Annotated in this window: 30 protein-coding genes, 2 tRNA genes and 3 pseudogenes (1 of these 35 only partly in view); 14 read left to right on the forward strand and 21 right to left on the reverse strand. The window is 43.0% G+C overall.

Features of this window, described 5'->3' with window-relative positions:
- Positions 1–273, forward strand: partial view of a 12,18-didecarboxysiroheme deacetylase gene (ahbC, locus tag BIY37_RS12760; protein WP_070068227.1) — the 3' end only. The gene continues 954 nt to the left of window position 1, outside the view; 273 of the gene's 1,227 nt are visible here — the last part of the coding sequence; the start codon falls outside the window, past its left edge; it ends in the stop codon at positions 271–273.
- A 157-nt stretch (positions 274–430) separates the two neighbouring features.
- Here the strand turns inward: ahbC and BIY37_RS12765 are convergent, their stop codons facing one another.
- The 3 genes from BIY37_RS12765 to mtaB form a co-directional block, all read right to left on the reverse strand.
- Entirely contained in the window at positions 431–1,231 is an 801-nt protein-coding gene (locus tag BIY37_RS12765) for a DUF4159 domain-containing protein (RefSeq protein WP_230402530.1), read from the reverse strand.
- A 1,030-nt stretch (positions 1,232–2,261) separates the two neighbouring features.
- A complete protein-coding gene (locus BIY37_RS12775) occupies positions 2,262–2,852 on the reverse strand; it encodes a phospholipase D-like domain-containing protein (protein ID WP_070068229.1) in 591 nt (196 codons plus the stop codon).
- A 20-nt stretch (positions 2,853–2,872) separates the two neighbouring features.
- Positions 2,873–4,201, reverse strand: coding sequence for a tRNA (N(6)-L-threonylcarbamoyladenosine(37)-C(2))-methylthiotransferase MtaB (gene mtaB, locus BIY37_RS12780; protein WP_070068230.1), 1,329 nt, complete (start codon positions 4,199–4,201; stop codon positions 2,873–2,875).
- Positions 4,202–4,406: 205 nt separating this feature from the next.
- Between mtaB and ald the strand changes: the two genes are divergently transcribed.
- Positions 4,407–5,510 (forward strand): alanine dehydrogenase, encoded by a 1,104-nt coding sequence (ald, locus tag BIY37_RS12785; RefSeq protein WP_070068231.1) that lies wholly within the window; start codon positions 4,407–4,409, stop codon positions 5,508–5,510.
- Here ald and rfbD read toward each other — a convergent pair.
- Positions 5,492–6,382 carry a dTDP-4-dehydrorhamnose reductase gene (rfbD, locus tag BIY37_RS12790; RefSeq protein WP_070068232.1) on the reverse strand — a complete coding sequence of 297 codons (891 nt, stop codon included), beginning with the start codon at positions 6,380–6,382 and terminating at the stop codon, positions 5,492–5,494. The two genes, ald and rfbD, sit on opposite strands and share 19 nt — an antisense overlap.
- On the reverse strand, positions 6,379–8,268 hold the full coding sequence (locus tag BIY37_RS12795) for an ABC transporter ATP-binding protein (RefSeq protein WP_070068233.1): 1,890 nt from the start codon (positions 8,266–8,268) through the stop codon (positions 6,379–6,381). The genes rfbD and BIY37_RS12795 overlap by 4 nt, the downstream gene beginning before the upstream one ends.
- 548 nt (positions 8,269–8,816) lie before the next feature.
- Here BIY37_RS12795 and recJ point away from each other — a divergent pair.
- Entirely contained in the window at positions 8,817–10,550 is a 1,734-nt protein-coding gene (gene recJ / locus BIY37_RS12800; protein WP_070068234.1) for a single-stranded-DNA-specific exonuclease RecJ, read from the forward strand.
- Between the two features lie 312 nt (positions 10,551–10,862).
- On the opposite strand, the gene BIY37_RS12805 is transcribed toward recJ, so the two are convergent.
- From BIY37_RS12805 to BIY37_RS13265, 6 genes and pseudogenes are all read right to left on the reverse strand, one after another.
- Positions 10,863–11,597, reverse strand: a complete 735-nt coding sequence (locus BIY37_RS12805; RefSeq protein ID WP_070068235.1) for a M48 family metalloprotease — start codon at positions 11,595–11,597, stop codon at positions 10,863–10,865.
- A gap of 151 nt (positions 11,598–11,748) precedes the next feature.
- Positions 11,749–12,267 (reverse strand): HPF/RaiA family ribosome-associated protein, encoded by a 519-nt coding sequence (locus tag BIY37_RS12810; protein WP_070068236.1) that lies wholly within the window; start codon positions 12,265–12,267, stop codon positions 11,749–11,751.
- A gap of 26 nt (positions 12,268–12,293) precedes the next feature.
- Positions 12,294–12,367: transfer RNA gene (locus tag BIY37_RS12815), tRNA-Gly, on the reverse strand.
- A gap of 1 nt (position 12,368) precedes the next feature.
- A complete protein-coding gene (gene mnmL / locus BIY37_RS12820; protein ID WP_070068237.1) occupies positions 12,369–13,418 on the reverse strand; it encodes a tRNA modification radical SAM protein MnmL/YtqA in 1,050 nt (349 codons plus the stop codon).
- 104 nt (positions 13,419–13,522) lie between these two features.
- Positions 13,523–15,574, reverse strand: coding sequence for a diguanylate cyclase domain-containing protein (locus BIY37_RS12825; protein WP_070068238.1), 2,052 nt, complete (start codon positions 15,572–15,574; stop codon positions 13,523–13,525).
- 239 nt (positions 15,575–15,813) lie between these two features.
- Positions 15,814–16,011 (reverse strand): annotated as a pseudogene (locus BIY37_RS13265) (transposase); the annotation flags it as partial.
- A gap of 630 nt (positions 16,012–16,641) precedes the next feature.
- Here BIY37_RS13265 and BIY37_RS14450 point away from each other — a divergent pair.
- Positions 16,642–16,773, forward strand: a pseudogene (locus tag BIY37_RS14450) (integrase); the annotation flags it as partial.
- A gap of 93 nt (positions 16,774–16,866) precedes the next feature.
- On the opposite strand, the gene BIY37_RS12840 reads toward BIY37_RS14450, so the two are convergent.
- Positions 16,867–16,942: transfer RNA gene (locus BIY37_RS12840), tRNA-Val, on the reverse strand.
- A 136-nt stretch (positions 16,943–17,078) separates the two neighbouring features.
- Complete coding sequence (locus BIY37_RS12845; RefSeq protein WP_070068239.1) at positions 17,079–17,342, reverse strand: SemiSWEET family sugar transporter; 264 nt, start codon at positions 17,340–17,342, stop codon at positions 17,079–17,081.
- A gap of 518 nt (positions 17,343–17,860) precedes the next feature.
- Between BIY37_RS12845 and BIY37_RS12850 the strand changes: the two genes are divergently transcribed.
- Together BIY37_RS12850 and BIY37_RS12855 are read left to right on the forward strand one after the other, a co-directional pair.
- Positions 17,861–18,355 carry a DUF456 domain-containing protein gene (locus BIY37_RS12850; protein ID WP_179129407.1) on the forward strand — a complete coding sequence of 165 codons (495 nt, stop codon included), beginning with the start codon at positions 17,861–17,863 and terminating at the stop codon, positions 18,353–18,355.
- Positions 18,356–18,462: 107 nt separating this feature from the next.
- Complete coding sequence (locus BIY37_RS12855; protein ID WP_070068240.1) at positions 18,463–22,902, forward strand: PAS domain S-box protein; 4,440 nt, start codon at positions 18,463–18,465, stop codon at positions 22,900–22,902.
- A 78-nt stretch (positions 22,903–22,980) separates the two neighbouring features.
- On the opposite strand, the gene icd is transcribed toward BIY37_RS12855, so the two are convergent.
- Together icd and BIY37_RS12865 are read right to left on the reverse strand one after the other, a co-directional pair.
- Entirely contained in the window at positions 22,981–24,222 is a 1,242-nt protein-coding gene (gene icd, locus BIY37_RS12860; protein ID WP_070068241.1) for an isocitrate dehydrogenase (NADP(+)), read from the reverse strand.
- Between the two features lie 5 nt (positions 24,223–24,227).
- A complete protein-coding gene (locus tag BIY37_RS12865; protein ID WP_070068242.1) occupies positions 24,228–27,116 on the reverse strand; it encodes a tetratricopeptide repeat protein in 2,889 nt (962 codons plus the stop codon).
- A gap of 83 nt (positions 27,117–27,199) precedes the next feature.
- Between BIY37_RS12865 and BIY37_RS12870 the strand changes: the two genes are divergently transcribed.
- On the forward strand, positions 27,200–28,336 hold the full coding sequence (locus BIY37_RS12870) for a glycosyltransferase family 4 protein (RefSeq protein ID WP_070068243.1): 1,137 nt from the start codon (positions 27,200–27,202) through the stop codon (positions 28,334–28,336).
- A 589-nt stretch (positions 28,337–28,925) separates the two neighbouring features.
- On the opposite strand, the gene BIY37_RS12880 is transcribed toward BIY37_RS12870, so the two are convergent.
- The 3 genes from BIY37_RS12880 to BIY37_RS12890 all read right to left on the reverse strand — a co-directional run bounded on the left by BIY37_RS12880 (position 28,926) and on the right by BIY37_RS12890 (position 31,974).
- Positions 28,926–30,713: a cytochrome b N-terminal domain-containing protein gene (locus BIY37_RS12880; RefSeq protein ID WP_070068245.1), complete on the reverse strand. Its 1,788-nt coding sequence runs from the start codon at positions 30,711–30,713 to the stop codon at positions 28,926–28,928.
- 19 nt (positions 30,714–30,732) lie between these two features.
- On the reverse strand, positions 30,733–31,221 hold the full coding sequence (locus tag BIY37_RS12885) for a QcrA and Rieske domain-containing protein (protein ID WP_070068246.1): 489 nt from the start codon (positions 31,219–31,221) through the stop codon (positions 30,733–30,735).
- A 192-nt stretch (positions 31,222–31,413) separates the two neighbouring features.
- Positions 31,414–31,974, reverse strand: coding sequence for a YceI family protein (locus BIY37_RS12890; RefSeq protein WP_070068247.1), 561 nt, complete (start codon positions 31,972–31,974; stop codon positions 31,414–31,416).
- A gap of 547 nt (positions 31,975–32,521) precedes the next feature.
- On the opposite strand from BIY37_RS12890, the gene truA reads away from it, so the two are divergent.
- On the forward strand, positions 32,522–33,256 hold the full coding sequence (truA, locus tag BIY37_RS12895) for a tRNA pseudouridine(38-40) synthase TruA (protein ID WP_070068248.1): 735 nt from the start codon (positions 32,522–32,524) through the stop codon (positions 33,254–33,256).
- A gap of 519 nt (positions 33,257–33,775) precedes the next feature.
- On the opposite strand, the gene BIY37_RS12900 is transcribed toward truA, so the two are convergent.
- From BIY37_RS12900 to BIY37_RS12910, 3 genes are all read right to left on the reverse strand, one after another.
- Positions 33,776–35,119 (reverse strand): 2-hydroxyacyl-CoA dehydratase subunit D, encoded by a 1,344-nt coding sequence (locus BIY37_RS12900; protein WP_070068249.1) that lies wholly within the window; start codon positions 35,117–35,119, stop codon positions 33,776–33,778.
- Between the two features lie 7 nt (positions 35,120–35,126).
- Positions 35,127–37,052, reverse strand: coding sequence for an acyl-CoA dehydratase activase (locus BIY37_RS12905; protein ID WP_070068250.1), 1,926 nt, complete (start codon positions 37,050–37,052; stop codon positions 35,127–35,129).
- A 210-nt stretch (positions 37,053–37,262) separates the two neighbouring features.
- Complete coding sequence (locus tag BIY37_RS12910) at positions 37,263–37,652, reverse strand: hypothetical protein (RefSeq protein ID WP_070068251.1); 390 nt, start codon at positions 37,650–37,652, stop codon at positions 37,263–37,265.
- Between the two features lie 353 nt (positions 37,653–38,005).
- Between BIY37_RS12910 and BIY37_RS12915 the strand changes: the two genes are divergently transcribed.
- The 6 genes and pseudogenes from BIY37_RS12915 (at position 38,006) to BIY37_RS12950 (ending at position 43,802) form a co-directional block, all read left to right on the forward strand.
- Entirely contained in the window at positions 38,006–38,593 is a 588-nt protein-coding gene (locus BIY37_RS12915) for a cyclic nucleotide-binding domain-containing protein (protein WP_070068252.1), read from the forward strand.
- A gap of 597 nt (positions 38,594–39,190) precedes the next feature.
- Positions 39,191–40,048, forward strand: a complete 858-nt coding sequence (locus BIY37_RS12920) for an adenylate/guanylate cyclase domain-containing protein (RefSeq protein ID WP_070068253.1) — start codon at positions 39,191–39,193, stop codon at positions 40,046–40,048.
- 334 nt (positions 40,049–40,382) lie between these two features.
- The gene (locus tag BIY37_RS12925) at positions 40,383–41,714 is read left to right on the forward strand and encodes an alpha-amylase family glycosyl hydrolase (RefSeq protein WP_070068254.1); all 1,332 of its coding nucleotides are present in this window, start codon (positions 40,383–40,385) and stop codon (positions 41,712–41,714) included.
- Positions 41,715–41,750: 36 nt separating this feature from the next.
- Positions 41,751–42,320, forward strand: a complete 570-nt coding sequence (locus BIY37_RS12930; protein ID WP_070068255.1) for a BPSL1445 family SYLF domain-containing lipoprotein — start codon at positions 41,751–41,753, stop codon at positions 42,318–42,320.
- Between the two features lie 334 nt (positions 42,321–42,654).
- Positions 42,655–43,232 (forward strand): annotated as a pseudogene (gene msrA / locus BIY37_RS12940) (peptide-methionine (S)-S-oxide reductase MsrA).
- Between the two features lie 180 nt (positions 43,233–43,412).
- Positions 43,413–43,802, forward strand: coding sequence for a CBS domain-containing protein (locus tag BIY37_RS12950; protein WP_070068258.1), 390 nt, complete (start codon positions 43,413–43,415; stop codon positions 43,800–43,802).
- Positions 43,803–44,417 lie beyond the last annotated feature (615 nt).

Genomic DNA, 44,417 nt, shown 5'->3' on the forward strand with positions numbered 1-44,417 from the left:
TTTGGAAACATTAGGAAAAGAAAGTTTAGTGAGATATGGGAAGATACTTCGAATGAACTAATGGCCAAACTGAAGAATAAAAATCCTTATATTAAAGGGCGGTGTGCAAAATGCAGATGGCTTTCCATTTGTGGTGGCAATTTCAGGGCAAGGGCTGAGGCTTATTATGGTGACATGTGGGAACACGACCCGGCATGTTATCTTACTGATGAGGAGATTGGAATCGAGTCCTCATCTCCCAAAAAAGCAAGGCAGAAGACAACCGTTTCTTAATACACCTTCAAGAAACCACTTTAAGACGGGCTGTTTGATATATTTCAGACAGTACGGCTTTTCCTATCAATAGAGAATTTTAAAGCAGTTTGCGGTGATAATTCACGAATTGTCATGATGCTTTAATATTGACGGAAAACAGATTTAGGAGGAAACATCACATTTGTCTTTTCAGGATAAAAGGCAGATGTACCTGATCCTGTTTATAGTCACCGGTAAGTGCATACATGATTATATTTATACCGAGACGAAACGCCATAGACCTTTGTGTCTCACCACCGGGGATTACCTGATACTCCCAGCTTCCTAACGGATCTTTTGCCCAGGCACCGCCCAGATCGTTCTGCGAGTAAATAATAGCTGCCCGGTTTTCTATCGTTATACCTTCCAAATAAGATTTTTCTATAGTCCTGCCGTAGGCCTGATTCAGTAAATAAAAGGATTTGAAAATGGTATGGTCCTTTGGTAGTTTTTCGAGTAATTTATCCGGAAACAGGCGCTTGATTTCACGTCGAATAGATTTATCAAACCCAAAATCGCTCTTTCCCAGGCAGTCATCAATTAAGAGTGTTCCGCCAAATTCAAGGTATAATTTTAAATTGCTCATCTCTTTTTCGCTAAATGGTGGAAATTCCTGATCGCCAGACATATAGAGAAATGGATATTCGAAGATCTTGACATCATCAGCCCGAAAGATTACGGTATCGATGCGCGCCTCAACACTGGTTCGTTTGGTAAGTTCCCACATAAGACGTTTTCCCACATGAGGCCGTGGATTCCAGTTTCCCCCTGAATATTCCAGTTGGGCAAAGGCAAACTTTGAAGCTTCTCCCATAGCAAGTATATGATGAGGTAAAAACAGGAAACCACCCATTGCGCAGATGACACAGATAAAGAATCTGAGATATCTGTAAATAATAGGCCATGGAAACACAGAGATACTGAAACTATAAAACATAATCTTAATTCTCAATTTTAAAAATAACTTTGAGTTCTGACAATCGCAAAGCTGTTCGGTTGAATATGTCCTGCCAGATCCAACCTTAACAGTTTTAGACAAAGCCCTTGTTATTTTTCTTTGTTTGCAAATATTTCAGAGGTTCTGTCTTTTACTACTTTTTCGGTCATTGTATTCCTCCATGGGTTGATTCTAAATCAATCTATTCCCAATCGAAGTACCTCCACCCGTGGTAGCTATTTCATTGTCCATCTACGATACCTCTGGGATTCCAAGATTTCTCCATGTCTTTAGCAGATGTTTGCATAGAGGAATCGACTGTTTATCGGTAAGCTGACTCGCCCAGACAGTATGACCTGTAACATCAACCGTGTGAAACGTATAAAACCAGATAACCTTGCTCGCACCTCTGGGATATCCTGGTCGGTGAAGTTCCCTCATCTTTTTTGGCATAACATAAGAATAGCGGTGTTTTTTATCACTTTTCTTCTGCATCTATCCCAGAAGATGCAGAACGCCGTATCTTGCGAGCCTCCGGCTTTTCTCGAAGGGAAAGTATTAGGGTAGTCAATCGACCAGAATTCTTGCTCCAAACTTGTCTCGATGCATGACTGCAACCTCTGAGACCTTTGTGCCTACATTCTTTGTGTCCTGTGCTAAGCCATTTATGCAGTCATCCACGGCTCCTTTGTATCGACAGAAGTATCTTGTTGAATCCCGCGCCCTTCCTTATTCAACGGAATTGTTAGATACGTTTTTCACATCATTTTTGACTCTTCATCGTCTCATCCCCCAAAATGTTTTTGGAGAAAGTTTTGACGTTGTCGACTTGAGTTTGCGGTATTATGATATAACCCGTTAATCTCTCATGGAACTTAAATCTTATTACCTTGCCGTTCTGGGTTTGTTGACAATGCCTTTTCCATAAGATCTTTTTTAAAATCAATATCGATTTCGTCTGCCTCTTTACTATATCCAATCTTCACTTTTATCACCCCTTGTCTTTTCGCAAGTCTATCGATATCTTAATTTACTTCGGTTGATATTTTGAGATTATCCTGAGCTTTTCTAGAAATGCCTCTGCTACGCTGCTTGATTTTATCAGGACGGATGCCTCGTGGTTCTTCCTGAGTGCACTGTATGTCCAGTTCGTACTTCCCAAAATAGTGATATAGTCATCTATGATCAATATCTTGTTATGGGTAACGCGATCGATGCTGTCGTAATATACAGGAACCTCATTTTTCTTGAGCAACTCATAGGCATTGCTGCTTTTCCTCTCCGTTTTTTTCTTTTTTTTCCCTGTTTCCCAGAACATAATATTTTGATCAAAAATCACACTCACGGTGACACCACGCCGATGAGCGTTAATGAGATCATTTACCAGATTATATTCCCATCCACGATTATACTTAGGATTAATGTCGGCCAGGTACATAACACACACAATAGATTTTTTTGCGGCAATTAATACTTGATGTACCTGTGGATAATAGTCTTCGTCAACGAGAGGTGTGACATCATCGGCAGGCAGACCAAAGGAAGACGCGCTGTAAAAGGCGCACAGAAGAAAAATGACCGTGGTGGAAAATTTAGTTATTATATGTTTCTGGTATTTCATAAAATATCCCAATCCATAGTTTATTGTAAAATTCCCATTGCAAATGAGGGAGCAACATCTTCTATCCGTACCGAAACCATTGAATTTTTGATCGTGTCAGGGCCTTCGAATAAGACCTTGATGTACCGTTCGGAATATCCACATAATTTGTTCGTTTTGGAATCTCTTTCCTTTTCTACGAGCACTTCTGCATAAGCACCTAGAAATTGCTTTTTATAGGAAAAGGCTAAAGTTTTTGCCGTAACATCTAACAGTGTTTTTCTCCGGTTAATAGTTTGAGGTGAGCAATGGTTGTTCATCTTCGCCGCTGGAGTGCTTTCTCGCACGCTAAAAGGGAATATATGCATACGGCTAAAACCCGCTCTCTTGCAGAGGTTAACGGTGTTTTCAAAATGCTCGTCTTGTTCTCCTGGAAAGCCAACTATGATGTCCGTGGTAAATGATGGTATATTAATTTTTGAACGGATGTCATCAAGTATCTCCAGATATTGCGATGAGGTATATCTCCTGTTCATCCTCTTCAGAATAGAATCATCTCCACTTTGTAATGGAATATGAAAGTGAGGGCAGATCTTTTTTGAATGCAACATGAGGTCAATTAAATCATGAGTTATTTCATTTGCTTCAATAGAGCTTAGTCGAAGTCTTTTTAGCCCGGACAAATTACTGAGTGTCTGAATAATATCCAACAAGCGGTAACTTCCCCGGGTGTCCTTGCCATAAGCCCCCAGATGAATACCGGTCAGTATAATCTCTTTAAAACCATTATCAATTAAACGTCTCGCTTCTTCCAGAATGTCCTGCGGTCTTCTGCTCTTGATACTCCCCCGAACGTAAGGGATGATACAATAGGAACAGTACTGGTCACAGCCATCTTCTATCTTCAGGAACGCCCTTGTATGGCCTGCAAATTGGCTTATCTTAAGATGATAAATAGCTTCTTTTTCTAGCCCGGGAATAGATGCATCACCCCCCCATTCCCTTCTTTTTGAAAGGGGGATTCGGGGCACCGTGTCCCTACAGACAATCTCTGCTATTTGTGCTTCTTCAGCCTTAGTAATCACAAAGTCGACACCTTCCAGTTTTTTGACAGCTTCGGCATCTGCCTCTGCATAACAGCCGGTAACAACTACCGTTGCATTAGGGTTTTTACGCTTAACCCTTTTGATGTGTTGCCGTGATTTATCGTCACTGGCTGAAGTGACTGTACAGGTGTTGATTACGTAAAGGTCAGCGGCTTGTTCAGGAACGGTTTCTACAAATCCTTTAGCAGTGAGAGATTCACGGATGGCCTGGGTTTCATATTGATTGACCTTACACCCCAGCGTAATAAAGGCACACGTCTTCATGTTTTGACTGGATTTGCAAGATAGTATCAAATATAAAATACTTGACAAGTATTGCCATCGATGTACACTACTATTGACGAATTAATTGTAAGGGGCTTATCAGCCATGGATAGGCATGAATTTATACGAATGTTTTTTTCATTCGTGGCCGATTAGCTATGCGTGATTCTATCAGACTATACACTTGTTTTAAAGAGAAATTCAGATGATTGTCGGCGTACCCAAAGAAATTAAACCGGATGAATATCGGGTGTCCCTGATTCCTGCCGGTGTGGAGGAGATGCTGAAACACGGGCATACCGTGCTGATAGAAAAGGACGCTGGTTCAGGGAGTGGCATCCCTGACCTGGAATACAAGCGTGCAGGAGCCAAAATTGTTGCAGGGCCTGAAGAAATTTATGAACAGGCGGGGCTTTTAATAAAAGTGAAAGAGCCTCTGCCTAAAGAATATCATCTTCTCAGAAACGACACCACGGTCTTTACGTTTTTTCACTTTGCCGCCTCAAAACAGCTGACGGATGCAATGCTCGGGGCTCGAGTGGTGGCCATTGCCTATGAGACGATCCGTGACGAACATGGTCAACATCCGATCCTGACTCCAATGAGCGAAGTGGCAGGGCGGATGTCCATTCAGGAAGGTGCAAAATATTTGGAAAAACCCATGCATGGGCGCGGGATACTTTTAGGTGGAGTCCCCGGGGTAGCCCCTGCGGAAGTGGTTATTATCGGTGGAGGCATCGTAGGCACTAATGCCGCAAAGGTGGCTGCAGGGCTTGGCGCACGAGTTACTATTCTCGATGTCAATATAGGCCGGTTACGATATCTGGACGACATTATGCCCAAAAACGTTGTCACGATCATGTCGAATACCCAAACTATTCGTGAGAAGGTTCGCGATGCCGATTTGCTCATTGGCGCCGTGCTGATCGAAGGGGCACGGGCGCCACATGTCGTAACAAGAGAATTGGTTCAAGCGATGAAACCTGGTGCAGTAATAATCGACGTAGCCATAGATCAGGGGGGATGTGTAGAAACGAGTAAACCCACAACTCATAGCAATCCCATTTACAAGGAATATGATGTCATCCATTACTGTGTGACCAATATTCCCGGTGCCGTAGCATGCACATCTACCCATGCATTAACCAATGTTACCTTGCCCTACGCCCTGGAGATCGCTGACAAGGGATATGAACGCGCAGCCCGTGAGAATCCTGCCATAGTACGAGGTATTAACATGGTAAAGGGAACACTTACCAATAAGGCTGTTGCTGATGCCTTTGGGATGCCCTATAACGCGTTAGGATAGCGAAAAGAGCATGTACCGAGTGTGCCGAGATACTCTTTTAGCGCCTCTTGCCACGACCTCATCGTATACCCGCTTGCCATAGTATATTTTGAGCAATTTAAAGAAGAATTCTGAGGCACCGTAGCCGCTCGTTTATAATCCCCCGTTTTCACTGGACATACTGATACCTGGTCGCCAGTTAGCTCAAAAATCTTCTTTGCCCATTCGTAACGTGAACATGTTCCTGTGTTTGCCACATGATATATGCCCTGAAGATTCTTTGAAATGATAATCCAGATGGCATACGAAAGATCGGCCGTATAGGTTGAAGTGCCGAACTGATCGGTCACAACGGACACCGAATGGTTCCTGTTTCCCATATCCAGCATGGTGGTTACAAAATTTTTTTTATACTGACCGTAAAGCCAGGAAGTTCTGATAATCGCATATGTGCCGATCGTTTCCTGAATGGCAAGTTCACCCTTATATTTTGACTTGCCGTAGATGGAGAGCGGGTTAGGGTGATCCGTTTCGACATAGGATCCGTTCTTTGTGCCGTCGAATACGTAATCAGTGCTAATATGAATAATCTTTGCACCTGCTTCTTTTCCCGCAATTGCAATATTTTTTGCGCCCGTGGTGTTGACAGCAAAGGCCTCTGCTACGTATGTTTCGCATGCATCCACATTCGTGAATGCGGCGCAGTTAACAATAACGTCTGGCCTCTCCTGAGCTATGAATCTGGACGTATCCAAGCTTTGTGTAATATCCACCTGTGCATGATTTGCACCAATCACAGTGAAAGGAGGAACTGTTGTAAGGGTGAAGCCAGGCAACCGGCTGACCAAGTCTCTGCCAAGCATGCCTTGTGAGCCAAGTACAAGTATTTTCATGCCTGAAGCGTATCGGAGTGCAATTGATAAACTCGTTTGTACTCGCCCTCTTCTGACATCAGGGATTTATGGCTGCCCGCTTCTACAATACATCCGTTTTTCATTACAATAATCCGGTCGCAATGAAGTATGGTGGAAAGTCGGTGGGCAACGATGATGGTTGTTTTCCCGGTAATCAGGTTGTTGAGTGCATCCTGTACCAGTTTTTCAGACTCATAATCAAGGGACGAAGTTGCTTCATCTAAGAGTAAAATTGGCGCATTTTTTAAAATGGCACGGGCAATGGCAATCCGTTGACGTTGCCCCCCTGATAATTTCAGCCCTAATTCACCTACTACAGTATCATATCCTTTGGGGAGATCGATAATATAGTCATGAATATTGGCAGACTTTGCTGCTGAATAAATCTCCTCATCTGAGGCACCCTTTCTTCCGTAAAGGATATTTTCACGAAGACTGCGGTTAAACAGAAATGTTTGTTGGGAAACGATGGCAATTTGTGCCAGAAGGGATTCATGTTTAATTTTCCGTATATCAATCTTGTCAATTTTCACACTGCCTTTGACAGGATCATAGAAACGGGGTATCAAATTGATAAGCGTCGATTTCCCTGCCCCGCTCTTGCCGACAATAGCAACAATTTCTCCTTTGCTTATCGTAAGATTAATATCCTTCAGGATATAGTCTTTGCCATTATCATAAGAAAAACTAACATCATCAAATGAGATGCCTTCATGAATATTTTTCAGGGCAACGGCTTCGGGATGATCTTTTATGGCGGGTTCGATCGCAAATAGTTCAAATACCCTATTGACACCAGCCAGAGACTCTTGCAAACTTGCATACCCCTTTGCCAGTTTCTTGATGGTCGTGATTACCATAAAACCAATGGCAGTAATAAACCCGCCCAGTTCTCCGGGCGTGATTTTCTTTGACATAATCACATACCCACCTAAAATGATCAGGATCGCGAGTCCCAAAGTATAAACAAACTCACTGGTACTTGTGTTAATCGCCTTCGCCTTGGCCAGTTTCATCCTTTTCATGAAAAATCGGTTACTGATTTCATGGATTTCGCGACTCTCTTCGGCCTCCATTTTAAACGCCTTTACAATTCGAATCCCGGCAAACATCTCCCGAAGTGCGTCGGTAAGGTCAGAAAGATGTCGTAAACTACTCTTTCCGTGTTTCTTGATCTTTTTTCCCATAACCAGCACAGGAATGAATATTGCCGGAAAGGCGATGAGGATCAGCAAAGATAGCTTCCAGCTAAAATAAAATGCAAGCGTCAGACCGCAAATCAGCTTTAGCGGTTGAAGCAGGATATCATCAAAAAGCACCGTAAGTCCTGACTGTGTTACCGCGATATCGTTTGTTAATCTGGAAAGGAGATCGCCACTCTTCCTGTTCTCAAAAAAACTCAGCGGCTGAGGAAGTAAATGGTCGCATACCTTGTTCCGGATATCCACGACAACAGCCCACATGACAAGGTTTCTGAAATATTGCTGAAAATAACACGACAGAAAAATAATAGGGGCAAAGATCGCCATGGTCACACCAATGCTGGTGAATGAATTTGTGGCAAGCCTTTGGAGTTTTTCTATAAATGAGAATTTGTGGAATACCTGTTTCTTAAACTGTTTCACAAGAGAAGGTTTTTTATGTGATGGCGCGTCCTGGTCTATGTCGATCTTTGGCAGAGCAACAATTGTATTAGTATTCCCCAAAAGCAGTTTGTCCACGATAGGTTTGATTAATGAAATCTGAATGCCATTTGCTGAAGTATAAATAACCATGCTGAAAATGGCCAGTGCTACATATTTCCAGTAGGGTTTTGCAAATAACAACAATCTGGCACATTCACCAAAAAGACCTGATTTTTTCATGGTTTCCTTTGCAGGGTATAAAGTGAAAAGTTTGGAAAAATTGCTTTGTTTCGGGACGAAGGAATAAACACGGGGCGGTAAATCAGTATTATATTTTGATATCAGGCACGTACTTCTTGTATCACGGAGTGAATGGTATCACATAGCGGTGTGTTTTTCAATAAAAGATTTGTGATAATCTCTGACCCGAACAAGTCAGAAAGGATAAAACCCAATACACGGAATTTGTGAGTCAATCCTGTTAGGGTTAATCTGTGCATAATTTTACCAAAAATTTAAAGATGTCTTTTATGAGATATTATTGGAGTACGGATACCAGAGGAAACGGGAAGACGGGGAAATAAAGGAAAAACAAAAAATAATTAAATTTCCTTGAAAGACTTATAAATCAAAGTAAAATGAAACCGTTGAAAAACAAGGCCGGAAATATTTGAATGATGATTTTGAAATTGTTTCCAATTTTGGCCTTTGGATCGTGGGTTTTCTATAAACGGATGGATTACTTCCCTTAATACAGGGTCTTTTTCTTATAATAAATAAAATACACCATGATAAAAAGGTGGGTGTTTTTCCCTCCAAACAGGCCACTTCAGACGGAGATTGCCAGCAAACTTAAGATATCACCCTTATTAGCCCAGGTGCTTGTCAATCGTGGGGTTGCTGATATTGCATCTGCCAGAAGTTTTCTCCAGCCACAAATATCCTCACTCGGAGACCCATCACTTCTCCCGGACATTGAAAAAGCATCGATTCGCGTTAACCAAGCTATACGAGAGGGAGAAAGAATTGTCATTTATGGGGATTATGATGTTGACGGACTTTCAGCTACGGCGCTTATGTACCGTTGCTTGAAATTGCTGGGAGCACAGGTCAGTTACTATATTCCGGAGAGGCTGGAGGAGGGATACGGTTTAAATGCCGATGCAATTCAAAGACTGAGGAAGGACGGTGCGGACGTTATTCTGACCGTGGATTGCGGTATCAATGCCTGCAGGGAAGCAGATATTGCACGCATGTGCGGTATCGATCTGATCATTACCGATCACCACCGCCCCGGGCAGGAAATGCCCAATGCCTTGGCTGTGGTTAATCCAAAACTGCAGTCCCCAAACCATATTTTCCGGGATCTCTCTGGTGTTGGCATTGCTTTTAAACTGGCATGGGCTATCGGTCAGAATTTTTCTTCGCAGAAAAAGGTGTCTCCTGACTTTAAGGATTTCCTTCTAAGTGCCATGGGGCTGGTGGCATTGGGGACAATTGCGGATGTGGTGCCACTCGTGGGCGAAAATCGTGTTGTTACGAAATATGGATTGCATGCATTACAACACACCGAAATTCCCGGGTTGCGTGCGCTTCTCGATGTAGCAGATCTTTCCAGGATAAACCTTGATGCCTTTCATGTGGGATATCGTCTGGGACCCCGGCTAAATGCCCCGGGCCGCATAGGAAGTGCAGGAATCGTTGTTGAACTTCTGACGACAACCTGCAAGAACCGGGCTACAGAAATTGCCAATTTTTTGGAACAGGAGAATAAGAGAAGACAAGAAATCCAGGTTGATATTCTGGTATCAGCCAGGAAAAAAATCATGCATGAATTAAATTTAGATGAAACGACCGCAATCGTACTGGCGGACCATGCCTGGCACCCCGGAATCATAGGAATTATTGCTTCGAAAATGGTAGAAGAATTTAACCGCCCTACCGTGATGATTGCCGTAGCGGATGACATTGGCCATGGTTCAGCGCGCTCTATTCCCTCGTTCCATATTTTGGAGGCGTTGGAAAGTTGCAGGAACACGTTACTTTCTGTGGGTGGCCATGCACAGGCGGCAGGGCTAAAGATACACCCGGATAATATAGACGAATTTCGTAATATGCTCAATATGGCCACCTCTCAAAGACTTTGCAAAACAGACCTGGTGCGTATCTTGAACATCGATGCAGAAATCACGCTTTCCATGGTATCAAAGGCCGTTGTTGCGGAACTGGGGCGTCTATCCCCTCACGGCGAGGGAAATCCCATTCCCTTATTTGCCGTCACAAATGTAAAAATCGTTGGGCAACCACGCCGTATCGGTTCAAAGGGACAACATCTGAGTTTCTATGTCAAACAGGGAGAAGTTGCTGTCAGGGCTGTTGCCTTTGGCATGGGAGAACAGATAGATAGACTGAAACAAAACGGGAGAACGTGCTCACTGGCCTTTGCGGTAAAAATAAATACCTGGATGGATGGTGAGCAGCTTGAGCTGGAGGTGAAAGACATAAGATTTGATAATGACTAAGGAACGCAATCAATGTTCTAAAAGAATGGCGGCGGACTGTGGAGAAACTAGGACAAGGTACAAAGGGATGTGTTGTTATTGGCAAGATCGATAGCAACACGAAGCAATATTGCGCCAAAGGGGTTTTTGTTGCAAACACTTCACATTTTGGATATTTATCAAAAATGATATAAATTAAAACACGAATACCTTTGCACTTGGGTTTCTAATGATTCGTCCGTACTTCGTTCCCTCCCCCAATAGATTAATTGTAGATGCAGCGTGTATGCTCCGACAAACCATGGTTTCTGACTCTAAAAAATGACTGGCAGCCTAATTATTGTTCTTTTCCAGGCTGGAAAGATACTTTCGTAAATGGTTTAATCTTGCCACGACCGTTCCGGTAAAACCAGAACTTGCCATGCTAAATAGCCCTCTGTGTATCATAAAATCAAGGTGCCTTTCTAAAAAATTCAACAGCCCGTCTGGATTAAACCCGGCTTTTTGTGCATACAAAACACCCTTTACATCGGCATCTTTTTCAAACTCTTCCAGGTGGGTAGTTAAAAGTAATGCATTCATGGAGGACTGAAGCTCTTCCTCATGGCGAGAATTGATTTCCATAATCTCGTAGTATAATTTTGAGGCGTGTCTCAGGGATGCATGGGCAACTTCGTGGCCAATAATCCCTGCCACCTCATCTTCCGTTCGTGCAAATATTAATAAACCATAGGTTAGGTATATATGCCCACCCGGGGCGGAAAACGCATTGATTGAAAAGGATTGAAGGATTGTGCAGGTGAAGGGAAGGGTGTTTCTGTCAGATACGGCAACTACCTTTTGTACGATGTTGTTAACAGCTTTATTAAAATCGGGATCGTCTTCCAGGGAAAACTGACGCCGTATATACTCATCCACCTGGTTTCCAAACCCGATCTCTTCAGCATCGCTCATTTCTGCCGGAGTATCTTGGAGTTGCCAATTATCATCGGCTACCAATTGTTTCGTAGAGAAGAAAATAATTACAGGAACGAATATGATAAATAACGTTCTCTTGAATGCTGCCATGGTACAACCCTGCCACAATCAAACCAATTACCCTTTCTTCTTCCTATACGCAAGGCGGAAACTTCTTCGCGAGCGCTCCATTGATCAAGAAAGAGAAGTAAAAGATCTCTCTAAAAAAGAAGCCTTAAAGAGAATACCTTGAGCCAGAGTTTCATATCACTTTCACATATGTTGCCTGAGGCCCTTTTTCACCCATTTCTTCAGCAAAACGCACCTCCATACCAACAACCAGTTGATTAAATTTTTGGTTCTGAACACTATTCTTGTGGAAATAAATCTCGCGATTATCCACGGTGGTAAGGAAACCATAACCCTGGTCCGGAAACAGCGTTTTAATAAGACCATGGAGTGCTTTTGTATGCTGTTTTATATCTCCACGCTGTCTGCTTGCAAAATCCTCCAGCTTACGACGAGCATCTTGAAAGGCGTCTCGTATGGCAAGATAAAGATCTGTGTTTGGATCGAGTTTTATCACAAGTTCTGCACCAGGAACAGTGATATCGATATGCAGGTTGTACAATGATCTATGGGGAAGTGCCTCAACGGTGATCCTGCAGCTTGTAATTCTTCCATAATATTTATCTAACTTCTCTGCATGCTCACGAATATTAGCCTTGATCGGTTCGGTGAGTTCCAAATTTCGCGATGTAATTTGTAATGGCAGTATCACGCGTTATCCTCCTCTGTCTTTTAAAGTGGAGCGGGCGAAGGGAATCGAACCCTCATACCCAGCTTGGGAAGCTGGTATTCTACCACTGAATTACGCCCGCTTTATATTTTTACTGTGTGTAATCTCGACACTTCCAAATCTTGTCCCCACATAGTTTTTGTAGGACATGAAATCGAATGATTTGTCACGGGTAAAGATTGGGTATAACGAAAACCCTGATACGTACCCCGACGCTCAAATTCTCGTATTATTCCATCAGTTATTTCCGTCTTGCTGACCTTCCATACGGGTGAAAGAAGAAAATTGCCATGCGTATCACCCACGAGTCGCTGGACGGTAACATCTGATGGAATACGTTCTAAAAAATCGACAGCTAGTTTGATATACGCATCCCTATCTAAGGTCTGCACTTTACCTTGGAAATATTCTTCAGCCAATACCGTATTTTTGGCGACATACAAATGATGAAGCTTTATGCCCTGTATACCTAAACCTGCTACTGCCTGAGCGGTTTCCATCATCTCTTCTTCCGTCTCGCCGGGTAATCCCAAAATAACATGAACACATATATTGATGCAAGTTTTTTTTGTGCGATGTACGGCATCCAGAAATATCCTGGAGTTATGCCCTCGGTTAATTCGCTCTAAAGTCTTGTCATGAATGGATTGAAGTCCATACTCAATCCATACATGGTATTTTTTTGTATAACCGTCGATAAGGCTTAAAATATCATCGGTGATGCAATCTGGCCTTGTACCGATAGAAATTCCTACAACATCCCTGTCACTGAGCGCCTCTTCATAACAGGATTTTAATGTTTCAATATCAGCATAGGTATTAGTAAAGGACTGGAAATATGCAATAAATTTCTCTGTACCATATCTTCTTTTATGGAACTCTTTACCCCTTTCAATTTGCTCCTTTACAGGAAGAGCATTTCCTTTGACATTAGGGCTAAAACTTTCATTGATGCAGTACGTGCAACCACCTAATCCAGCGCGTCCATCACGGTTAGGACATGTGAAACCAGCATGAAGCGGAATCTTGTGCACCTTATACGAAAAATGTTCCTTCAGATACTCTCGAAAAGGATAAAACCGATGCTTTAAGAGGTATGGTTTTGGTTGAAAAGAGGAAAATGTGTTTTGCATATTTTCACTTTATCACGAATATAAAAAATTATCAAATACAAACTGTCTGAATATGGCAAATGGAACGCACGTTTACCATAAAATTGTCAGGCAACCTGCTTTACTTATATCTTCATCTTATTCATATCCGTCTTGTAGAATCGGTAGGTATTTTTGCCACGCGCCTTGGCAAGGTACATGGCAATGTCGGCTTTTTTAACCAGGTCTTCCGGATTCTCTGCATCGAGCGGATAAAGACTGATGCCGATGCTAATCGTGGCGTGGATTTCGTGGCCCTCAAACCTGAAGGGCTGGTTAAGCGCATCAATAATTTTGCTTGCAACAATGATAGTATTGAGTGCATGAACTAAATCGGGAAGTATGATGGTAAATTCATCACCACCCGTACGGGCAACGGTATCACCCTTACGCACACATTGCACCAGACGCTCCGCAACTCCTTTCAGCAGCAAATCACCAATGTGATGACCTAATGCATCATTAATGGTTTTGAAGTGATCAAGGTCCAGGATCATAATAGCCACCATCGTTTTATGACGCTTTGCCTGAATTAGCGCCACTTTCAAGCGGTCCCGAAATAAATTGCGATTGGGTAAGTTGGTGAGAGTATCATGGTAGGCCATATAGGTAATGAGGGACTCAGAATGTTTGCGTGCAATTGCATTTCCTATGATCTCTGCAGTGATTTGCAACTGCGTAATATCTTCCTCATGCCACGGTTTAATAGCTGCGATGCTGTCAAAGCCAACAAACCCGACCAATTCCTTTGCGGCATTTACGGGTAGAATCAATATCGCCTTGATACCTCTTTTTTCAAATTCCAGCTTTTCAGCAGCAGCCTCAGCAGGCATTTGCGAAACATCTGCAATATGAATTACATTGCCAGTTCTTAAGTTTCCCATAAGCCAGGGAAACATTGACGTAGGAAGATTTTGAAGATGCTGAATTTCAGGCACAACCCCTTCTGCATGCCATTCATTGGTGTTGTCCATAAAGGCGTCATTATCCCGGAACTGAAAAAGGTACGCCCTTCCGGCTGCACTCAACTTGCCAACGTCAGCCAGTGATTTGAAAACGGCATCATTAAAATCTGAAAAGGCGACAAATCTTGAGGAGATGTTGGCAATTGTCTTTTCGAAATCTATCCGGTGCATAAGGGCCTCCTCTGATCGTTTTCGTTTGATGAACTGGCCGATCTGATCACCGACAGAGGTCATTAATTTGAGCAGGTCGTCATCGGCCGGTTGTATCTCATGGCTAAAAAATTCAATTACACCAAGAATATTTTTTCCAGCCATGACAGGGAAACCAAATGCCCCGTGTAACCCTTCTTTGGCCGCGACTGCAGCGCGGGGAAAGTTCGAATCGGAAACAACGTTGGTAATCCAGAGGGGAGTTTTGGCAGTATAAACACTGCCGGGCAATCCAGCGCCAAAGGATAAGGCAATCTGTCTGGTAAGCGCCTTAAATTCCGGAATTTCTACTGATGGTCTATGCCAAATTTCAGAACAACGCAACATATCGGCTTCTTCTTCAACAGTCCAGAGTGCCCCGACATCCCATTCCAGGCTTTCACACAAGGCCTGAAGTATTTTTGGGGTGGCTTCTTTGAACGTGTCCGCCTCTGTTAGCGCGCGGTTTATGGTGTACAAAATGTCCCTTCGCCTTTTCATCCGTTTCTGTTCCGTAACGTCAGACAATATAATCAAAACCCCAACCACCGCCATCTCCGGATTTCGCAAGAGAGAGGCATTCATAAGCAAATGAAATACTTTCACATCATCTGAACGGATACCAAAGGAATACGCCAGACTCACCTCAGCTCCTTGAATAACTTTATTATGTAAAATATCTTTAATGTGAAAATCCTTATAACCCTCGTCCCCGTTTTTTATTTGAACAGGAAAGGCCGTTTCGAAAATTTTGGACACTGGATCGTTGCCACAAAGAGCATGAGCGGCTTTACTGGCACAAATAATCCGGCCATTCATATCGCACGCCACGACACACTCCATTGTTTGCTCGAGGATAGATTGTGACAAGCATACACCGGTGATGATGTCTCCATTTTTTTTAAGTTCGTTTTCATTAACGGTTACGAAGCGCACTTCATTTTCAACCTGACGATCGTTTTTTGTTTTATTCCGATTTCTCATGGTACATCTCGTCACGTGTTGTGAGTAGGATTAAAAATTTATCCCGAAGCGGATTCCGGGATAAATCCAACAGCAGTACTATTTCCATAGTGAGTGTCTTGTACAAACTTCAGGTTCTTTTTTATCAGAGATATACTATATTTTAACGAGAGTCAGATTTATCATTCAACGATTTTTTTTATGCTCACCGAAATATTTTTTTGGGTCATCGTGGAAACGAGTGGGTAATTTTCGCATTTTTATATCTCCGGAAGCATACAGGTCAGAATTTTTAAGCGAAGATATTCTTCATCTCTTAGACCGTAGGCCCGTCGCTGGATAACCCGGATTTTGTTATTCAATCCCTCGACAAAACCCAAAGAAACTTTATTCTCCGGTTTTTTGTATGCAGCAATTCCATCCCAGTGCCTTTCTATCATCTCAGCAAACTTCTCATAGGGTTTAAGCCTCTGTCACGGTAAAGACTTTTTCCAGTTTTCGAAAGAATGTCTTGCCCATCCCTCCGACTTATAATTCCATAGCTGCCCCAAAGACCCTCTCCGTATACACGCAATAATGATCCTCCTCCATCAACCCCTCTTTCACCTTTCTTTATGCCTCACCACAACCTTTTTCTCCAAAGTTTTTACCCACTCATTTCCACGATAATCCTTTTATCAAAGTTCCTAACAATGAAAAAATACATTCAGTTTATCAAGAACTGAGAAACTCGGGCGCTATTGCCACTTAAATTTGTCTGAACTGTTGTAAATACACCATTAATAGTATAACTCCGAAAGTAAAAATAAAGCAGTCTCGATAACGACAAACCTTGGGTGACCTGGGGGGGGGCAAAGTGTATGGTCTTTAGATAAAGACAACCTTACTGCCGAAAGATGAAAAAATACAGAACAAGACAAGTAAGAAAAATGTATATGAAAAAGAGGCTGTAAAAGGGACATGGGAAAAAAGGTTGTGAGGGTGTCTTTCTTGCACAGCTTTTTTCATTTCCGATTTCAAGAAAAGCCCGGCTGTATCATGAGCGTATTTGTCATAATGTTGTCGGGCTTTTTTGTTCCTTCAAAAGAGCCTCCGTAAATGTAATGGCGGGCGTTGATTTGACAAGCGTTAAAGAACTACTGGGGCATAAATCCATAACCATGACTTTAAGATATGCACACCTGGCACCAAGGGACAAGAAAAAAGCGGTTAATATGCTTGATCAAGTGATGAGAACTAACCAAACAGAAGGAAGTTTTTTTCAATTCCCCAGAGTAATTCATAACCGACAAGTCATAAGTCCTTGCAGGATATGGTGGGCGCTAGTGGATTCGAACCACTGATCCCTTGCGTGTGAAGCAAGTGCTCTAGCCGCTGAGCCAAGCGCCCAAATTATGACATGTTATTTTTTTTCCATTTTACGAAAAATTCAGGCTGATTTCCATCCCAAAAACTTTGCTCAATTGGTTGGCTGTCGATCCGTGAATCCTTGATTCAGCATCGCAATCATAGCTTGTGGCTTTGCTTAGGAGTTATTCTTTTTATAAGCAGCACGCAGGAGTAAAATTGTGATAACAAACGAAAGGGTAAACCCGTTTGCCAGCGCAATGATAGGGTCTTTTAAGTGAATTCCGTACGCCAGCCATAAACTGCATCCCACCAGGAGAAGTGTTAACATCATGGGGGAAACGTCATTTAAATTCTTCGTTCTTATGCCACGTATTATTTGAGGGATATACCCTATCGTTGTACAAATTGCAGCAAGTGTGCCCACGATTGACCAAAGCATATTTCTGTTTCTAAAAGGCCTGCTCAAAAGGTATCTAATTTTGTTGGAACTGGAGTACTCTCATGATATGATAAACACTCAAGTAACTTACAGCCCTATTCTTCCGTAATAACGCAGGAGACAGTGGATAGCAAGTAGTGTCTGAACGAAACCACATACTTTTGTCATTTCGACCGAAGGGAGAAATCTTCAAACCCCACAATTTCAATGCTCAAAGGATTTCTCGCGCCGCCCGAAATGACCTGTTTGGTAGTTTTCGTTCAGACACTAATTATAAAGGACACATCTGAATTGCTCATTATATTACCATATTTTTTATAAAATGCATGGGATAATTTAATTGTATAGGAATTTTCATTTTATTTAAACGGGTTACAGGACGGCGCAGGCAAACCCTGCTTGTCAGGGTGATATATTCCAAATCCGTGTGTATATTCAAACACCATGGACAAACAAGTTTGTCCATGCCACCCTGTAACCGAAGGCATAACTTAAACACCCTGAAGGAAAGATTATCAATGGGAATTTGGGATATTGCTGTATTGGTAATTTCGCTCATAATTATGACGGTGGGAATGGCAGGAATTATTGTACCGATAATTCCGAGCACGCCACTTATCTGGGTCGGAGCATTTATCTATGCAATAAGTACTCATTTTGAAAAAGTTACGTGGACAATGTTGTTGTTCTTTGCACTAATGACCATTTTTTCTGTCGTACTGGAAAATCTTGGGAATGTATATGGTGCAAAAAAATTTGGCGCCACGCGGTGGGGAATTCTTGGCTCGGTTATAGGCACCGGTGCCGGATTCTTCTTAGGTGGTCCCGTTGGTTTGATTTTAGGACCCATCGTTGGCACGATTATCTTTGAAGTAATAGGGGGAAAGGATTACAAAGGGGCATTGAAGTCGGGAGTGGGCAACTTTGTCGGTTTTCTCGGCGGGTCCATAGTAAAAATGATCATTGGTCTTGTGATGATTGCTCTCTTTGTGTGGAAGATATTCTTTGGATAAAAGATGATAAATTTCTTGTTCTATTTTAATGAGAAACACCACCTGCACCCTGCAATTGAAATGTCTTGTATTTTTCCAGAAAGACACCTTTTGCACGGAGACGAATCATGAAATTTCTGATTATTGATAATAACCAGGATGACCGTGAGCGGATGAAACAGAATCTTTTAAAAGAGTTTTATGACTTAGAGTTTCTGGAGATTTTTAAACGGGAGGATTTTGATGAGGTTATCGAAAAAGGCAGCTTCGATGCTGTAATTACCGATTATCTCCTAGACTGGACAGACGGATTATGGATTCTCCGGGCGATCAAGGGACAGTTCCCTTATGTGCCGGTAATCATGGTTACTGGTCATGGGAACGAGGAAATAGCCGTAGAAGGAATGAAATCGGGTCTGAGCGACTATATCCTGAAGAGGAAAATGCACGCATTACCAACGGCATTGAAAAAGGGTCTGAGGGATGCCAGTTTTGATGCGGGACAAAATAAATCGGGAAATCATACGAAAGTTTTTTCAAAGCAATATAATGCCACAGAAACTATTTCTGACTATGCTTATTCGGTGCGCGTTGAATCCAACGGTGTCTTCTTATGTGAATACGCAACCGAAGCCTTTGCTTCAATTACCGGATATACCCTTGAAGAAATAGATGGGCATGACGGCTGGTATAGTTTTGTCTGTCCGGAAGATAAATCCGTTTTTCTCAAGCACCGGGATTGTCTTCTTTCTGGCCAATCGAAGACAAGTGAATTTCGCATCATTACAAAAAGTGGTGAAACGCTATGGTTGCGTGATTATGCTCAGCCGGTGTGGGGAGAGGAGCAAGGCCGTGTCATTCATATCTATGGTACAGCACACAATATTACCGACCGCAATCAGATGGAAAGACATATCCGGCTCTATGGAGAAGTCTTAAATAATCTGCAAATAGGCCTGATTGTCTGGCAGTTAGAGAATATCGATGATATAAAAACCTATAAACTTGTTGCCGCTAATACGGCAGCAACCCTATGTACCGGGGTGGCGTTGGGAGATCTTGTCGGAAAGGCCATGACAGAGTGTTTTCCAGACCTCATTGAAACAGAAGTCCCGCAGATGTATGCCGAAGTTGTCCGTTCCGGGAAGGTAAAAAACTTGAAAGAAGATCACTTTTCTGAAAAAGGCAGTATAAAAACGACCTTTTCCGTCAAAGCTTTTCCACTTTCAAATAATTGTGTGGGGATAGCATTCGTGGATATTACTGAAAGCGAGAGGATGCATGAAGAATTAGAAATATTTCAATTACTGTTTTCTGAAATAAGAGATCTCGCATACGTTTGTGATACACAAGGCAATATTATATATGTAAACAAAGTTTTTGAAAAACTTACAGGTCATAAACCTGAAGAATTCTTTGGGAAATCATTTTCATCCCTTTTTGATGCAGAGAACCTGCAAAAAGCAATGGATATTCATAAAAGATCCGTAGCGGGAGAAAGTCTGGAATTTGAACTCAGATTTAAAAAAACGGGAATAGTATGCGAGTACAGGAATTTTCAGATACGGGATAAAAGCGGAAACGTCACGAGAACCATTGGCATTGCCAGAGATATTACGGAACGCAGGAATGCGGAAGAAGCTTTGCGGGAATCTCATAAACGCCTCACTACAATTTTGGATGGACTGAATGCCGTGGTATATGTTGCGGATATGAGGACCTACGAAATCCTGTATACCAATAAATATTTGCAGGATCTTTGCGGGGATACAACCGGCAAAATCTGCTGGGAGACATTTCAGGTGAGTCAGTTAAACCCGTGTAATTTTTGCACCAATCATAAACTTTTAGACGCCAATGGAAATCCAGCAGGTATATACTCCTGGGAATTTCAAAATACCGTTGATGGCCGGTGGTATGCAATTTCTGACAGGGCAATCAGATGGGTAGACGGCCGTATTGTCAGGCTTGAAATAGCAACCGACATCAGCATGCGCAAACAAACCGAAGAGGCGTTGAAAGCCATGAATCATACCCTTCAGGCATTGATTCAAGCCTCGCCGCTGGCTATCATCGCCATTGATCTGCAGGGAAGCGTTACTTTATGGAATCAGGCTGCCGAGCGTATATTCGGTTGGAATCAGCAGGAAGTGGTTGGTTGTCCCCTTCCTATCGTTTCAGAAGAAAAGCAGGAAGAGTTCCGTGCGCTTTGTGAAAGGGTATTACGGGGGGACTCGTTTACCGGCGTAGAGGTGCGTCGGAGGAGGCGCGATGATTCTCCGGTTGACATTAGCTTCTCTACGGCACCGCTGCGGGATGGTCAGGGCAACGTGAATGGCATCGTGGGAGTGGCTGCAGATATTACTCACCTCAAACAAACCCAACTCATCGACGCCCTATTTCACGAGATTGATCAATTTGTACTACGGGGACAATCACCAGATGTTATCTTGCCGTACGTATGCACGCGTCTTACAGAAATATTTGCCTATCCCCTGGTCTGGATCGGTATGAAAGAAACAGATGGTACGGTGAGAATCTCAGCACAAGCCGGTACCCATGGAAATTATCTTAACGATTTCAAGACACGATGGAAAGATCTTCCTGAGCATGAATGCATCATTGGTCTTGCCATTCATACCGGGAAGGCATGCAGTATCATGGATGTAAAAGAATCTGTCTTTCGACGATGCCGGGAACGTGCTCGTCAGTACGGATTGCAATCCTTTTTCACGGCTCCCCTATATTCTGAGGGTAAGGTAATTGGGACACTAAATTTGTATGATCAAAAGACGGATGCATTTGATGCAAAATCAATTCACATGCTGGAAAATCTGGCTGCCCGTATCAGCATCACCTTGTTAGTTGCGAAAGATCAGCAACAATTGCGTCTGCATAGCACTGCAATGGCATCGGTAGCCAATGCCGTATTTATTACCGATAATGAGGGACGCATCACCTGGGTTAACGATGCATTTACCAAGCTGAGTGGATTTACGCCAGACGAGGTCAGCAAACAGACCCCGCGACTATTCAAGTCGGGCAGGCATGATCTCGCATTTTATCAGCAGGTATGGCAGACGATACTTGCAGGAAAGGTTTGGAATGGGGAGGTTATAAATTGCCGAAAGGACGGCAGCCTTTACATCGTGAACCAGACCATTACCCCACTCCTGGACATGAAAGGGAAAGCGCGCCACTTTGTTGCGGTACATGAGGATATTACAGAAAAGAAGGAGGCAGAAAAGCGGATTATTTATATGGCACATTACGACACATTAACAAATCTGCCTAACCGTATTTTATTTAGTGATCGTCTGCGTCAGGAAATGATCCATGCACATCGGAATAAAGGACTGACATCGGTAATATTCCTCGATTTGGACCGGTTTAAAACGATTAATGATACTTTGGGGCATACCTTTGGAGATCTGTTGCTGAAGGCCATTGCGGAACGCCTGAAGAATTGTATACGTGAAGGCGATACGGTGTCACGATTGGGTGGAGACGAATTTATTTTTATTATCTCAGACATTACCCATCCGCAGGACGTCGCTCTTATAGCACAAAAAATTCTCCATGCCCTGTCTGTCGTCTTTCACCTCGATGGGCACGAAGTACATGTGACTTCCAGCATTGGCATTGCCTTCTATCCGCTAGATGCGGACGACATGGACAATCTGATTAAAAAGGCTGACGTTGCCATGTACCATGCCAAAGAGCAGGGCGGGAATTCCTTCAAATTCTACATGGAGGACATGAATATCAATAACCTTGAAAGGTTGATGCTGGAAAATGACCTTCGCAAGGCACAGGCAAACGACGAGTTGACCGTATATTATCAGCCACTGGTTGATCAGAATACGGGTCAAGTTACCAGCCTGGAAGCGTTAATACGCTGGCATCATCCCACTCGGGGAATGCTCTACCCTGATAAATTCATCCCTATTGCCGAGGAAACCGGCCTTATTATTCCTATTGGCGAGTGGGCGCTGAAGACCGCCTGTACTCAAACCAAAGCATGGCACGATGCCGGGTTTTCCGGACTTCGTATTACTGTTAATCTTTCCGTGCGCCAGCTTTCGCAACAGAATCTTGTAAACATGATTACCCGCGTGTTAAAGGAGACAGGTCTTGACCCGAAGTATCTGGAGTTGGAACTCACGGAAGGTATTATTATGCGAAACGATACGGCTGTTCTTGCTGTGCTCCGGGGGTTGAAGTCTCTTGGTATTCTTTTTTCTATCGATGATTTTGGTATCGAATATTCCTCTCTGAGCTATTTGAAGCGCTTCCCTATAGATACCCTCAAGATTGCCCGGTCCTTTGTACAGGACATTACGACAAATCCTGATGATGCGGCAATTGTCACCGCTATCATCGCCGTAGCAAAAAGCCTCAAGATGAGGATTGTTGCTGAGGGTGTCGAAAGCAAAGAACAGGCTGACTTTCTCCGCGGACTCCATTGTAATACTATTCAGGGCTATCTTTACAGCCGTCCTTTATCAGCAGTTGATATAGAGCAGCTCTTGCAAAAAGGCATACCAGGGAATTTCAAATCTCAATAATGCAGTTTCTCAAAATCTCTTTTCTCTGGATAATCACCCTTTGCAAGAAAGAATATGGACATAAAATTACAGAGCGCATCATGCCATATTCTTTATTATTTCATCAGCAAATTCAGAACATTTCACTAATCTGGCGCCCGCCATCTGACGCTCAAGATCGTAAGTCACCGTTTTGTTCCTGATGGTCCTCTCCAGTGCGCTTACAATCATAGCTGCTGGATCGTTCCATCCAAGGTGCTCAAACATCATTACTCCGGACAAAATAACAGAACCCGGATTGACCTTATCCTGTCCTGCATATTTCGGGGCGGTGCCGTGCGTGGCTTCAAAAACAGCAGCCTTATCTCCTATGTTAGCTCCCGGAGCCATACCTAAACCGCCTACCTGGGCGGCACAAGCGTCAGAGATGTAGTCGCCATTGAGATTTGGCGTAGCAATCACATCGTATTCCTCCGGTCTCAGGAGCACCTGCTGGAACATAGCGTCGGCAATCCTGTCTTTTATAACAACTTTACCTTTTGGCGCAACGCCAGCATGCTTCTTGAAGACGTCGTCTTCCGTTATGATGAACCTTGAAAATTCCTCTTTTGCAACCTCGTAACCCCACTCACGAAAGGCGCCTTCGGTAAACTTCATAATATTCCCTTTGTGCATAAGGGTTACACTCTTTAATCCCTTATCGATTGCATATTGTATGGCGCGTCTCACCAGCCTTTTTGAGCCGGCAACACTCATGGGCTTGATACCGATGCCCGAGTCCTTTCGGATCTTTTTCCCCAGTTCTTGTTCAAGGAATGCGATGAGCTTCTTTGCCTCAGGAGACCCTTTTTTGTATTCAATCCCTGCATAAACATCTTCCGTATTTTCCCGGAAAATGACGACATTAAGTTTTTCAGGAGATTTTACCGGACAGGGCACACCTTCAAAATACCGTACCGGGCGGACACAGGCATATAAGTCGAGTTCCTGCCGAAGGGTAACATTAAGACTTCTGATACCACCACCAACCGGTGTGGTAAGTGGTCCCTTAATAGCGACTTTATATTTTTTAATAGCGTTCAGGGTATCCTTGGGAAGCCATTCTCCCCGTTCTTTAAAAGCACATTCTCCTGCAAAGATTTCCTGCCAGCAAATACGTTTTTTTGTCTTGTAGGACTTGCTTACCGCAGCATCAAATACGCGGACGGATGCATTCCAAATGTCGGGACCGGTGCCATCGCCTCTTATGAAAGGGATTACCGGGTTGTTAGGGACTACCAGACGGTTCTTTTCTATTTTTATTACATCGCCATGACCGGAACTGTTCTTCGTTTTAGGCAACTTCTCTACCTCCTTATTGTGTTTGAGATTTTTACCAGTAAGTCTTGTGTCTCCTGATCGTCTGGATTAAGCACAAGGGTTTTCTTTGCTGTTTTCTCAGCTAGTTCATACTGATGCATATTATAATACAGAATACCGAGCAGCTTGTAAGCTGCGATCGATTTTTCGTCTATCTTAAGAGCGAGTTCACATTCGTAGACACCTTTTCCCCAATCCTCATGTTTCAGGTATAGTTTAGCCAAAAGGACATGAATATTTGCAAAGGTATGATTCGGATAAGTTTTCATGAACGTCTGAATGACTTGTTTTGCATCAGCGTATTGGCCTTTATGGAAAAAGGTGTCAGCAAGGTTATACGTATATATGGGATTCTCCGGTTTTAAAGCTACCGCCTTCTGAAATGATTGAATTGCATTATCCGGCATTTTCTCTTTTTGATACATTACGCCAAGATTATTATGGTAATCCGCTACGGATGGGTTAAGTTCGATAAGTTTTTTATAACAGGACATCGATTCTGCGTAGTTTCTCGTGGAGAGATACAGCCTTGCCAGATTTTCCTGATAAACAGGCTCTTTTGGGCTTATTTCTATTGCCTTCTGAAATGCCTGAGTTGCCTCCTCGTACATACCCTTTTTGCTCAGGATAGCCCCGAGATTGTTATAGTAACCAGGTTCCGCCGGCTTCAGCTTTATCGTCTTTCTTACAAAGATGATGGCGTTGTCCAGATCGCCCTTTTGTAAATATGCATTGGCCAACCGGTCGTCTGTACTCAAGTCATCCTGACAGATCAGATATGCCTTGCGGAGTTCTTCGATCGTCTGATCAATATCTCCCTTTTTTGAATACACCATAGCAAGATTGCTGTGGAAAACGGCTTGAAAAGGGTCTGCATCAATTGCCTTTTTGTACCAGGCAATAGCAGCGTCCAGGGTATTCCTGCCGAAGCGGTCTGCCAGAAACTGGTGAATCATGCCAAGATGAAAAAATCCCATGAAATGCTCTGGAATCAGCCGCAAAGTATTATTCGCTTCCACATAAGCCTTTTGTATCCAGGCCTCATCGTTTGTCTTTAACGCAACCTGTATATACGTTCTGCAGAGTTCATCCCGGTAAAAGGTCTCGTATGGATTAAGAAACACGGCATTTTTGATATAATACATTCCTTTTTCTGATACCGTATGCGAGTTTTCTTTGTTGTACTCTATCATTCTTCGCCCATGCTCAAAACAGATATCCGCCTGATAAACCCGGAGAATAAAGATTGCTGCAAATCCTGTAGCTATAAGTGCCAATCCGCAACCCAGCCATCTGCATACAACACGAATGGGAGAAGTTGGGTGCTTGGGAGATTGAGCATATCCGGGCATTTTTCTGTTTCGTCCCCCTGGTTTTCCAATTGCCGGATTTCTTTCAGTCGTTATGTTGCAGGCGCAGGCCTTTCCTGCTCCTTCAGTTTCATTAAGTTTTACTACTGAGATACAAAGCCCCATCATTACCCAGAAGAGAGCGACAATCGGGGTGTTTCCAAAACTGAATTGATTTTGGATCAGATAGCATCCCAGTCCTGCCAGGAGTCCCAGGATAAGCAATTTGTATTGGGTATGGATTCTTTGATAATTTTTACTCATATACCTGCCAAAAGCCAGGAGCAGCCATAGGTAAGTACCAAGGCCAAAGATTCCCCGGGTGACCGCAGTATCGAGGATGTCATTATGAATCCTGTCCTGCCTGGGAAATTGGAAACCGCCGTCATTTTCCTGTATGCAAAATACCTTGGCTAAATATTTCTGGTAAACAATTCCGATGGTATCTGGTCCGATGCCTAAAGCAGGGTAATCTTTTATAATACCGATTGCAGTTAAATATTGGAACACGCGTGAAAATGTAGAATCACTAACAGGGAATATTTTTGCGATCCAGGGTCTTTCGCAGGGTTCCGTTTTGTCTGCAATGGAATTTTCGACCGAAAATTCTGTTCTCCTTGCGTTTTTTTCTCCAAAATGCTCGATAAAACGGTGAACTCCTGATGTTTCAGGTTTCACATTAAAAAACAAGCCAATAAGTACAAAAGAAATTACCAAAATAATAAACGGGTATTTTTCTGTAAAAGTCCTTCTGGAGAGAATGATGAAAAGCGGCACCAGACCACCAAACAGTGCGATAAAGCATGCGCGGGTATTCGTAAGCCAGAATGCGGTATAAATAATCATAGAAAACAGATAAAAAATTAATGCGATATAATAATGGTTTTTTGATTTGGCAGAGGTTCTTTTTAGTAAAAATTTGCTAAAAAAAAGAACTACGGCTAATGGTAAAACCATCACAAGGTAGGCTGCAAAAAAGACCGGATTTCCAAAGGTAGAGAATACCCGTCTTGCCTCAAAGCTGCTCCACTTGAACGTGTCGTATCCAAGATGTTGCGCAATTCCATAAAACGATGAGATAAGAGCGGCGGTAAGAATTGATATAACGAGAAGGTAAACCCTTCTCTTTGTGGTGATAAAAGTAACGGTGGCGTAAAAAAGAAAGAGATAGCATGCCGTAGAGGTTAAACCCTCAAATCGTTTATACGTGCCAAAAAGGCTCATGAGGGGATTTATTGACAGGATCGATGAGATGATAAAACTACCGAAGTAAGCAAGAATGGGTATATCTATTGACGTTCGTGAAAAAGTAAAATCGTGCTTACATGCTACGAAAATGATCCATAATGCCAAAATTATCGCCGTTAATAGATATAAGACCGTTACCTTGCTGAGATCAAAGACGCTGTAAAGTCGTATATCAAAAAAAAGAGGAACGATTACAACGATTGCGATTAAAAAGCCGATGAGTAATTTCTCACAATACTGCGAAATAATTCCAAAAGTATTTTTTATTGAATCATTCATTATTTAGAGTAAAATCTAAACGAACATTTTTATCAGCACCAGAAGAAGTTCCCTTCTTAAGATTTTGATTTTTTCAAAGTAATGTGAAGATTGCTATTAATACGACATCTGCAGTTGCCGGAGGTGGTGTTACCTACATAAAAAATCTGTTAGTGTATTTATCAAAACTCGATACTCCTCATCACTATCTTATCCTGACAACGCATGCCGGGAAAGAGATCTTTTCCTTTCCACATCCTCGTTTCACCTTTATGTCATTTCAACTGCCTTCAAAAGGCCCCCTGTTACGTCTCTGCTGGGAGCAGATATATTTACCCCTTTTCCTCAAGAGGAACAACGTCCATATCCTTTTTTCACCGGCAAATGTATGCCCTCTTTTCGCCAAATCCTCAAACGTAGTTATGATACAGAACATCGAGCCGTTTAGCAATAGGGTATCTGGAAACCGCAGTTTCGTGCAGCGCGTACGGTTGAAGTTCCTGAAGCTGTTAACGACCGCGTCGATACAAAAGGCTCAGACTACGATTTTTCCATCAACAAAAGCCCGCACGGATATTGAAAAATCTGGGATCAGGGTGAAACATGCGGAGGTTGTTTACCACGGTATTAACAAGGAAATATTTCATCCCATTCGCGGGGATGATAAGATGCTTCTATTTAAGAAAAAACATCAGTTAGGCACCTTTATCCTCTTCGTATCCAACATTCAGAGATATAAAAATTTTTTCGAACTGATCAATGCTTTTGTCTTGCTGCGGGATAAAATAGATAACAGCATACAGCTTGTTTTTGCAGGAACCTGCTTCGACAGAGAATACTATTACGAGATGAAGTCTTTTATCATGCGGGAAAGATATGAAAACCGGATTCTCTTTTTAGGGAGCATTCCCTACGAAGAGCTGTCCTATTTATACTCTGCCTGTAAATTGTTTGTATATCCTTCAACGTGCGAATCGTTTGGAATGACTTTGGTAGAGGCAATGGCCTGTGGCGCGCCGGTTCTTGCTTCGGACAGAGAGCCAATGCCGGAAATTTGCGCAGATGCAGCCCTTTATTTTGATCCCATGAATCCGGTTGCCATCGCTGATATGATCATGAAGGCGCTGAAGAATCCTGACTTGGTCTCTGCATTGGCTCGGAATTCATTGAAACGGGCAACCGATTTTTCCTGGGAAAACACGGCAAGAGATACGTTGAAAATTTTTACCAGGATCTCATAACGCAGCAAAGCCTCAACCAAATCCCCACTATCGTTCGACTGATCCTTCGGCAGTCTCAGGATGTTGCGCCGTGCATGGTGAGCCTGTCGAACCATCACGACAAAATCTAGTGTGCAATGGGGGGTGTAAAAAACTTACAAAAAAAGTTTCTACACGGTAATACTATAAGCATAATATAATCTTTTGACAATACGACTCAAGTAAAACTGGATAAGGGGGTATGAAAGATTGGCAAATACCCATATTTCTTGAAAGGGGAGTGAGATCCAAATGGCATTGGCTCAAAGAGGTCATGCAATGGTTGTTCCTCCATCGTCTAAAACCAAGATCGCCAAGCTCAGGAAAGAGCACCGATAGGCAATCGTTTGAGCATACGAATTTGCGACGGTTGCTATAATAAGTTGTATGGAGGAGATTCCAGGACGGACTTGTTTAAATCTATAGATGATATCAATTGAATTTATCGTTGGTTGAAATGAGATGCTTTTTTTGGCAGTACTACGAAGTGAAGGCCGCATGGTACAGATTGCCGTACCGGGCGTTTGAAAAAACGCCCCGAGCATTTGTATGGTGGCCGTTCAGATCTGGCTCAGGACTTGCCTTTAAAATTCACCGATATTTGCGGAAACGTGGGAATAAACACATATCTTTGCCTTCCTGTTCCTTGTTTTTCGGAAACCAGATCACGATCTTTTGATAAACTAAACAAATATTGGATAAGTGCGTCTAATTGGCTGTCAGTAAACTTGTCAAAGGCAGGCATCTTATTCCGGGTTCCGTAGAATTTTGGATCCGCCGGGTTCCTGATAAACTCCTTTAACCACGTCTCAGATAAATACTCCGTCAGGTTGGGTGCCATCTTTTTCAGATCTTTATTGCCCATGGGATGACACACAACGCAATTTCCTTTTAATACAAGTTCTTTTCCTCTCTCAACTCGTTCGGCATTCTGATTGATCAAGCCTGCTGACTGGCTTAACAGGAATTCCGCCATATCCAGGAGCGATTCATCCGGGAGTTTTACGGGAGGCATCATCCCTGATTCCTTGAAATATTTTTTATCCTTGGGATTTTTCAACAACCCCACAATCCATTCTCTCGATCCAAAATTCGTAAAATCAGGCCCGTTTTCACCACCTTCACCCCTGAGCATGTGGCAACCATTACAGCTTTCTTTAAATATCTTCTCGCCAAGGGTAATGGGATCATGAAGGAAAATCGACAGTGCTCCAGTTGGAGGAATTCCTTTGTCCGCCAATTTTATCGCTCTTGCAGCCTGTTTCTCTGCCTCTTCGCGCTGCTGGATGATATGGATATCCTTGCTGTCATGATGCATGGCGAGTAAGGTCAAAACAACAGCACCGGCCCATCCTGAAAATATCGCAACAAAAAAAGGTATCCTTTTTGATGGATACCGGGAGATGTTTCTATCGATAAAGGGCAGTACAATTAAAAAAGCCAACGCAAGGGTAGGAATAATCACGGTACCAACAATGAGATAGTTCCCCTGGCAATATTTTAATAGCTCAAACAGGAACAAAAAATACCATTCAGGCCTCGCAAGATAATTGGATGCAGGGTCTGCTGGCGCTTGCAGCTCGGCGCCTCCCGTCCAAAAGACAATTCCGGCAAGGACCGCGTATATGCCTAGCGCAAATACAACATCTTTGAATATCTGATCCGGCCAAAATGGGTCAACGTGATTTCTGATCACGTCTTCTTTCATTTTCCAATACGGGGTTACACCGTGTTTACGAAAAAGTGCTATATGGATGAAGAGGAAAAAAATAAGGGAGAGGGGTAATAAGAATACATGAAGGGTGTAAAAACGGGTAATGGTAAAGTTTCCATAATCAGAGCCACCCTGATGCAATATTTTGATGTACTTTCCAATGAGTGGAACCGTGCCCATGATATTGGTGGCAACCTGCGTTGCCCAATATCCCTTTTGATCCCAGGGCAAAAGATAGCCTGTGAGACCAAAACCAGCCAGGAATAAAAGCAGGATAACACCGGAAATCCAATTCAGCTCACGGGGTTTTTTATAGGCGCCAAAGATAAAAACTTGGAACATATGCGCAATGGCCACAACCATCATGGCGCTCGAGCCGAAATGGTGCAGGCCGCGCACAAACCATCCGAACGATGCCTTATGCTGAAGATAATAGACACTCCCCCATGCGGCCGTCGAGGATGGAGAATAATAACTTGCCATGAAAATACCGGTAGCAGCTTGCAATATGAAAAGGAATACCAATCCACTTCCGAAAATATATGACCATTTGGCCCCACCATGCACCGGCTCATCCAGCATTACTTTCAATAGTTTGCTGAGTCCAGTTCTGTCTTCTATCCATTCACCTAACTTATTTGCCATAGATCAGAATTACCTTTTTTTATATCAATTTGTTATAATTTACTAAGACGCTATTATTTTGAATTTTCGTGTCGTAACTGTAAAGGCCGCGCGGCGGGGGCCCTGATATTACCTTGCCGCTCATGTCAAAAACACCTCCGTGGCAAGGGCACAGGAATTGTTTTTCTTCTTCTCCCCAGTTGATACCACAGCCAAGATGCGGGCAATTTACAGAAAATACGTTTATAGAATTATCTTCCTTTCGCAGCACCCAAACAGACCCCATAACCAATCCTTCAAAAACATTCCATGCATCCATTTTTGAAGAGGTAACATTTATTTTTTTCGGAACACCTACGGGGAAGTCTTCCAGTTTGCCAAGGTTAATAAAATCCTCAGTTCCATATACCGTTTCTTTCAGCAAGGGGTGTATCCCCAATCCAACCAAGGGTGCTGCAATACCCGCTGCCAAAATCCCTCCCAAGCTATGTGATGCAATTTTCAGGAATCTTCTTCTGTTGTTTTCCACCGTTTACCTCTTTTTCACTTCCGTTGGAACATTCGTTAAAATCTGCTTACCGGTTAAATTACTATTCATCCTTACTTTCGGTTCCCGGTATTGAATTAAAAAGAGAAATTATATAGATATTTTCTGTAAAAATAAAGGGGATTTTCAAAAATCTTAAAGTTAAAAATAGCCGTAATAATATTTTTGTGATAATTAAGTTAACGACAGATCAAAGGTAATCTCTACCTCATTTTTCACCTTGAGAGTTCCCAAAAAAGCCTTATAGGGTTTTATTCCATAGTCTTTTTGGGACAGTGCCACTTTTCCCTTGAGATCTTTTCCGGTGGTAGTTCTTGCATGAAACTCTACGGGACGTGTTACCCCGTGCAAGGTCAAATCTCCTTTCACGAGATAAGCGCCATCCTTTTCCTGTATATCCGTAGAACGGAAGTTAATGACCGGGTGCTTATCCGTGTGGAGCACTTCTTTGCACGTGGCTTCTTCAATATCTGTCTTGTCCTTTTCCTTCAGCATATCATACCGGTGTAGTCCGTCTTTCATAGCACATATTACTTTCAATGAACAAGCCTGAATTGTCGCTTCCACAGTTGATACGTGAATGCCTTCGGCCGGGACAGATAATTTAACTTGAAAATCAGTCACCTCAATCAGCAGATCGTGAGCAACTGCACTAAGAAAGCCCTCTTTGAATGTATAAACATGTAACTTTCCGGAACTCGCATTTACCTGATAGGTTCCCTCCGGTATTCTCATAGTTTCTCCCCGTTTTGACCAGATGATTATATCCTATAACGCAGCATAGCCGCCCAAATCTCCCTCTTATGGGGCAAAAAGTGGTGTAAAAGACTTACTAAAAAGTTTTACACGATGATGTTATATCCGTCTTTTAAAAGAATTTCCGATAGTATTCCAATTTTTTCCCACAATGTCAACCTGCAAAAATAATATCGATTGAGTTAACGCCTGTCCGAAAAGCGACATCCAGTTATGTACCTTTCTATCAGAAATCTTCCGCCTTTTGACAGCATTACAAGACTGCACAAGAGACTATTGTCGTGTTATCTTGTAAAATTTTTAGCAGGCTTTATTACAACCCCCGCAGTTTCTCCGTTTTTAATGAAGATTCAAAAGGGTTGTCTGTTCTTTTTTTAAGGAGAATTGGTTGCGGCTTTGCGGCGTTACGTCGTTTTCAAACAAGAACGGTTATTTACCATGGGTTTTTTGATTGATTGTCTGCACCTTTTTTGTTTCAATTTTCGTGTTAACATATGAGCACATTCTTAAAATTTTTACTTAGCCTATGCGTAACATAAGGCTTCTGATAGAATACGAAGGTACGCAATATGCGGGCTGGCAATGGCAGAAGAATCAGAAAACCATCCAGGAAACCCTTTCAAAGGCGGTAGAGCGCGTCGTTCAGGAACCGGTTAAAATGTATGGTTCCAGCCGGACGGATTCAGGGGTACATGCCTTAGGTCAGGTGGCTAATTTTAAAACCACCTCGGCTATTCCACCAGAACAACTGATTCGTGCCATAAATTTTTATCTCCCCCATGACATTACCGTAAAAGATGCGGCGGATGTTATGGAGTCTTTTCACGCCCGATACGATGCACAATCAAAGATTTATCGATATACGCTTCTTAACGACTGGATAAGAACCTCGCTCAATCGCAATTTTTGCCATGTATGCGGCCTTTTGCTCAATACAGACAAGATGCTCGATGCCGCTCAATACCTCATCGGCACTCATGATTTTACCTCCTTTACCACGAGGGCACTTCAGGAAAGGAACCGGATACGTACGATAAAAAGGTTAGAGATTGCGAAAGAGGGGAAATATATCCTCTTTACTGTCGAGGCTGACGGATTTCTGTATAATATGGTAAGGACCATGGTAGGCACTCTTATCGAGGTAGGAAGGGGGAAGATTATGACAGAAAACGTCAGGGATATTTTAGCTGCAAGAAACAGGAACCTCGCGGGCCCTACGGCCCCCGCAAAGGGCCTGTGCCTCATAGAAGTGAAATATTAATAGGGCACACAAAGAGAGCCTCTGTTACAAATAATGTTACGTAGCCGGCAATATCCTGAGCTAATTGCAATACAAAACATTCGTTAAGACAAAGATTTCTTGTCGCATCTACGAAAAAGGACCGGCGCCGGGTAAAAAACTATGAAGGGTCAATCCCAGTCCGGACTGAGAAACAAAAAATATTACGCGAAATTTTCTGCTATTCGTTGGGAATATCAAATCACGGAAGCTCGTGCGGGATGCCGTGGGGTTATTTCGCTGCTATGCTCAATTTCCATCCGAAACCGCAGCATTACCTGAAATGCTTGCCGTGGTTGGCGGTCTGATCAGTAGCCATTCTGGCAGGAAGGGCTTCCTGGTGTCATGATGACGGATACCCGCCGTTTTGGTATCCCTATTATTACCCGCAGGACGACACTCCGAAAAAAATTGATTACGACCGACCGGCGTATGTAGCAAGTGTTCTGGAAAAGGTTGCGGCAGCCCTTGCGGGTTGCAGGCATGAAGGTGAGTAACCGTTTAACTTACCCCGACTTCACATGTTTCATGTTGTGGAAGATTTGCCGGGGTTTTCCTTCCCCGTAACATCTCTAAAAAACCCTCAATCCGCGTGGAAAATTGACCTGGCATATAATTGTGATCATCGACACAATCACCGTCGAGACTGAGAAGCGGGTATCCAATCCTGTTCAACTCTCTTTTTAGCGTAGGCACAGCGGCGTTGTTTCGTCTGCAGCCCCAGGATGAGAATACCACGATACCATCGACCTGATACTCCCTGGCAAGCTTCTTCGTCACCTCAATACGCCGCTCCAGTGGACCATTATAATGATTGGTGATAAGTTTCTTTGCAAGACTTTCATAGGGTTTTTTTGGATCGAGCTTATCCCAGTACACGCTATTGGTTTCCTCAAAAACAATCCTGACCCCCTGTTCTTCCTCTAATTTTGTCAGGAAATCGATTTTGAAATAAGGTTTTAATTCTAACCAGAGGATTTTGATTATATCTTTTTCAGCGACAGGGTTTCTATTCTTCTTTTTTTCTTCGATTTTTTCTCGTAATTCGGTAGCAAGGGCAGAGAAAAATTCTACAGATAATTTGGAGCCAATTAACAAATATGCCGGAAACATGAACCCTAATGCCTTGCTGCCAGGAAGGGGACAAAATGAATCTTTTCTCAATGCATTGATTTCAAGCATCTTCTCCCGCACCTGATTTGAGTAATCAATGGCCTCTTCAAACGCGGCTTGTTCCATCTTTCTTCCCGTAATCTCCTCAAGGCGATGAACAAAATCTTCAAGCTGTTTCGCAAGATACTGAACAGAATAATCGTCTGCCTCGTAGGGAACATCAATGACAATGGTCTCTTTTCCCGTTACCGACTCGCATATCTTCATTGTCTTGGTGTTGTTATCGCAGAGCGTTGTCGTGGCAGCCTGGAGGATGTTCTTGGGAAAGAGATTTCTGAATGTATGTCCGATTGCGGAACGGTGAAAGGTGCAAATATCCGTGGGAACCCCGTACGATTCAGCCTCCATGAGCCCCCGGGAGCTTTGCCCGATACTTGCAAAAAGCGCTGCGCCGATTTCCAGACAAAACGGATACAGCCCCATAGCAAACAGGATTTCGGAAGGAATAAACATGGTTGTCCAAACAGTTCGTTTCGGGTTGGCATACACGTTGTGGAGATGCTTTACACCGACACGAGACTGAACGCGCAGGGAAACCAGCTCCTTCTTTTTATTGCCTCGGCAGAAGAAATAATATATTCGCAGAAACCGTAAAAGCTCACGAAACAATAGTGGAGAAAAACGACGGCGTATTGGTTCAATCCACTCCTTATATTTACGAATTGATAGCATGTTTTCCTTATTCTTTCCTGGAAGTACGGGTTAATTGTTCAAGAAATGCTTCCACCCTGGTTTTAATCTGACCTTCGCTGCTCAGGCTATAATCACAAGTGAGATGAAGAAGAGGGATATTTTTCTCATGGAACGTCTTTTTTATGATAGGATAATCTAAAAGGTTATGATCACAAAATTTGAGCGTGTGATAAATTGCCCCATGAATTGATTTCTCCTGCATTGTGGTCAGCACATTGTTCATCCTGTCGAAGATATTAACCATCCTTGAACACGGAGATCGCAAGATATATCTCCTGGCAATTGACAGGATGGGATCATCGCTGATATGGATTTGGGCATCGAAGTAACGGCTGCCATTGCATAGATCCTCTGCAATTACCTTTGAGCCAGCATCTTCGATAATTTTCATAATCTTTTCATTTTCCATAATACTTCCCCAGATGAAAAGCCTGGGTACATTTCGTGTATCACATATGCCTTCCCTTTGCTTCATCAGATGGGTTAAATAGGACTGGAATTTTTCTGGCACAGCGTTAACACCCTTTTTTAACAGGGAAAAGATCTCGTAGCCAGATTGTCCAAGATACCCACTCCAGTACTTTTGCAAAAACATCCTGACCTTTTCCCGCACCGCATTATACAAGGTAATGCTCTGGTTAATATCGTCCGGATTAATTTTAAGCGCGAAAAAAGTTTCTAGTTTTTCCTTAAAGTTTTTGAGCAGATTCGCATAATAAAAAACCGCGGCGTCATCGGTATTTTTTGGAATATCCAGGATATAGTTAAATGACTTTTTCCCATTATCCAGCTTTACCCATGCGTCATACAGCCGCCGCATACCGTCACACGAATTGACAAATACCATTCCTTTAAAATCTTCCAGCTTACCATGGATTTTTTGATCAGCCACGGCTTTGATATAAGAGCAGATATTGCTGCACAGCATTTCATTTGCAGCACTCGATTCCTGCTCTGAACCCTTGATTCTGACCGGATGGAATCCGGCGGCGCGAATAAGTTCCACTGGAGTGTAGGAGCAGAAATACCCGATTTTCGGCAAGGTGTGGTCATCTGCGGAAAATTCTGTTACGAAAGCATCATCCCTTGTGCTTCCCAAGACAGAAACGGACATCGATGCCGGCGTATGGATCTTTGCCTGCGTCTTTTCCAGGGCAATCAATGCCGCCCCAAGCGCTCCATTGATTTGTGGTTCTTCTGAAATCTTGATTTTACAACCCAGATTCTTTTCCAGCTCTGCTACAACACCGATATTCTTTGCCACACCACCGGTCATGACAATCTCTTCCTCCAGCCCAATCCTCTTGAGCTGTGCCGTGATACGTTTGGCAATTGAGATATGTAAACCTCTGCAAATGTCTGCTGTTCTGTGATCTGCGCCAATCAGGGATACCACTTCAGATTCTGCAAATACCGTGCATAGGCTACTGACAGAAACACTCTCCTTTCCATTCAGTGAAATCGGACCCATTTCTTCCAGGTCGATCTCCAGGGTTCTGGCCATAACCTCAAGAAACCGGCCCGTACCGGCAGCACACTTGTCGTTCATAACAAAGTCGAGAACATTTCCATTCGCATCGACTTTAATGACCTTGCTATCTTGTCCGCCAATGTCAATGATCGTTCTCGCCTTGGGGAAGTAATAATTTGCTCCCTTGGCATGACAGGTTATCTCTGTTACCACTTCATTGGCAAACGGCACCTTGATGCGCCCGTATCCGGTAGCGACGATATAGTTGATGTCGCGCTCAGAAAGTTTCTGTTCCGTAAGTATCTGCTGAAAAATTTTATCCGCAGCCTTTTTACTGCTGGCGCCAGTTGGTATGATGATTGATAAAAGAATTTCTTTCTTCTCGTTTATCAGAACGCCATTGGTTGACATAGAACCAATATCAATTCCTATCGTGTACATTCTCAAAAATCTCCTTTTGGTATTTTAGCCGGACATAGACTCAAATATCGTAGTATTCTATCTTCATAAAATCTGGAAAACAATAAGAATCAGGGTGACAATTCGAATTCTAAGAATTTTACGGTTGCTGGTACCGCCCCTGCTGGTATGATAAAAGTGATTGTCTCTTACCGTTGGTTTTTGTATGGAAGATGCTTGTTTTATAGATACCTACTCAGGATCAGGTTTTGGTGGAATCATGCTCATCCAGATATTAAACACAAACAGGCCAACAGATACCACGAGCATACCTGCAAAAATTTCTGCAAGTGGATGGATCGTCCGGAAGCACACCAGTCCCACTAGACCAACGTTTGCAAGATAGAATTGAAGGGTGCCTATTTGAGGGTAAGCTAGCGGTGTTCCTGAAAATCTTGGCAAAATGTGATATCCAACGCCAAAGATCATCATCGACATCCACCCAAGAAGGTTGAGATGGACATGGCTGAAGAGTAATTGTGCCGGATAGCTTCTCATAGAAATCATGATGATGCCGAGGATAACAGCAATGAAAAAGTAAATCAGGCTTGCGCGCACAAAATTCTTTGATAGAGGGCTCATAGATCTAAAATCTCCTTAGCAAATAAAATCATAATACCAAAAAAACTCAATAATACGTCAAAAAGATTAAAATATAGAAAAAATATAAATTGTCAACCAAAAAATTATCGGATAAGAGCATGACAAGTCCCTGACCCGCTACGTTTTTTATAACTGATCAGGTGCATGATAATTTCAGGGATTTGTGTTGACTTAAAAGTTGATTATTTTAATAATATGCCTTCGCTAAAAATATTAAAAAATCATTAATTGATACAGCGATGATGGGAATGGCAAAAGACGACAAGCCATACCGAAGGGTATGAATATTCTGTCGATTTGGTAAATTCACAAACTAGTGCAAAGGAGATATTGTGGAACAGTTTATTAGCAGAACAGAGAAGATAAAAGATGGCAGTATTATTTTAGAAGAGGGTAGCTGGGCCTATTACGCTTATGTTTTACAATCCGGCAGAGCCAAGGTCTGGAAAAATGTCAATAATAAACAGGTACTTGTTGGCACTTTAAAAACAGGCGATATTTTCGGGGAGATGAGTTTTTTCGGTATGGCAAAACGAACCGCCTCTGTGACAGCAGATGGCGATGTGGTTGTAGGAATGATCACCAAAGATACCTTTATGGAAGCCATTAATAAACTCTCTCCGGAAGCACGCGGCAAACTTGACAAAATGACACAGGATTTTTTTTATCTCAGTGATGTCTATAGCCGGTTAACGAACTGTTTGCATGAGATCCTGACGATCAAAGGGCGGATGATTGATCCCAAGCTCTTTGAAAAAGAGGTTGAGAAAATGCCGGATATCCTGCGGAAGGTCGTAGGCCTGATGATTGAGCGTTTTGTTTCTGCTATGGATGGCAGCATAAAACTCGTGACACAACTGGAAGAAGCCTCCAAACCGATTGATTCATTATCTACAACACTGATTCAAAAATGCAAATGAGTATGAAGGAAGAAAAAGCAAGTCTACCGTACTCGTAAAAAACTATTCTGCGAAAATAAAAGATTTTGTATCCATGCCGTATTTAAAAAATGGCAACGGTTACGTCTTCCGAAACTCCATGATATTGCCTTTTGTTTCCCAACAACAGACAGTTTATAGCAGGGAGGGAAGAGTCCTCTACGAAAGGGAAATATCATGGCTAGTCCTGAAAGGATAAAAGGAATTCGGGTGACCTGCATATTTCTATTTTAGCAATACCTTCGGATCGTAAAAATTTCGGGAAATAAGCAAAACAGGCTGTCTGAGAATGCCGGCAAAACACACCTTTCTGGACAGCCTGTTTGTCTTCCTCCGCCATAATATTGAAGTAATTTGGGTTTTAAGAGAGTGAAACCCAACGATTTTTCATCTGCACCTGACTTTTCCCAGAAGGAGAATTACAAAGCCCCAGGTTTCTACCGCAAACGGAAGGGGGATAAAATTCCTATTTGTTGAATTGGGGATTCGGCGATTCTTTCACGTGTATTTCGTGAATTGTACAAGATTGAAATTCTTTAACGTAAACGTAGGCCTAACCTTAAAAAACGGGGGATGGGAATGGAAGATCATACTGTTAAATTTCCAATGAAAATGGCGAAGCGGATTGTTCTGTTCTGCGATCTCCGGAATTCAACGGATATATTAATGGATTTTGGGCAAGGTGTCTACAGTGGCATCGAAGGTTCCGGAGAAAAAGTCTTTACCTATGCAGATTTTATCATGGATGTCCACGAAACATCCTATAAAGAACTCTATCTAGGACATGAAAACACCTATGCGGAAATCTATGGTGACGGTGTTATGGGAATCTTCCCGGAAGACAATGCAAAATACATTTTAGAAAATATATACCGGCTAACAAAACGGATGCGTAATTATAACGACTCCCAAGGGGTGGGTGTCTTGAAACCCAGAATCGATATCGGCTTCGGTATTACGGTTGGAGATGTTTCATTTGTCTATTATCCATTGGACAAACGCAACCATCCCGTAGGCCGGTGTGTTCATGAGGCCGCAAGGATTGAAGGGTTATCCCGCCTGTATGATGCCAGGGTTTTGATTTCTGACCGTTTTTTTAAATTTGCCGAAAACTACATATCCACCGACCAAAGATTCTCCTATCGTTTTATAGACCGGATTATATTAAAGGGTTTTAGAGAACCCATCACCTTGTTTGAAATTCTTATCGACAACGACCCCAGATTTGAGACGAAAAAAAACTCTCAGAAAGAATATTCGGAGGCGTATTCGAGGTATTGCAGAAAAGAATGGACAACAGCAGCGGAACTCTTTCAAAAAATTTACCAGGAATATGGATTAGGGATAGGATTGGTGATGGCAAAAAGGTGTGATATCCTCTCAAAAAGCCCGCCGAGCCTGGATTGGAATGGAATATGGAAAATGAAAGACAAATAACTGCATTGCAAAGGTATTTTTCGGGACCGGTATCAGATGAAATACTACGAACAAGTAGTACCCGGCGTTTGCCTGGTAATTGTGTGTGTAGTTGTGTATAAGGTCGGGTGAAGCCTGTCCCGAACTTGTCGACGGAACAAACGCATCCAAGCAGGACCATTGTGCCGATGGGTTCACTTCGTCCTTCATATACTCAGGACATGCTTAATCTATCTTACTCCCGCATAACGACGAAATCCCCTCCCGGGAGGGACAAAGGGGTGGGTAAGGTCTTGCTTTCTGTGGATATATTAAGGAATATTTGAAATAAATAAAATCAGGGAGGATTAAAACGATGGGTGTTCTTATGCAGGCTTTTTACTGGGATTGTCCTAAATTGGAAAACCAGGAGTTCCAGTGGTGGAATTTCCTTAAGAAGAAGGTCTCTTCCCTGGGCAAGGTCGGTTTTACTGCGCTATGGTTGCCACCTGCCAACAAAGCGGCTAATATTGATGGTATGTCAATGGGGTACGATCCCTACGATTATTACGACCTTGGTGATATTGACCAGAAAGGTTTCATAAAGACTTGGTTTGGTTCGAAAGCAGAGTTGGTTGAGTTAATCAGGACTGCGCATGAAAACCGGTTGGAAGTTTATGCCGACCTCGTTTTAAACCACAACAGCGGTGCTGATGCTGATGAAACTAACCCAATCGATGGCACAAAGAGATGGACCAAGTTCAATCCGAAAAGCGGAAAGTTTTCAAGAAATTGGAAGTGCTTTCATCCTTCACCGTATGAAACCTGGGATGATATGGTCTTTGAAGGTATGCCTGACCTTTGCCATAGAAATCCACAGGTCTATACGGAACTCCTGGAGTATGCACGATGGCTCATTGAAGAGATAGGATTCGACGGATTCCGGTATGATTGTGTGAAGGGATATGGTGGCTGGATGATTCGGGCTATTCAGGAGTTGAGAGGCATCAAGGACGAGAAGGGGTATAAACCCTTCGGAGTTGGCGAGTACTGGGATAGTGACCGTAGTATCAGCGACTGGCTTGATGAAACGAATACCTGGTCAGACAATCCTGTCGCTGCCTTTGATTTTCCCTTGAGATACCGGTTGAGAGATCTGTGCCAAGTTTATGGATACAGCTTAAAGAATCTCACTGATGGCGGAATATTGATGAAAGACGCACCATCTCAGGCTGTCACCTTTGTGGAAAACCATGATGTCGTGCGAAATGACCCGATCTTCACGGACAAAATGCTTGCGTACGCCTTCATCCTGACTCACGAGGGTTACCCGTGCGTATTTTGGCAGGATTATTACACCTGGGGTCTTGGACAGGAGGATTCTGCAAACGGCATTGCAGCGCTGGTGAGAATACATGAAGACTATGCCGGTGGCTCCACTACAGTTCTGCACGCCGGTGACGATCTGTATATCATGCAGAGAAATGGCTATAACAGCCAGAGAGGTCTGATTTTCGTACTCAACAATCGTGGAGATTGGAACGGCGTTTCGGTTCAGACGCAGTGGAAAAATACCAGATTTGTTCCTATGGCCTGGAGGGGAAGAAACGACCTGAACGCCCCGCAGGAAAAATGGACGCAAGAGGACGGTTGTGCAGACTTCTGGTCGCCACCAAGAGGCTATGCCGTTTACGTTCCACAATGTTGAATAGGTTTCACTTATCAGAGAAAGGATCTATTAAATATGCAGCAGATAAAACCGCACCTCATAAAAAGCTTTTTGTTAACCGTTGGCATTATCGTTGTTTCTGTATTTTTTTCTGATAACAACTCCTGCGCTAAAACGGCCAGGGAGATTGATGTGAGTGTAGATGCTTCCCTGGACCGTTTCCGTAAAGAAGTAAAGGGTGCAGAGGAATTTTTGAAGAGTGCAAAGGGGGTGCTGGTATTGCCTGGGGTTATCAAAGGAGGACTGGTCATTGGCGGTGAATACGGCGAGGGAGCGCTGAGAATGAACGGAAATACTGCTGATTATTACAGTATCGCCGCTGGCTCATATGGATTTCAACTCGGCGGCCAAAAAAAAGATGTCATCCTCGTCTTTATGCAAGATGAAGCTCTTGCCAGGTTCCGTGCAAGCTCCGGCTGGAAGGCAGGGGTTGACGGATCAGTAGCTCTTATAAACCTTGGGGCAGCAGCCTCCATCGATACTGCGAAAATCAAAGAACCTGTTGTCGGGTTCGTTTTTAACCAGAAGGGTTTGATGTACAATCTAACTTTGGAAGGCTCGAAGTTTACCAAACTGAAAAAATAATATCTTCGGGGCAGATGGTGTACGGGATAAAAGAGGGAATTGTGGTATGAGGTCTTGCTGTTTGCAGAGATAATCATTTCGTATTGCATCCTCTATTACGTCCAGGCTCTCGTGTGCCGCACCCGCAATAAATTTACTTCTCCTTCTTGTGTTATCAGCCTTCTGCTGGTTTTTGTCCAGGCATTATTTACTGCTTTTGCCGGGGAAATATTTTTTTTGAATTGCAACGCTATGTCATGATAAAATAAAAAAACTATGAGTTTTGGATATTGTGATGGTATACATACTTTTAAAAAGCCTATTACTGAGCAGCCTAACGCTGTCAAGCGCTCTCATGGTGAATAAGACGAATGATCAACCGTCGATTCTCGCACAAGACAAGGAAGTTGTAACGCTGGGGGGCGGTTGTTTCTGGTGTATTGAGGCGTTCTTTGATGAACTGGAAGGCGTTGTACGTGCGGAATCAGGTTATTCCGGTGGCTGGGTCGATAATCCCACCTATCAAGGGTCTGTACGGGAACTACGGGGCATGCGGAGGTGGTACAAATTACGTTTGATCCCAAGATCGTCTGCTTAAGAGAAATTTTAGAGGTTTTTTTTGCGATGCATGACCCCACAACCTTGAATCGTCAGGGAGCGGATATAGGTACACAGTATCGCTCCGTTATTTTCTACCGAAACCAGGAACAGAAAGCGGTGGCAGAACAGGTTGTCCGGGAGATTCACGATGCGCATTTATGGGAGGCGCCGATCGTGACTGAAATAGCGCCGTTTACGGCATTTTATAAGGCAGAAGATTATCATCAGGAATATTATAAACTGAATCCCGGACAGGGGTATTGCCGGGTTGTGATTGCGCCGAAGATAGAGAAATTCCGGGAACACTTCCGGAAAAAACTTAGGAGAAAATAGTTCGCAGATAGATGTTTTCCGGAGCAAAAAACATCAGGATAAAGATTTCCGTCAGGAGGGAGAACTTAAAGGCTCGTGAATATGACGACTTTTTCGCCGGCATATTCTGGCATACCTGTAACTGCGTAAATGGCACCCATCTTCACGGATCGTCTTGGAATTCAATGAAAGGCAGGCAGCATGAAACATCTTGATCCCATATCTCATGTCATGACCACCAATGTGAAGACCGTGCAGATAAGTCAAAAAATGAGCGAGGTCCTCCGGATATTGGCGGAAAATCAAATCCATCATGTACCGGTGGTAGATGGCCGGAGGCTTTCTGGTATGATCAGTACGACCGATATTATCCGGTTGAACATTACGGTATCCACTGCGGACGAATGGTCAATTGAAGAGGTTATGAAAAGGAACCTCGTTACCATTGATATAAATGACAGCGTACGAAAAGCTGCACAGCTTCTGAGTGATGGAATATTTCATTCTCTTCCGGTGATTAACAACGAACGTCATCTCATAGGAATTATTACGAGCACGGACCTGATCAGATATTTGGTGAAATTGTGTTAAACTGTAACCTGCACATCGGCAGTGGAAAGCCTATTTCGGGTAACGCCCTTTCTGCACATGTTTCAAAAAAGCCTTATCCCGAACCTCCCTCACGGTTAGCCCGACTTTCGTAATTTGCACATAAAAACAGTTATTTTTGGGCAGGTATCGCCGGGAAATCCTTGGTACGAAAGGGGTGAATTCTCAAGATGGCTTGTAGTGCCAACTTTTTTGTGCGACCCCTTGAGTTTGCTGGCTTAGCGGCTTGCATACCCCTCGAATTGTGAAGGTCGGGCTAAGACAGGAAACACGGCGAATTTCCATTTCGGGGTACACACATCTGTTGCCGCAGGTATCGCAGGCGGTTTTTTTCCCGATCGGGTAAACTTTATTACTATGGCATTGGAATCACCAAAAATGTCTGATACCTTGTGCTGTAGTTTAAAATTACAGAATTCATATGCATCATATAGGGATCGTTTTTTCTCTCATTTTTACCCGCTCAATAGGAAGAAGACCCAAAATTTATGTAACTATTCAGCGAAACGGATGGTGAGAGAGAATAATTTCTCAGAATAGTCAGGAGCCGATAGGGAAAACGGGCAGACGGGAAAATCCCGAAGGGATGACATGATT

Source organism: Candidatus Brocadia sapporoensis (assembly GCF_001753675.2).
In the GTDB taxonomy this organism is placed as follows: Bacteria; Planctomycetota; Brocadiia; order Brocadiales; family Brocadiaceae; genus Brocadia; species Brocadia sapporoensis.

Excerpts from the sequence above, each read along its gene's own strand:
- ald (WP_070068231.1), top strand. The coding sequence starts at position 4,407 with ATGATTGTCGGCGTACCCAAAGAAATTAAACCGGATGAATATCGGGTG.
- rfbD (WP_070068232.1), bottom strand. The coding sequence starts at position 6,382 with ATGAAAATACTTGTACTTGGCTCACAAGGCATGCTTGGCAGAGACTTG.
- BIY37_RS12855 (WP_070068240.1), top strand. The coding sequence starts at position 18,463 with ATGAAATTTCTGATTATTGATAATAACCAGGATGACCGTGAGCGGATG.
- BIY37_RS12925 (WP_070068254.1), top strand. The coding sequence starts at position 40,383 with ATGGGTGTTCTTATGCAGGCTTTTTACTGGGATTGTCCTAAATTGGAA.
- BIY37_RS12775 (WP_070068229.1), bottom strand. The coding sequence starts at position 2,852 with ATGAAATACCAGAAACATATAATAACTAAATTTTCCACCACGGTCATT.
- BIY37_RS12910 (WP_070068251.1), bottom strand. The coding sequence starts at position 37,652 with ATGAGCCCTCTATCAAAGAATTTTGTGCGCGCAAGCCTGATTTACTTT.
- mtaB (WP_070068230.1), bottom strand. The coding sequence starts at position 4,201 with ATGAAGACGTGTGCCTTTATTACGCTGGGGTGTAAGGTCAATCAATAT.
- BIY37_RS12850 (WP_179129407.1), top strand. The coding sequence starts at position 17,861 with ATGGGAATTTGGGATATTGCTGTATTGGTAATTTCGCTCATAATTATG.
- truA (WP_070068248.1), top strand. The coding sequence starts at position 32,522 with ATGCGTAACATAAGGCTTCTGATAGAATACGAAGGTACGCAATATGCG.
- BIY37_RS12880 (WP_070068245.1), bottom strand. The coding sequence starts at position 30,713 with ATGGCAAATAAGTTAGGTGAATGGATAGAAGACAGAACTGGACTCAGC.
- BIY37_RS12930 (WP_070068255.1), top strand. The coding sequence starts at position 41,751 with ATGCAGCAGATAAAACCGCACCTCATAAAAAGCTTTTTGTTAACCGTT.
- mnmL (WP_070068237.1), bottom strand. The coding sequence starts at position 13,418 with ATGCAAAACACATTTTCCTCTTTTCAACCAAAACCATACCTCTTAAAG.
- BIY37_RS12920 (WP_070068253.1), top strand. The coding sequence starts at position 39,191 with ATGGAAGATCATACTGTTAAATTTCCAATGAAAATGGCGAAGCGGATT.
- BIY37_RS12805 (WP_070068235.1), bottom strand. The coding sequence starts at position 11,597 with ATGGCAGCATTCAAGAGAACGTTATTTATCATATTCGTTCCTGTAATT.
- BIY37_RS12795 (WP_070068233.1), bottom strand. The coding sequence starts at position 8,268 with ATGAAAAAATCAGGTCTTTTTGGTGAATGTGCCAGATTGTTGTTATTT.
- BIY37_RS12825 (WP_070068238.1), bottom strand. The coding sequence starts at position 15,574 with ATGAGAAATCGGAATAAAACAAAAAACGATCGTCAGGTTGAAAATGAA.
- recJ (WP_070068234.1), top strand. The coding sequence starts at position 8,817 with ATGATAAAAAGGTGGGTGTTTTTCCCTCCAAACAGGCCACTTCAGACG.
- BIY37_RS12950 (WP_070068258.1), top strand. The coding sequence starts at position 43,413 with ATGAAACATCTTGATCCCATATCTCATGTCATGACCACCAATGTGAAG.
- BIY37_RS12900 (WP_070068249.1), bottom strand. The coding sequence starts at position 35,119 with ATGCTATCAATTCGTAAATATAAGGAGTGGATTGAACCAATACGCCGT.
- BIY37_RS12905 (WP_070068250.1), bottom strand. The coding sequence starts at position 37,052 with ATGTACACGATAGGAATTGATATTGGTTCTATGTCAACCAATGGCGTT.
- BIY37_RS12765 (WP_230402530.1), bottom strand. The coding sequence starts at position 1,231 with ATGTTTTATAGTTTCAGTATCTCTGTGTTTCCATGGCCTATTATTTAC.
- BIY37_RS12865 (WP_070068242.1), bottom strand. The coding sequence starts at position 27,116 with ATGAATGATTCAATAAAAAATACTTTTGGAATTATTTCGCAGTATTGT.
- BIY37_RS12845 (WP_070068239.1), bottom strand. The coding sequence starts at position 17,342 with ATGCTTTGGTCAATCGTGGGCACACTTGCTGCAATTTGTACAACGATA.
- BIY37_RS12890 (WP_070068247.1), bottom strand. The coding sequence starts at position 31,974 with ATGAGAATACCGGAGGGAACCTATCAGGTAAATGCGAGTTCCGGAAAG.